The sequence below is a fragment of the Pseudanabaena minima str. Chao 2107 genome (assembly GCF_051131155.1).
Taxonomy (GTDB): Bacteria; Cyanobacteriota; Cyanobacteriia; order Pseudanabaenales; family Pseudanabaenaceae; genus Pseudanabaena; species Pseudanabaena minima.
The window spans coordinates 4,209,422-4,262,500 of sequence record NZ_CP159508.1; the positions used below are offsets into that span (position 1 = coordinate 4,209,422).

At 42.3% G+C, this 53,079-nt stretch carries 42 protein-coding genes, 2 tRNA genes and 2 rRNA genes (1 of these 46 running past the window's edge); 29 read left to right on the top strand and 17 right to left on the bottom strand.

The genetic code is table 11. From position 1 onward, the window contains the following. Positions 1-679 precede the first annotated feature (679 nt). The 5 genes from ABM313_RS19120 to ABM313_RS19140 all read left to right on the top strand — a co-directional run bounded on the left by ABM313_RS19120 (position 680) and on the right by ABM313_RS19140 (position 4,193). Complete coding sequence (locus ABM313_RS19120) at positions 680-1,198, top strand: phycocyanin subunit beta (protein WP_094534524.1); 519 nt, start codon at positions 680-682, stop codon at positions 1,196-1,198. Between the two features lie 99 nt (positions 1,199-1,297). Beyond that, positions 1,298-1,786: a phycocyanin subunit alpha gene (cpcA, locus tag ABM313_RS19125; protein ID WP_094534526.1), complete on the top strand. Its 489-nt coding sequence runs from the start codon at positions 1,298-1,300 to the stop codon at positions 1,784-1,786. A gap of 237 nt (positions 1,787-2,023) precedes the next feature. After that, positions 2,024-2,842 carry a phycobilisome rod-core linker polypeptide gene (locus tag ABM313_RS19130; RefSeq protein WP_434684731.1) on the top strand — a complete coding sequence of 273 codons (819 nt, stop codon included), beginning with the start codon at positions 2,024-2,026 and terminating at the stop codon, positions 2,840-2,842. Between the two features lie 171 nt (positions 2,843-3,013). Further along, positions 3,014-3,880: a phycobilisome rod-core linker polypeptide gene (locus ABM313_RS19135; RefSeq protein WP_434688527.1), complete on the top strand. Its 867-nt coding sequence runs from the start codon at positions 3,014-3,016 to the stop codon at positions 3,878-3,880. An 82-nt stretch (positions 3,881-3,962) separates the two neighbouring features. Next, positions 3,963-4,193, top strand: a complete 231-nt coding sequence (locus ABM313_RS19140) for a phycobilisome linker polypeptide (protein WP_434684732.1) — start codon at positions 3,963-3,965, stop codon at positions 4,191-4,193. 150 nt (positions 4,194-4,343) lie between these two features. On the opposite strand, the gene ABM313_RS19145 is transcribed toward ABM313_RS19140, so the two are convergent. Then, positions 4,344-4,847 carry a hypothetical protein gene (locus tag ABM313_RS19145; RefSeq protein ID WP_434684733.1) on the bottom strand — a complete coding sequence of 168 codons (504 nt, stop codon included), beginning with the start codon at positions 4,845-4,847 and terminating at the stop codon, positions 4,344-4,346. Between the two features lie 244 nt (positions 4,848-5,091). On the opposite strand from ABM313_RS19145, the gene pyrE reads away from it, so the two are divergent. After that, entirely contained in the window at positions 5,092-5,652 is a 561-nt protein-coding gene (pyrE, locus tag ABM313_RS19150) for an orotate phosphoribosyltransferase (RefSeq protein ID WP_434684735.1), read from the top strand. Positions 5,653-5,688: 36 nt separating this feature from the next. Here the strand turns inward: pyrE and ABM313_RS19155 are convergent, their stop codons facing one another. Next, positions 5,689-6,498, bottom strand: coding sequence for a prohibitin family protein (locus ABM313_RS19155; protein ID WP_190579119.1), 810 nt, complete (start codon positions 6,496-6,498; stop codon positions 5,689-5,691). 330 nt (positions 6,499-6,828) lie between these two features. Beyond that, a complete protein-coding gene (locus ABM313_RS19160; RefSeq protein ID WP_434684736.1) occupies positions 6,829-11,826 on the bottom strand; it encodes an nSTAND1 domain-containing NTPase in 4,998 nt (1,665 codons plus the stop codon). Between the two features lie 229 nt (positions 11,827-12,055). Here ABM313_RS19160 and ABM313_RS19165 point away from each other — a divergent pair, with 229 nt between their 5' ends. Beyond that, a complete protein-coding gene (locus ABM313_RS19165; RefSeq protein ID WP_434684738.1) occupies positions 12,056-12,547 on the top strand; it encodes a DUF4079 domain-containing protein in 492 nt (163 codons plus the stop codon). A 413-nt stretch (positions 12,548-12,960) separates the two neighbouring features. Further along, complete coding sequence (locus ABM313_RS19170; protein ID WP_434684739.1) at positions 12,961-15,450, top strand: hypothetical protein; 2,490 nt, start codon at positions 12,961-12,963, stop codon at positions 15,448-15,450. 147 nt (positions 15,451-15,597) lie between these two features. Here the strand turns inward: ABM313_RS19170 and psb32 are convergent, their stop codons facing one another. Beyond that, positions 15,598-16,302 (bottom strand): photosystem II repair protein Psb32, encoded by a 705-nt coding sequence (gene psb32, locus ABM313_RS19175; RefSeq protein ID WP_434684741.1) that lies wholly within the window; start codon positions 16,300-16,302, stop codon positions 15,598-15,600. A gap of 999 nt (positions 16,303-17,301) precedes the next feature. Between psb32 and dnaN the strand changes: the two genes are divergently transcribed. Together dnaN and ABM313_RS19185 are read left to right on the top strand one after the other, a co-directional pair. Further along, on the top strand, positions 17,302-18,456 hold the full coding sequence (dnaN, locus tag ABM313_RS19180; RefSeq protein WP_434684743.1) for a DNA polymerase III subunit beta: 1,155 nt from the start codon (positions 17,302-17,304) through the stop codon (positions 18,454-18,456). Positions 18,457-18,564: 108 nt separating this feature from the next. Further along, entirely contained in the window at positions 18,565-20,595 is a 2,031-nt protein-coding gene (locus ABM313_RS19185) for a DUF3769 domain-containing protein (RefSeq protein WP_434684744.1), read from the top strand. A gap of 177 nt (positions 20,596-20,772) precedes the next feature. On the opposite strand, the gene msrB is transcribed toward ABM313_RS19185, so the two are convergent. Next, positions 20,773-21,300 carry a peptide-methionine (R)-S-oxide reductase MsrB gene (gene msrB / locus ABM313_RS19190; RefSeq protein WP_434684745.1) on the bottom strand — a complete coding sequence of 176 codons (528 nt, stop codon included), beginning with the start codon at positions 21,298-21,300 and terminating at the stop codon, positions 20,773-20,775. 366 nt (positions 21,301-21,666) lie between these two features. Between msrB and ABM313_RS19195 the strand changes: the two genes are divergently transcribed. Beyond that, positions 21,667-22,269: a superoxide dismutase gene (locus tag ABM313_RS19195; RefSeq protein ID WP_434684747.1), complete on the top strand. Its 603-nt coding sequence runs from the start codon at positions 21,667-21,669 to the stop codon at positions 22,267-22,269. A gap of 114 nt (positions 22,270-22,383) precedes the next feature. Here the strand turns inward: ABM313_RS19195 and ABM313_RS19200 are convergent, their stop codons facing one another. Then, on the bottom strand, positions 22,384-22,599 hold the full coding sequence (locus tag ABM313_RS19200; RefSeq protein WP_434684748.1) for a hypothetical protein: 216 nt from the start codon (positions 22,597-22,599) through the stop codon (positions 22,384-22,386). Positions 22,600-22,874: 275 nt separating this feature from the next. Here ABM313_RS19200 and ABM313_RS19205 point away from each other — a divergent pair, with 275 nt between their 5' ends. The 4 genes from ABM313_RS19205 (at position 22,875) to ileS (ending at position 29,091) form a co-directional block, all read left to right on the top strand. Further along, positions 22,875-25,193, top strand: coding sequence for an NACHT C-terminal helical domain 2-containing protein (locus tag ABM313_RS19205; protein WP_434684749.1), 2,319 nt, complete (start codon positions 22,875-22,877; stop codon positions 25,191-25,193). A 100-nt stretch (positions 25,194-25,293) separates the two neighbouring features. After that, positions 25,294-25,551 (top strand): hypothetical protein, encoded by a 258-nt coding sequence (locus ABM313_RS19210; RefSeq protein WP_434684750.1) that lies wholly within the window; start codon positions 25,294-25,296, stop codon positions 25,549-25,551. An 18-nt stretch (positions 25,552-25,569) separates the two neighbouring features. Further along, complete coding sequence (locus ABM313_RS19215; RefSeq protein WP_434684751.1) at positions 25,570-26,040, top strand: hypothetical protein; 471 nt, start codon at positions 25,570-25,572, stop codon at positions 26,038-26,040. 174 nt (positions 26,041-26,214) lie between these two features. Next, positions 26,215-29,091 carry an isoleucine--tRNA ligase gene (gene ileS / locus ABM313_RS19220; RefSeq protein WP_434684753.1) on the top strand — a complete coding sequence of 959 codons (2,877 nt, stop codon included), beginning with the start codon at positions 26,215-26,217 and terminating at the stop codon, positions 29,089-29,091. 106 nt (positions 29,092-29,197) lie between these two features. Here the strand turns inward: ileS and ABM313_RS19225 are convergent, their stop codons facing one another. The 3 genes from ABM313_RS19225 to ABM313_RS19235 form a co-directional block, all read right to left on the bottom strand. After that, entirely contained in the window at positions 29,198-29,713 is a 516-nt protein-coding gene (locus ABM313_RS19225; RefSeq protein WP_434684754.1) for a hypothetical protein, read from the bottom strand. Then, positions 29,706-30,080 carry a hypothetical protein gene (locus tag ABM313_RS19230; RefSeq protein ID WP_434684755.1) on the bottom strand — a complete coding sequence of 125 codons (375 nt, stop codon included), beginning with the start codon at positions 30,078-30,080 and terminating at the stop codon, positions 29,706-29,708. The genes ABM313_RS19225 and ABM313_RS19230 overlap by 8 nt, the downstream gene beginning before the upstream one ends. A gap of 677 nt (positions 30,081-30,757) precedes the next feature. Then, positions 30,758-31,738 (bottom strand): peptidoglycan recognition protein family protein, encoded by a 981-nt coding sequence (locus tag ABM313_RS19235; protein WP_434684756.1) that lies wholly within the window; start codon positions 31,736-31,738, stop codon positions 30,758-30,760. Positions 31,739-31,992: 254 nt separating this feature from the next. Here ABM313_RS19235 and ABM313_RS19240 point away from each other — a divergent pair, with 254 nt between their 5' ends. Continuing rightward, positions 31,993-32,343 (top strand): DUF6464 family protein, encoded by a 351-nt coding sequence (locus ABM313_RS19240; RefSeq protein ID WP_190579141.1) that lies wholly within the window; start codon positions 31,993-31,995, stop codon positions 32,341-32,343. A gap of 70 nt (positions 32,344-32,413) precedes the next feature. Here ABM313_RS19240 and ABM313_RS19245 read toward each other — a convergent pair whose 3' ends face one another. The 3 genes from ABM313_RS19245 to ppc all read right to left on the bottom strand — a co-directional run bounded on the left by ABM313_RS19245 (position 32,414) and on the right by ppc (position 37,480). Then, complete coding sequence (locus ABM313_RS19245; protein WP_434684757.1) at positions 32,414-32,914, bottom strand: porin family protein; 501 nt, start codon at positions 32,912-32,914, stop codon at positions 32,414-32,416. Positions 32,915-33,393: 479 nt separating this feature from the next. Next, positions 33,394-34,440 carry a Gfo/Idh/MocA family oxidoreductase gene (locus tag ABM313_RS19250; protein ID WP_434684758.1) on the bottom strand — a complete coding sequence of 349 codons (1,047 nt, stop codon included), beginning with the start codon at positions 34,438-34,440 and terminating at the stop codon, positions 33,394-33,396. 112 nt (positions 34,441-34,552) lie between these two features. Further along, entirely contained in the window at positions 34,553-37,480 is a 2,928-nt protein-coding gene (ppc, locus tag ABM313_RS19255; RefSeq protein ID WP_434684759.1) for a phosphoenolpyruvate carboxylase, read from the bottom strand. 518 nt (positions 37,481-37,998) lie between these two features. Here ppc and ABM313_RS19260 point away from each other — a divergent pair. From ABM313_RS19260 to ABM313_RS19290, 7 genes are all read left to right on the top strand, one after another. Then, positions 37,999-39,219, top strand: a complete 1,221-nt coding sequence (locus ABM313_RS19260) for a UbiH/UbiF/VisC/COQ6 family ubiquinone biosynthesis hydroxylase (RefSeq protein ID WP_434684760.1) — start codon at positions 37,999-38,001, stop codon at positions 39,217-39,219. Between the two features lie 29 nt (positions 39,220-39,248). Next, positions 39,249-39,578 (top strand): hypothetical protein, encoded by a 330-nt coding sequence (locus ABM313_RS19265; protein WP_434684761.1) that lies wholly within the window; start codon positions 39,249-39,251, stop codon positions 39,576-39,578. A gap of 97 nt (positions 39,579-39,675) precedes the next feature. Continuing rightward, the gene (locus ABM313_RS19270) at positions 39,676-39,927 is read left to right on the top strand and encodes a DUF4258 domain-containing protein (RefSeq protein ID WP_434684762.1); all 252 of its coding nucleotides are present in this window, start codon (positions 39,676-39,678) and stop codon (positions 39,925-39,927) included. Further along, on the top strand, positions 39,924-40,175 hold the full coding sequence (locus ABM313_RS19275; protein ID WP_434684763.1) for a DUF2283 domain-containing protein: 252 nt from the start codon (positions 39,924-39,926) through the stop codon (positions 40,173-40,175). Before ABM313_RS19270 ends, ABM313_RS19275 begins: the two co-directional genes overlap by 4 nt. Before the next feature lie 15 nt (positions 40,176-40,190). Then, complete coding sequence (locus tag ABM313_RS19280) at positions 40,191-40,682, top strand: ureidoglycolate lyase (RefSeq protein WP_434684765.1); 492 nt, start codon at positions 40,191-40,193, stop codon at positions 40,680-40,682. Between the two features lie 178 nt (positions 40,683-40,860). Beyond that, positions 40,861-42,096: an FtsW/RodA/SpoVE family cell cycle protein gene (locus tag ABM313_RS19285; RefSeq protein ID WP_434684766.1), complete on the top strand. Its 1,236-nt coding sequence runs from the start codon at positions 40,861-40,863 to the stop codon at positions 42,094-42,096. Positions 42,097-42,231: 135 nt separating this feature from the next. Further along, on the top strand, positions 42,232-43,524 hold the full coding sequence (locus tag ABM313_RS19290; RefSeq protein WP_434684767.1) for an MFS transporter: 1,293 nt from the start codon (positions 42,232-42,234) through the stop codon (positions 43,522-43,524). A gap of 25 nt (positions 43,525-43,549) precedes the next feature. On the opposite strand, the gene grxD is transcribed toward ABM313_RS19290, so the two are convergent. The 3 genes from grxD to ABM313_RS19305 form a co-directional block, all read right to left on the bottom strand. Further along, a complete protein-coding gene (gene grxD, locus ABM313_RS19295) occupies positions 43,550-43,876 on the bottom strand; it encodes a Grx4 family monothiol glutaredoxin (protein ID WP_434684768.1) in 327 nt (108 codons plus the stop codon). Positions 43,877-43,934: 58 nt separating this feature from the next. After that, positions 43,935-44,960, bottom strand: a complete 1,026-nt coding sequence (locus ABM313_RS19300; protein WP_434684769.1) for a late competence development ComFB family protein — start codon at positions 44,958-44,960, stop codon at positions 43,935-43,937. A gap of 179 nt (positions 44,961-45,139) precedes the next feature. Beyond that, a complete protein-coding gene (locus ABM313_RS19305) occupies positions 45,140-45,751 on the bottom strand; it encodes a DUF3318 domain-containing protein (RefSeq protein WP_434684770.1) in 612 nt (203 codons plus the stop codon). A 34-nt stretch (positions 45,752-45,785) separates the two neighbouring features. Here ABM313_RS19305 and ABM313_RS19310 point away from each other — a divergent pair, with 34 nt between their 5' ends. Then, a complete protein-coding gene (locus ABM313_RS19310) occupies positions 45,786-46,187 on the top strand; it encodes a DUF1824 family protein (RefSeq protein ID WP_434684771.1) in 402 nt (133 codons plus the stop codon). Positions 46,188-46,214: 27 nt separating this feature from the next. On the opposite strand, the gene ABM313_RS19315 is transcribed toward ABM313_RS19310, so the two are convergent. Both ABM313_RS19315 and ABM313_RS19320 read right to left on the bottom strand, forming a co-directional pair. Next, positions 46,215-47,657, bottom strand: a complete 1,443-nt coding sequence (locus ABM313_RS19315; RefSeq protein WP_434684773.1) for a carotenoid oxygenase family protein — start codon at positions 47,655-47,657, stop codon at positions 46,215-46,217. A 292-nt stretch (positions 47,658-47,949) separates the two neighbouring features. Beyond that, complete coding sequence (locus tag ABM313_RS19320) at positions 47,950-48,258, bottom strand: DUF5340 family protein (RefSeq protein WP_434684775.1); 309 nt, start codon at positions 48,256-48,258, stop codon at positions 47,950-47,952. Positions 48,259-48,430: 172 nt separating this feature from the next. On the opposite strand from ABM313_RS19320, the gene ABM313_RS19325 reads away from it, so the two are divergent. The 5 genes from ABM313_RS19325 to ABM313_RS19345 all read left to right on the top strand — a co-directional run. Beyond that, complete coding sequence (locus tag ABM313_RS19325) at positions 48,431-50,095, top strand: DUF1565 domain-containing protein (protein WP_434684776.1); 1,665 nt, start codon at positions 48,431-48,433, stop codon at positions 50,093-50,095. Between the two features lie 419 nt (positions 50,096-50,514). Further along, positions 50,515-51,998 (top strand): 16S ribosomal RNA (locus tag ABM313_RS19330). 129 nt (positions 51,999-52,127) lie between these two features. Beyond that, positions 52,128-52,201 (top strand) — tRNA-Ile (locus ABM313_RS19335). Positions 52,202-52,253: 52 nt separating this feature from the next. Beyond that, positions 52,254-52,329 (top strand) — tRNA-Ala (locus ABM313_RS19340). A 179-nt stretch (positions 52,330-52,508) separates the two neighbouring features. Next, positions 52,509-53,079 (top strand): 23S ribosomal RNA (locus tag ABM313_RS19345); it runs 2,251 nt beyond the window's last position. The 16S and 23S rRNA genes sit together here with 2 tRNA genes alongside, the layout of an rRNA operon.

Sequence of the window (53,079 nt, forward strand, 5' to 3'; positions counted from 1 at the left end):
GATCTCCGACTTTTTTTGTGCAAGCTAAAGATAATTTGTGACTTTACAAAAAAAGTCGGAGATCTGAACCAATTAGATCTCCTTTATGAAACCATCAAAATCTTTTTCAATTATGAATAAATATTAAGCATATTCCAACACAAACTACTTAACATTTATTCATCTATTTACAAATACCTATTCAAGATAAAAACAAGAAATTGTAGAACAGCACCCTATTCTTTATTAGAGGTAATTTACATAAAGTAAAACGGTTAAAAAAAATGGTTTGTTATTAATCTTTATATTAAGAAATAAGATCAAATACAACGAACACTTAACAATTAGCAACTAGGTATAAATAGCTAAAACTATTGATTAGCAAAGGTTTTACGATTTATGCATTCATTTTATCTAACTTGATATATAACACTCTAGGCTTTGCACAAAAACTGCACAAATTAGTTGTTTTAATCTTTTTAATCCCAAAGCCGCTAAGCCAAAATACTCATACAGTTTAGGTTTAGTTCCATTGGTTTAGCTCCATTAAGTCAGCCTGATATAAATTGGTTGTCATTTAATCAAGCATGACCAAGGATTCTATTAGTGTTGGATATCTGCATAAATTGATATCTAAAACAATAGCTAGGCTAGGAATAGTTCGCTTTTATACATCTTTAAAAAAAAGGAGATTCTTTAAATGCTAGATGCTTTTACTAAAGTAGTTGCTCAGGCAGATACTCGCGGAGCTTTTGTAAGTGATTCTCAAATTGATGCTTTGAAGCAATTAGTTGCAGATGGCACCAAGCGCTTGGATGTTGTTAACCGCATCACCGCTAGCTCTTCATCGATCGTTACAGATGCAGCTCGTGCTTTGTTTGAAGATCAGCCTCAATTGATCGCTCCTGGTGGAAACGCTTACACCCACCGTCGTATCGCCGCTTGTATGCGCGACATGGACATCATCCTTCGCTATGTAACCTACGCCGTATTCTCTGGCGACGCTAGCGTATTGGAAGATCGTTGCCTCAATGGCTTGCGTGAAACCTACAGCGCATTGGGCGTACCTGGTGGATCTGTAGCAGTTGGCATCGACAAGATGAAAGCAGCAGCGATCGCACTTGCTAACGATCCTAATGGCGTAACCCGTGGCGACTGTAGCGCTCTTATCGCAGAACTAGCTAGCTATTTCGACAAAGCAGCAGCATCCGTAGGTTAATCATTAAATTTTTTGCATTAACTTTTTGCAATATTTTATTTTTTTCTTTTTCTCGCAATTTCACAACATCTCATATAAATTCCTAGAGGTACATTAAGTATGAAAACTCCTTTAACCGAAGCAGTTGCTACCGCCGATTCTCAAGGGCGCTATCTCAGTGTTCCCGAAATGCAAGCCGCATTTGGTCGTCTACGCACAGCCGCAGCTAGCCTTGATGCTGCTAAAGGATTGAGCGCTAAAGCTTCTAGCTTGGCTGAAGGTGCAGCAAATGCTGTTTACCAAAAATATCCCTACACCACCCAACAACAAGGTAACAACTTCGCTTCTACCCCTCGTGGTAAAGCCAAGTGCGTTCGTGACATCGGCTACTACATCCGCATGATCACCTACTGCCTCATTGCTGGTAGCACAGGTCCTATGGATGACTATCTAGTAAGTGGTTTGACCGAAATCAACCGCGCATTCGATCTAGCTCCTAGCTGGTATGTAGAAGCTTTGAAATCCATCAAAGCTAATCATGGCTTGAGCGGAGATGCAGCTTTGGAAGCTAATTCCTACATCGACTACGCAATCAATGCCCTCAGCTAAGGTTTTCTTGAGGAAGTAATTAATTGCGACGCAGAGCGTCGCAATTAATTACACCAAATCATCCCAATAAAGAAAAACCCGAAGACGGTAAGTACACCCTGAGGGGACGTGCTTACCGTTTTCTGCATTGGGGCTGTTATTGATCTATATTGGTTAGGCTAGTCGACATTCTATGCCGATTAGATAGCTAAGAAACTTTTAAAAAACCATTAAAAAAATTTATTAAGGAGCTTCGATATGACAAGTTCTGCGGCAGCAATCCGTTTAGGATTTGAGCCATTCTTTAACTCATCTCCTGTGGAATTACGGACAAATTGGAGTGATTCTGACGTTCAAGCAGTCATTTCTGCAACCTATAGACAGGTATTTGGTAATGAGCATCTGATGTTGTCAGAACGCTTAACTAGTGCCGAGTCTCTCCTTGCTAGTGGCAATATTTCCGTTCGTGAATTCGTGAGAGCTTTAGCTCAGTCTGAATTGTATCGGACAAAGTTTTTCTCCTCCACACCACAAGTTCGTTTTATCGAATTGAACTTTAAGCATCTTTTGGGACGCGCTCCTCATGATGAGGCGGAAATTACCGAACATGTCAATCGCTATATTGAACATGGATATGAAGCAGAAATCAATTCCTATATTGATTCAGATGAATATCAAGAGAATTTTGGCGAAGCGATTGTTCCTTATTACCGAGCCTTTGAAACTCAACGTGGCAGCAGAAACGTAGATTTCAATCGCATGTTCCAGCTTTATCGTGGCTATGCTAACAGCGATCGCGCTCAAGGCAAAAACAAATCCACATGGCTGACTGCGGATCTTGCTCAAAATTCTGCGAATCCAATCCGCACTCCTCACTTTGGTCAAGCCCTATCTGGCACAACTGGTGACGATCGCGGACAAGTCTATCGCGTCAGAGCAATTCAAGCTGATCGTGGACGCACTACCCAAATTCGTCGCAGTGTCAGTGAGTACTTAGTCTCCTACGACCAACTCTCAGCCACATTACAAAGACTCAATCAACGCGGCAGCCGCATTACGCAAATTTCCCTTGCTTAATGCGATCGCCTAGATTATGTTAAATGTATTGGAATAGTACATTTAACATAATTTAGATTTTAATTTAGAGCCACGCGCTCTAAGGGTTTTACCTTTTTAATAGTTCGGCAAAGCCGAGCTATTAAAAAGAGGTAAACTCTAAATTGCTCAAACATCAAAGGAGAACGAAATATAGTGATTACAAATGCTGCTTCCCGTTTGGGAACTTCTGCTTATAGTGAGACCAGCCCCACCGAACTCCGTCCTAACTGGACTCCAGAGAATGCCCAAGCAGTGATTAAGGCTGTTTATCGTCATGTGTTGGGCAATGATTACATCATGGCATCAGAGCGTCTAACAGGTTTAGAGTCTCTGCTGTGCAATGGACAAATCACAGTACGTGAATTTGTTAGAGCTTTAGCCAAGTCAGAGCTATACAAAACTAAGTTTCTCTATCCTAATTTTCACACCCGTGTCATTGAGCTAAACTTCAAGCATCTTTTGGGACGTGCTCCCTATAGCGAAGCTGAAGTAATCGAGCATCTCGATCGCTATCAAAATGAAGGTTTTGATGCTGATATTGATTCTTATATTGATTCGTCTGAATACGAAGCCAATTTTGGTGATGCGACAGTACCTTACTATCGTGGTTTCGAGAATAAAGTTGGCGATAGAACCGTTGGCTTTACCAGAATGTTCCGCCTCTATCGTGGATATGCTAACAGCGATCGCGCTCAACTTGAAGGCAATAATTCAAGATTAGCGGCTGAGCTTGCTCAAAATAGTGCTTCCGCGATCGTTGGCGCTTCTGGCAGCAATGACGGATGGTCATATCGTCCTGCTAAGGGTTCTATGCCTACTCGCGCCTTTGGTCGTTCTTCTACAGGATCAAGCGATCGGCTCTATCGCATCGAAGTTGCCGCAGCCGCTTTACAAAGATATCCCAAAGTGCGCCGTGTCAATAGAGAGTACATTGTTTCCTATGAGCAGTTGAACAGCACCTTGCAACGCATCAACAAGATGGGTGGCAAAGTTGCCAGTGTCACGATCGCTCAGTAATATCATGGTTTTCAAGTTGTCATAGACAACTTGAAAACTGTAAAACCCATTTTAAATAATTTACAACTCAAAATTTACTTTTATGACACCTTCTACTTCCACCACAGATACTCGCTTTTTTGTCTATGAAGTATCTGGTCTCAATCAGTACAAACAACCTACCAACTTTAACTATTCATTGCGCCCTATGGATAATGTATTTATTCAAGTGCCATACAACCGCATGAATGAACAAATGCGGAGTATCGCTCGGATGGGTGGCACAATTGTAAATATTCGCCCTCTTAATGAAAATTTGCCTGCAAGTGAGTAATATCACTGTCACCAAACCCAAATAGTGTGAGGTGGCGCTTCGCGCCGCATCACACTATTTCATAATAAAGGCGGCGCGAAGCGCCGCCTTTATTATTGGGGTTTTACTTAAGACTCAACACAAAAAACTTATTTAGGGTAATTCCCATGATTACCACAAGGCAGGAACAGGACGAGAAGGGACAACAGGAGTTTCAACTCTAGGCAGAGGAACCGCAGGAGCAGGTTCTTCTGGGGCAGCACAAGCATTAAATCCTTCATTTAGCAAAGATGAGCAGTAAGGACTAGGCAAATCACGGGTGCGAACAGTCGCATCACTAAGAGTTTGCAAGTCCATCATTTCTCGGTTCATGGCTCTAAAAGCGTTAGATTGACGCTCAATCCATTGATCCCTAAATGGTGTTTGAATATAGGCATTAGGTAAGTTAGGATCAGCCGTCATATCTAAAACTTTGGTCTGCGCCTGAGGATAGGTGGCAGGAAAGTTTCGAGCATATTGATCTTGATCCGTAAGTAGGGGATCGGCAAAAGCTGCACCGCTAGCTAGCAGTGTTGATGCTGCAACTAGGGATGAAGCTAGCCACGAGAACTTAGTACTCATATAAGTATGAATCCTCACAGTTTGGACGCTGACTAATGTAGCAGATCCAGTCATAAATTGACTGGTTTCAAAAGTAAACCCTAAGATTTTTGTTAAAAGTATTGCAAAGCAACACTTTTAACAAAAATCTTAGGGTTTGTCTGTATAGATATCAAAGCAAGTTTTGCTTAGGATATAAAACCAGAAAATGAGTGGCGACGCTTCGCGCCGCCACTCATTTTCTGGTTTTGGATCGAAAGGGATAAGCAACCTTTACACTAAAAAAGTATTTATCAAGCTCAAAAACGAAATCAAAATTGTGGAACAGTCAAATCGGGAAAAATTACTGGATCTATTTTGCCGTCTTGCTTACAAAAGCGGTGACTTTACGCTATCTTCTGGACAAAAAAGCACCTATTACATCAATGGTAAGTTAGTTACACTACATCCCTTTGGCGGATTGTGGACTGGACAAGTGCTATTAGAAATGTTGCCATCAGGCACTGGAGCCGTTGCAGGATTAACCTTAGGTGCTGACCCCATCGTGAGCGCAGTCAGTGTCGTCTCAGCCTACGAAAACAAACCAATTCCTGCATTGATTATTCGCAAACAACCAAAAGGACATGGGACAGCCGCTTGGATCGAGGGACCAGAGCTTGCACCAAATACAAATGTAGTAGTACTAGAGGATGTGGTAACAACGGGGCAATCCGCATTATTTGCTGTCGAAAAGTTGCGTGATGCATGTTATACGGTAACTCATGTGTTAACGCTAGTCGATCGCCAACAGGGAGGGGCTGAGCTTTACGCTAAGGAAGGATTGAAGTTTGGGGCAGTATTCGACATTGGCGAAATTCAGAGTTACGCGAAGGGGCTTTAGTAATAATAAAGAGTGCGCTTCGCGCACTCTTTATTATTACTTTTGAGATTTTGTAATATCTAAATTCAGAAATGGAACCGCACCATTTCCTCCTAATACTTGAGGGAACTTGCCATCCCATTTTTCGATCGCTTGTTTCTGTAACAACTCTGATGTCAAAGTTTCACGCAGTAGCCTTTGTGCTTCCGCCTGTCCCTTGGCACGGTTAATGGTTGCTTCAGCTTCTTGCTCTGCTTCTCTAGCAATATATACGGCTCTCTGAGCGCGTTGTTCAGCAATTTGCTTTTCTTCTACCGCCTTAGAGAACTCAGTCGAGAAATTCAAATCAACGACACTAGTATCCAAAACAATAATGCCGTATTTACTCAGGCGTTGACTCAAAGCCTCATCAAAATCAAGCTTGAGTTCATCACGCTTGGTAATCGCCTCTTCTACAGTGCGCCTTGCTGCGGCAACTTTAAAAGACTCTTGGGTTTGGGGAGCAATGATTTTGGAGACAATATTCTGCAAAGTCCCTTGAGTACGACGAATCGTGACCACTTCAATCGGATCAAGGCGAAAGTTAATCGCAAAACTTGCTGTGAGCTGTTGCAAATCCTTGGTAGAACTCTGGGCTGGCACTTCAAACTTCTGCACAGTCAAGTCATAGACATCGACCTGAGAAATGACAGGCGGCTTAAAATGCACCCCTTCTAGCAATACACCATCCTTGGCTTTCCCCAATATGCTCAAAACACCTGCTTCTCCAGGGTTGATAATCACAAATGAGTTAAAACTGATAACCGCAAGAATTCCTAATATGGCAACTAGGACTAAGGATTGCCAGCTTGTTTCTTGGTCTTGCATTACTTTTTCCTATAGTTTACGGCTTTCGATCATATAGCAATCACTAAGAGAATAATGGGTTGAGCGCAAAGCGGCGATGCCACTTTACATCACTTTGCACTCAACCCTAAATCGATAAAATCTTTGAAAGTGTTGCCTTACAACACTTTCAAAGATTTTATCGTGGTTCCTTTGATCGAACAGTGTTATTTTTTGTGATGTGGATTTGCCACACCACAAAAACAAATTAATCCTTAAGTACCTGTGCAAAATAAATTACCAAAACCCATAAAGTTTCGCCCCTGCGGGGCGAAACTTTATGGGTTTTGCTTTGTAATAAATTATGCCTAGCTACTTAAGACACATTTGTTTTTGTTCTGGAGGCAATGTGGGGGAGGATTCAAGGTAGTTCTCTAATAGGACACAGCCTCTCTGAACTAGTTCGTTAAAACTCAAGGTCTCTGCATCCCATAATTTGAGAGTATTGTCACGACTGGCGGAAACAATTTTTTTACTATCAGGACTATAGGTGAGAGCATAGGCTTCGGCGGTATGTCCAGATAGGGTTTTAAGTAGTTTGCCACTAGCCCGATCCATGATTTTGACAGTTTTATCGGCATTTGCTGTAGCGATCGCCTTACCGTCTGGACTAAAAGCCATACCAAAAATCCAAGAATCAGGAGCCACGGTAATAAGTTGTTCAAGAACACCAGTTTGGGCATTCCATAGTTTTAATTTGCCATCCTTACCCACCGAGCCAATCTGCTTACCATCGGGGCTATAGGCTACTGCCAGACCTCCATTCACATGGGCTTCCATAGTATGCACATTCTGACCACTGTTCACATTCCAGATTTTCACGGTTTGATCATTGCTAGTCGAAGCTATTGACTGACTATCAGGACTAAAGGCGATCGACCAGACCGTACCTGTATGTCCCTCTAGCACATGCAATAACTTAGGATTATCAGTATTGTCCCATTGCCAGATTTTAATTTTGTTATCCCAACCAAGAGTTGCTAACAGCTTTTGATCAGGGCTAAAGGTGGCATAGATGAGCTTCGCTCCATGAATATTGAGCGAATGTAGTTGTTGCCCCGTGACACTATTCCAGATTTTTACAGTTTGGTCATCACTGGCAGTGACCAGCTTCGTGCCATCAGCACTAAAACTCACACCATAGACAGTATCTACATGTCCTTTGAGTTCTTGCCTAAAGGTTCCATCAGCATTCCAAAGACGGACAGTTTTATCAACACTACCTGAGGCAAATATTCTTCCGTCAGGGCTAAAATTAACTGACCAAATACTACTCGTATGTCCATAGAGAGTATTTATCAAGGTAGCTTTGAGATCCCAGAGTCGTACCGTGCGATCTTTGCTAGCAGACAGCAGATATTGACCATCAGGACTGAAGTTAACATCGAAAATACCATCGGTATGTCCACCTAACTTCATTTCAGGTATTCCATCAGAGTTGAGGATTTGGATTGTATTATCTTGAGAGCCAAGCGCAATCTTTTGACCGTCAGCACTGAAGTTTAAGCTCAACACATCAGTTGAGGTTCCTTTGAATATCCGCATTAATTGAATTTGACGATTTTGATCAGTAATCTGCCAAAGTTTTACCGTTTCATCTCGTCCCGAAGTTAACAACTGTTTGCCATTGGGATGAAACTTAACGCTGTAAAGTTCTTGATCGTGGGCGATCGTACTGGCTAGTAAGTTACCTTGCAAATCCCAGAGAGCGATCGTGGTGTTTTTAGCCGTCACAATCAAATTACCATCGGGGCTAAAACTTGTATCTTGAATCGCACCAGATTCTTTGTTAGGAGAAGTATTACCAACATTTTTAGGGTTTAAGGTCAGCAGTTCAATGCCCCGATAACTATCCCAAAGCTTGACACTGCCATCCTTACTACCAGTCAGTAACTTTCGACCATCAGGGTGAAAATTAACTCTAAAAATGTCATCTTGATGGGCATAGAACTTGCTAATCAACTTACCAGTGCGAATATCCCAAATCCTCACACTCTTGCCTTTGCCTGCTGATGCAATCCTGTTTCCATCTGGACTAAAACTTAAGCCACGAATTTCACTTGTTTTCAACCCAATTAAGCGAGCGATCAACTTACCATTCTTTTGATATAGATCTACGCTCCCATCAAAACTACCAAAGGCAAGAATATTACCATCAGGGCTAAATTTCGCAGCATAAAATGGAGAATCTCTTTTGATTGAATGAAATCGATAGCGTTCACGAATACTATAGACAATTGTTTGCAGATTCTCAAAGGATGATTGGGTAATCCTAGTTTTATCGCTGCCTTCATCTGTATCTTTTAATTTCTTCGCAGCTTGGACAATTGTTGCCAAAGATTCCAATTGACGATTGAGTAAAAAGCTAGAGTTTGCGGAAGAAATCAATGCTTCAATTTCACCAAATTCAGCAAGCTGACGCTGACGATTTGCTTGAACAGCTAAACCTGCCATCACAAACAATCCCACAACGGTTCCTACCAAAGCAAACTTAGTCAGGCGATTGAGATTTGCTTGACTACGTTGAGCTGAGGATCGAACTTTGCGTAGCTCATTTAGTAAGCCCGCTTCTTGGTTAGCACGTATAAATGAAACTAGATAATCATGAACTAGTTGGTAGCGATTGCTCGGCACTTCAGGCAATTGGAAGATTAAACCCGAACCAATTAAAATTTCTAAAACTAAATCAAGATCGACAGTATTGCTAGAGTAAGACAGCAACCCTGTCCGCAATTCATTATAAGTAAGCATAGGACGTTTACCCTGCTCATCTGTAAGTAAAATCAATACCTGCTGAGCAATAAAGGAAGCATTACCACAGGCTTGAATTACTTCTTCAACGGATTGTTCGACAAGGCGTTGCTTAGCTCCAGCCGCAAGATAAGCTGCAAGTGTGGTGATATTGCGATCTTGCAGTTGGGAGCCAACTAGTTGCAGTTCGATCGGGCGCACTGATCCGCGATCGCCTGCTAGATCTTTCACCAACTCATCAACGAGAATCGGCTCAAGGTTAAAATTGGCATGTTCAGTGAGATTTTCGATTAGAGATTTCGCATCGGTTGGGGAAAGATTGCCTAATGCATAACGAAAATTACGGCTTAAGATATCAACTTCTGGATGCGCCGATTCTAATTCTAGAAGTAAATAGAGATAATCTTCACGGAGTGAAATTACGATTTTGAGTAGGGGGATTTTTAGACAATTTTGCCAAAAATCAATAAAAGTTTGTCTTTCCTGTGATTGGGTGCAAGTAGAAAAGAATTCTTCAAACTGGTCAAGGATTAACACAATCTGAGTGCCTTGAGCCGCTAATTGCCTAAACTTGTATAGTAAATGTTGGGCATCACGATCGCTCGATAAGACATCTGCTCTGCTGAGACCATTGGTATGAGGGTGGAGACTCTTATAAATAGCTGAAGAGATCACATTAATCCAATTGGTATAAATATGAATCTTGATCGGTAGTAACTCTTGACCTGAGAGCGATCGCTGCAATAGCGCAGGAATCAAACCTGCATTTACCAATGAACTTTTACCAACTCCCGATTCGCCATGAATTACGGTGAGTTGATGCTCAATCGAGAGTATTCTCTCCACTAAACGTTCCACATCTTGAGTGCGTCCTGATGCGGCAATTTCGCCAGTATTGATATCAAACGTACTTGCATCTAGCTCCGTAATACGGTCGTTAGGAGAAGTTTGCTTAGGTTGGAGCGTGCCAGCACCAATAAAAGCTCTCAGCCCATATTGCTGCTCTAGCGATCGCTGCCTTTGCCTTGCTTGAAAGGCTTGGAGATAGCGACCTTGGGCAAAGGCAATATCATGAAAAGTATCAAGAAATCGAATATAGAGTTTTGGCTCATAATTAAGATTAAAGTTAGAGATCGTCGCTTCAATCACACTCGACGCTAGTTCTAGTTCCTTAAGCTGAAGATAACTTTGGGTGAGTAAGAGTTGATATTGACCTCTCTGAATATGGCGCATCCGCAACCAATTATGGGTCAGGCTTTCTTCCTGAAAAACAGGAACTTGATCTAACGTAGCCAGTGCTTTACCTGCATTATCCTTAACTTGCTGCCATAATCCTTTTTCTACAGCAATTTTGGCTAAGTATCCATAATCTTGAGCCAGTTCAAGGGGCATCTGTTGATGCAATGGCAGCAATGATTCAATCCATGTTTCTAGTTCTTGCCATTGCTTAAGTTGTTCGAGAACACCACTATAAGCTCGGCTATATTTAGCAATTAAGTCCCATTGGTTGGCTTGCTTCAAAGTCGCGATCGCTTCTTCAAAAAATTGTTTTGCCTTGATCCAAGAAGCCTGAGATTGTCGTCCATTCACAAAGGAATTATGCCACCATAAATTCCCTAGATAAAATAAAACGATGCCACTCTCAAGTGGTCGATCTGCTTTTTGCCAATAGGAAAGACTGCATTGATAGTAAATTTGCGAGACACTATGTACTTCGCCTTGAGATTCTTCATACACATCACTAGCTAAGGCTTCAGCAGATCTCCACAACAAGCGTCCTAGTACAAAATCTAGTTTTGCTTCTAATTCGAGAGAAATCTCTTGCTTAGTGTTGTACTGAGCAATTCTCAACTCTCGCCGCGCCAACTCTAGCTCACTATAGGAGAAGGATTCATGATCAGCATCGATTTTGGTGTCTTGCCAAAATAAGGGAATCTGAGGATCTCTAGTAATCTCAAATAAGCGCTCTACTTGTTGACTAACTTCTGTATCTAATTCCGCAGGTGTCAACCCAAATTTGATCGCCGGTGCTGCCAAATTTGCTAGCTCAGGAGCGCTAATCCATAACTGTTGTAACTCACGATCATTCAGCCACAATACCAGTGGACAGTTAATTTGTTGCTTTAGGCGATCGCGAAATAGACTCGCTTCTAAAAATAAATCTTCTAAATTTTCAGAAGTAGTTTGCTCGAACCCCAAACACATCAAGGCTGAAATATTTTCAATCTGACCGTCCCGCCAAAGACTCTGCAATTTACTATATAGAGTTTCTTGAGGATGCCACCAAATTTCACGGTATGGCAATTTTGTTTTTGAGGCTAATGCAGTTAGCAGCTTTTTCCGAAGACTACGGTAATTACAATTAACAATAATCAGCGAAAAAGCTCCCTGAAAAAGATTGATCGCTCTAATCAATGTTTCGAGCGATCGCCCATTTAGGGAATGTATATCTTTCAAAGGCTGGATCGACTGTTCGACCTGAATCACCTGTTTTGTTTTACCGCGATCACGATACCGTAACTTACACAGACATACTACTACAGCTATAGCTGTAGCCACTTAAATTAAGCCCCAACCTCAGCCTAGATTTTAGTGTTTACATCGCCAAAGGCGATGTAAACACTAAAATTCAGAGTTGCTCTCAACCAAACCCAAAAGATAAGAGGCAGTGCTTTGCATTGCCTCTTATCTTTTGGTGTAATTCAGCAAAACCCGCTACAATCATTAAAAATTGTAAAGATTTTTTGCAGTTTTCAAACAATTTTCTACCTAAGTTGCTCCCAAATCTATGACTGCCTTTGCCACTAAACTCGCTGAGTCACTTCAGCCAATTTCTGACCAATTTCAATCCCTGCATATCCCTGAACCAATTACCCATTGGGGTCATCCATTTTTTATGGGGATCGTCATTGTGGCGATGGGATCATTTGTGGCGATTTCAGGATGGCGCAGTCGCACGACTACAGATACTGAAGTTGCCAACAAGAACAAAGCTGATCATCGCAAAGTTGCGCCACTAATGACCGTATTTTTAGCCACAGGCTATACAGGCGGATTACTGTCGCTGGTGATGCAGGGTAAACCTTTGCTAGAAAGCCCCCATTTCATTACAGGCTCAGTTGTCTTGACCTTACTAGCCATCAATGGCACAATTTCGCTCACTGGATTTGGTGGTAATCAACCATTACTTCGCAATGCCCATGCCTATCTAGGCAGTGCGATCGTGGTACTTTTGGTAGCCCATGCCTTGCTAGGACTTAAACTCGGTCTTTCCATCTAAATACCAAAACACAAAATGACTATGCCATTTTGTAGTTTTATTTGTAGTTTTAAAATCCTTTAGCAACACAAGCGATAGCTAGACCAATAAAGATGAGTTGCGGCGCGAAGCGCCGCAACTCATCTTTATTGGTTTTATGTCCTAAGCAAAACTTACATTGCTATTACTGGGTTTGATTTTCAATTCACAAAAGTGTCGGCACAATTTTGTGAATTGGTATAACTTATAGAGCTAAGCACTCCTAACCGCAGATTTTTGAAAGTGTTGCGAAGCAACACTTTCAAAAATCTGTAGATGTTCATTAAGTCAAAGATATGACGCTTCGCGTCGCATCTTGAAACACAATTGCTATACAACCCTAGATCGGTTAGTATTTGCCATAACTAAGCACACTTAACCCGCGATCGCCGAATATGGAAAACTGGGAGTTTTTGCTACAACGCAAAGGTGACAAGTCCTGGTTGCCCTTAGAATCTCCAACCGTAGAGATTTTGGAAGGGCAGTACCGACTTGCTGCACGCTCTGCTTTAGCAAATGCGCTAGTTGGAATTGCGATCGCCTATCGACCTCTTGCCGATGTGAGGCATCAGCCTTTTCAACAAAAAATTGCGAAGCGCATCAGCCATGATGGGTTGCTCATCGTGATGCCTTACACCAATTTTGTGCCAGGGCTATGGCAGATCGATTGTCTGGCGACAGAAGCTGACACGGAATCTGATGCAGATTCGGCAAATACTGGTGCAAATACTAATTTAACTCCTGCGTGGAAAAAAACCGTCAAGTTTGATGTCATCCAAATCTCAGCAGAAGCAGGTTCAGAATGGCAATATAGTGACATTGAAGAAGATTTAGACAATCCCACTGAAATTCCCAATGAAGCCCATACTAATGCCTTGGGAATTATCCAAACTGAACCAACACCTCTAAGTTATAGTTCACCAATTCTCGACATTGCCGAGCAGAGATCAACGGAACTCGTTCAATCAATGTTTGAAGAATTTGCGCTCTTTAATGACGAAGATGACATTGATGAAGTAGTTGACAACGAAGTTCTAGAGTCTGAAGAGGAGCTTCCCAACGATCATCCTAATCTGTTAGAACAGTTAGAAGCATCTAGTTCAGACATTCTCACCGAAACAAGCGAACCACTTCAGCCTCGTATTTTATTACGCTTAAAACAACCTCAATATATTCTTAATGAGAACAATAGCTTCAATCTAATCGGAGAAGTCTATACTCAAGGAGAAATCGAAGTCAGTCTCAAAGATCCCCAAACCCTTGATGTCATAGTCAACCAGCGCTTTGCGATCGACAACTCTAGCGATCGTAATCCCACAACTGGCGCAATCACTTTTAATTATCAAATTATCGTACCGCCACCTTCAGAAGTTCAAGTCCTGATTGGGGATGTGCAAATCCACCCCCATCAAGACTTTCAGCAAGATATGGATTTGTTTGTAGCGCAACAGGCGATCGCTGTTTCCTATCCTGCTTCAAGAGTCCTACCTGAACTCATCAAAGAAGCTCAGAAATATTCGCCTCAAGAGAATACTTTCAATAATTCTCAACCGATAGAAACATCTATTGAGCAAACTAGTTACCCACAATTTCCACAGAGTTTTCCACAGGTAGTATCACCAACGGAAAGTCAGCCTGAGCATCTATCACCAAAACCCAAATCCGCCAATTCGCTTAGTCTCCCACCCATACCTTCTAATAGGGCTAAAGCCACTCAGGGAAAAGAATTAGAGCCACAAAAGCCCACCAATGCTTTATCATTACCACCTTTACCATCTGGACAAAATAAAGCTGGAAATCAAGATTTGAATCTGATAAATCCAGACATAGACGATGCAAATTCTCAAAGTTTTCCACAGGTAGAAGTAGGTGATATTCAGACAACTGAGCCAGAGTTTCAACTGACAAATATTGGTGATTTAGCTGATATCGATCGCCAAAATCCATTAGTCCATGAAGAAGAGCCAGAACTACTTTACAGTTTTGAAGAAGAACTTCCCCCAAACTACGAAGCATTACTCGAACAACCACGTCTAGAAACCTTACAATTACCCAGTAATCAACTACCACCTCCTAACACTCAACGTTCCCGCAATCCCAACAATCGCTTTCTTAATAAGCTCCAAACCTTATCTGCTGAGGCGATCGCTGCCCAGAAAGCCAACCAACGTACAGAAGAACTATTACTAGATCCATTTGCGCCCAGAGATCCATTACTGGCATCTGACGGAGCCAGTGATTCAAGTAATGTATCCATCGATCTCGATAACCCCGAACAAACTCCTCTCACGATCGCCGAAGCGACTAGTCTTGCCAAACTCGATCTTGAACTTGATGTCGAACTTGATCGGTTACTCACCTCCGATCCAAACCTCATTTTAAATGAATATGTTTGGGAAGAATCGGTTGATCCTAATAGCTTTCCCGTTAGCACTGTAACCAGCCATAACTCTACTGCCTCCACTTTGTCGGAGACCGCCCAGACTATCCGCAATATCCAAGAATCTACCCCACAGGCTCTATCAGATCAAGAACCCATTCCCATCCCTGAGATCATTGTTCCCGCAGGTGAGATTCTCTCAGGAACGCCGATGCAAATAACGGTGCGCTTACCTGCGATCGCCCCTAAGTTCTTCGTGAAGTTCTGGATTAAAGATTTGCAAACCCGCATGATTGTCGATGGACCACGTTGGTTATTAGATTTTAGTAAGGTTCCTAATGCTGAGTTTATCGAAACCCGTACTAATATATCGATTCCCCTCAGTAGCATTGATGTTGCCTTTGAAGCGATCGCGATCGAAGCCCAAACTCAACGAGAAAGCCATAAAGTAAGAGTGACTCGCGCTGTTACGCCCCCAAATTTAGCCCAAGATTTTGACGAATAAAAACACAAAATGGCTACGCCATTTTGTGTTTTCAAAACCATTATCTGGGTTTGTTTTTTAATTCACAAAAGTGTTGCTATACTTTCGTGAATTGGTATAACTCCCAAAGAAAAAGGCGGTGCAAAGCACCGCCTTTTTCTTTGGGGTTTAAGGTTGACTTTGCAACCAATAATAGGTCGCCATTGGTAACAGTGTCGCCAAAATCAGCAAAATAATTACCACCACATTTGATGAACTAGCCTCAGTTTCTTCTCTAGTAGCATAGTTACTTGTCTCAGTCTCTTCTACTGCTAATAGAGGCGCACCAGGATCAGGATTACCCTTCAAAACTGTTTCTAGCCTTGCGATTCCCTCATTGACAGCTTGGTTATAGTTTGCCTTACGTGCAGGATAGAGCATGGTTTCATCAGCAATACTATTGGCAATGCTATCAGGTAGAACTTCCTTAACCTTTGCACCAGTTTGAATCGCTGTGCGGTGATCTTCTGTTGCCATAAATAGCAATACTTGATTTGCCTTTGCTTCCTCGGTAGGGAACCACTTATCAAATAGTTCCGAGGTAAACTCTGATGCAGGTTGACCTAAATCAATGCGACGAATTGCCACCACATGCACTTCAATCCCTGTTAATTCTGCTAGTTTTTCAGCTTTGCTAGCGATCGCCCCTTTAGTCGAAGCACTTAGTACCTCAGAGTCATCAATTATCCAAGTCTGTTCGGTCAGAGACTTAATCTCATCTAAGTCGGGAATATCTGATACCTGTAAAGCTAGAGCCGTACCTATACATAAGTTAAAGCTAATTAGTAAAGCGATCGCCCCAAAACATAGGCGACTCAACAAATTTTTAATCACAATTTTAATCACAATTTTCAAACCTATATTAAAAACTAAATTTAAAACTTAATCAGACAATTTCACTTTTCATCACTATATCAAGCCCCAAGGAATCGTAAAGAAATCATAGAGAAAATTTGGCGATCGCCTTTAGGCGAAGCGAGCAATCATGATTAAATTTTAACTAAAATTTCAGGTCTATTAAGGCGGGATCAGCAGATCAAAATTACTAATCAAGTGGCAACTTCCAAAATTATGAAACTAGCAAAAGCAGCTTTACTCTTCATAAATTCTGGTTATTTAAGTATTATTAAGATTCTAGAGGTAAATTTCAAAAGAGTTTTTTGCAAACATTTTGGATCTTGATCTGTTGATAAATCTAATTATTTGTTTTCTGCCTGTGGAAAACCTGTGGATAACCATCATCTTTCTGTGGAAAAGTAGTTAATATCTGGGGAAAACTTTTGAATAAATGTGGAAAACTTTTACTAGGTATTTATACTCTGTGGAAAACTAGCCACTTTATCCACAGGTTTTTCCACAGGCAAAAAACGCTGTAAGTACTGTTAAATATAGTTTTTTAAGAGTTTTCCACATTTTCCACAGCCCCTACTACTACTATTTAATATTTTTATTCTTTAAAACAGTAATTATTAGATCGAATGAAAAAATAACGAAATTTAAAATTTGATTTTGATCGTGCAAAAAATTACAACGGTGGTATGATTGGCTTCCACAAATCAAAAAAATAAAAACTAAAAAACTTTTCAACAAAAGTTTTTTTTGAAAATCCTGTTTTAAAGCCTTCTCCCAAAAAATATCGACAAAGTAACTTTAAACACATATTTCGTTTTTTGCAGAAATCTTAGAAAATCCTCAAATTTTGCATCATCTTCAAATTTCATCATCGAACTGCCCTCTGCTTTTCAACAGCTAACTCCGTAGCTAATTGGTCGCAATAAACCTTTTGCAAATTTTCAATCTCACCACTCAGTTTAGAAATTTTCCTGCCAAACTATGCGACTAGTCTGTCCCCAAAACCAACTCGCTGCTAATCTTGCCCTTGTCGGTCGTGCAGTTGCTTCTCGTCCCACTCACCCGATTTTGGCAAATATTCGTCTAGACGCTGACGGCTCTAATCAAAGCCTTGGTATGACGGCTTTTGATCTCAATCTAGGTATTCAGGTGTCTTTTCCTGCTCAAGTCGTCGAGGCGGGATCGATTACCCTACCTGCAAAGTTACTCAACGACATTGTGTCGCGGTTGCCCGATGAAGACATCACTATCAGCGTGGACAAGGACAACACGATGGTATCGATCGTCTGTGGTTCAGGTCGCTACCAAATGCATGGCTTGCCTGTAGAAGAGTTTCCTGAGCTACCTCAAATTGGTGAAGATGGCGAGACGACCTATCTGCCAGTTGAGTCGATGTTGAGTGGGCTTGCCTCAACTCTGTTTGCAACTTCGGCTGACGAAACTAAGCGGATTCTGACGGGGGTACATCTAACGGCAAGTGCCGATCGCTTAGAGTTTGCTGCTACTGATGGGCATCGTTTGTCTGTGTTACAGACAGGATTTTTAGATGCAGATGAGCCTCCTGTGACAGGAGATACGGTGACGACAAATCTGGAAGTGACGATTCCTGCTAGAGCCTTACGGGAACTAGAACGAATGCTCAATCAACAGACCGAGGGAGCGATCGCGGTTAAGTTTGATCGGGCTAATATGATTTTTCAAAGTGCCAATCAAATCTTAATTTCTCGCCTTTTAGATGGTACTTATCCTAACTACCGCCAATTGATTCCTAGTCGCTTTGATCGTCAGGTGACCTTAGAGCGTAAATTGTTTTTATCAGCTTTAGAGCGCATTGCTGTATTGGCTGATCAAAAAAACAACATTGTCAAAATCTCCATTGATTCTACTGGTCAAGAAGTTTCTCTCTCAGTCGAGGCTCCTGATGTAGCGGCAGGGCGTGAGTCTCTACCTGCTCAAATTTCGGGTGAAGATGTAGAAATCGCCTTTAATGTTAAATATCTACTGGATGGCTTAAAGGCTTTGCCCAGTAATGAAATTCAAATTCAGATGAATAACCCAACTAGCCCAGCTGTGCTTGTACCGATTGGCGCAAGCAAAATGACTTATCTTCTTATGCCTGTGCAAATTCGTAACTAGACAAGCCTTAAAATAAAAGCGGTGCAATGCGCCGCTTTTATTTTATTCGGTTTTATTCAATAGCGACTGCTATATCTCAGAGAAAAATCCTGTAAACTTAGTTGAAGTATGGATTTCTTACCACCGCCTTCAACTCAACTGCCACCTAGCACCTATGCTGAGGTGAGACAGGCTAGCTCTAGCCAAACGTTGTCATTACCGCCAACGTTGCCTAGTCGTGTTGCTAAACTACCTGCCGCTGAACTGCCGATAGAGGTGAGAGCGCAGCTACAGATTCTTTTAGAAACATTGCCTGATCCTAAGGCGATCGCTCAACAATTCAAAGCCGATCTGCTGGCTCAAGCAGGTCCTATCAAGCCAAATAGTCTACCTAAACCCAAGCCTAACGATAAACCGCGCCCACCCTTGCCGCCGCGTGTAGGTGAAAAGTTAAATGTAGTCAGCGATCGCCAAGAATATGACATCAACACGCAGGTATTTGTCGCTGAAGGCAATGTCGTAATTAATTACAAAAAATCCGAACTCAAAGCCGATCGCGTGCAGTTAAATACCAAAACGCAAGAAGTTGTTGCCGAAGGTAATGTATTTTTTACACGCGGCGATCAGAAGATCCGTGGTTCCAAGCTTACTTATAATTACGGCAATGTTAAGGGCGAACTCCTGAATGCATCAGGGGCTGTTGACCTTGGCACTTTAAATAGCTCAGAAGTATCGCGATCGCCTGCACAAACTGCCCCTAACTCAATTACGGTATCCGTAGCTGGTACGGGGGACACATCGGAAGGGCAAGTACGCCGCCTTGGGTTTATTGCCGATCGCTTAATTCTGGATGGGGATACTTGGACTGCTGAAAACTTGCGCGTTACTAACGATCCTTTTACGCCACCTGAACTGGAACTGATCACTAGTAAGGCTACTCTCACCCCGATTTCTCCCACCCAAAACCGTCTCGATTTAGAATCCCCTCGCATTGTTTTTGATCAAGGATTCTCTCTACCATTACCTGTCAATAGCATTACTCTTGATCGCTTTCAGCGTTTTGCTCCTGCCCTAGTAGGGTTTGATCGGCGCGATCGCGATGGTGTTTTTTATCAACAGAGCTTTGATGTGATTACTCAACCCAACTTGAGTTTTCAATTGTCACCGCAATTGCTCCTACAACGCGCTTTTTCCAGTCAGAATGGATTTTCGGGTTTTGATATTATTGGTGTTGTCGCAACTTTAAATGGAGCCTTTGATGATGGGTCAAGTTTATCGGCAAGAGCCAGTTTCTCAGGGTTAGATTTTTCGAGAATAGACTCTTTGTTGCGATTTAATGCGACCTATCAGATGCCTGTGTTTGGCAACCATACTTTGCTTTCACAATATGCCTTTCGCGATCGCGTTTTCAATGGTTCGCTAGGCTTTCAAGATGTAAATAACATTTTGGGAACAACCTTGTTATCTCCTAACTATGTGCTTGGAGATTCCAATATTTCTTTGAGCTATCAAATTTCTGCTCAGTTAGTTGGCGCAGTCCGTGATGATGTCCAACCTACCACGGTTGGTTCATTAGTTCGTCTGCAAAGTGCGGCTCTGCTAAGTCGGACATTTCCCTTGTGGCGAGGTGAGTCATTACCTGCCGAAAAAGAGACAGGATTACGATTTTCGCCTAAACCAGTTGTGCCGAGACTGGATGCCTATTTGTCAGCCCAAGGCGTAAATTCTTTCTATTCTAATGGAACGAATCAGGCTGTTGTATATGGAACTGTGGGTTTAGCTGCGGAAGTGGGACATTTTGCCAAGGACTTTCTTGACTATACAGGTTTATCTCTAAGCTATACCCAAGCTTTTTCTAGTGGTAAATCACCATTCTTATTTGATCGTGTTGCTGATAATCGATCGCTGACAGCAGGAATAGTTCAGCAAATCTATGGACCAATTCGCCTTGGTATTCAGCAAAGTTGGAGCTTAGATAGTGGCAATTTATTTGACTCTGTGTATTCCTTAGAATATGCAAGACGGACTTACTCTGTATTGGTTCGGTATAATCCTAATCAAGGCTTAGGGGAATTTCTGATTCGGATTAGTGACTTTAACTGGACACGCCCACCTTCTAATGTGACAACTGTTCAAAATGGAATAGAACAGCGAAACTAAAAGAGGCGGCGCTTTGCGCCGCCTCTTTTAGAAACCATTTAAGAATTACTTTCTGCGGTCAAAAACTCTAAGAGATCCCCCTCAATCCCCCTTAAAAAGGGGGAAGAATTTGGATTCTCCCCCCTTTTTAAGGGGGGCTGGGGGGGATCTAGAGCAATTCTTAAATAGGTTCTTAGTTTAAGCAGGAATGAATTTAAGAGAAACTCCATTCATGCAGTAGCGTTGTCCTGTGGGTTTGGGACCATCATCAAAGACATGCCCTAAATGTCCACCGCATCGACTGCAATGTACTTCAATACGTTTCATGAATAAGGAATTATCCACAGTAGTGCCGATCGCGCCTTCAATGGGCTGAAAAAAGCTCGGCCAGCCTGTACGGCTATTGAATTTAGTATCAGATGTGAATAATGGTAGATCACAGCCAGCACAGTGATAAGTACCCTTGCTATATTCTTTATCTAGAGGACTGCTAAATGAACGCTCAGTGCCATGTTTTCGTAAAACACGAAACTGCTCTGGGGTAAGAATTTGCTTCCATTCATCTTCGGTTTTCATAATTTGATATTTCTTAGTTGCTTTAGTTAAGTCTACGGCGATCGCGGAGTCTGTGGATGTGGAATCTAGGGATTGCGATCGCCAAAATTGGAATAGCCATGAACTACCAATAATGGTAGATCCAGCGAGTAAGAGATCTCTTTTTGTCATTGTTAACGTTCCAAATGGGTATGGCGAATCACTTTGTGCTAACCAGTCCACAAAAGTGTCGTCACGCTTTTGTGAACTGGTATATTTCCATCGAAGTAGGTCAGCATAATTAAAAAACTGAAACCAGAGATTGTTCCGCCCGCTACGCGGGCGGAACAATCTTCTCGGTTTTTAGTTTGCTTATACTTACGAAGATCGAGAGCTTTGTGGATGTGGAATCTGTGATTTGCGATGAATGGCGATCGCCCTGAAGGTATGCCTAAAAAGTTAAAGCTGTAGCAGTTACTACGATTTACAATCTAGATTATAATTGTAACAATACTTAAAGCTGAGAAATCACTTCAAACTTTAAAAGGTTAAACAACAATGGCATTTGAACTCCCACCTTTACCCTACGCCCAAGATGCTCTCGCAGCTTCGGGTATGTCTGCTGAGACCCTATCATTTCACTATGGTAAGCACCATAAGGCTTATGTTGATAACCTCAACAACCTGATTAAAGATACTGATCTTGCTGACAAATCCTTAGAAGAAATCATCAAGATTAGTTACAAAGAAGGCAAAGCGGGAATCTTTAATAACGCTGCTCAAGTTTGGAATCATACTTTCTACTGGAATGGCATTAAGCCTGCTGGTGGTGGCGCTCCTACTGGTGCTTTGTTAGAAGCAATCAATGCTAGTTTTGGTAGCTTGGATAACTTTAAGACCGAATTTAAAAATGCTGGTGCAACTCAATTTGGTAGCGGTTGGGCATGGCTCGTTGCTGAAGGTGGCACTCTAAAAATCACCAAAACCCCTAATGCTGAAAATCCTCTAATTCATGAAGGTCAAGTACCTTTGTTGACAATGGATGTTTGGGAACATGCTTATTACCTCGACTTCCAAAATAGCCGTCCTAACTTCATGGCTAACTTTGTCGAAAAATTGATCAACTGGGATTTTGTCGCTGCTAATTTCGCGGCTGTCTAGTTGTAAACAGCGCATAGCGCTATTTTAAAAAGAGAAGCATTGCTAAGCAATGCTTCTCTTTTTGTTTGGAAATTTCTAGTCTGGAGTTTCGTAATTTAGGCGATATTAGCGTTTTTACTTTTTGTCTGAAGATGGGCGATCGAGAATGACGCGAATCAGGACGGCAAGAGCGAGAATTGTGCCGACAGTTGGGCTATTTATTAGAGCAGGAATTGTATTGGATGCATCTATGGGTGTTGTTGAAGGTACAGATTCGATCGCAGTTTGTTTGTTAGCAGGTGTATTGGTTTGGGCGATCGCTTGAGTTGTGACTTGCTTTTGAACTGACATAATTTTTTGCTCCGAATTAAACTATGCCAACACTATGAAATATGGCTGCTTGACTGACTTTGCGTGACTTGCGTGACTTGCGTGCTTTTACGGTTAGAGATTAAGATCTCCGACTTTTTTTGTGCGATCGAAGGGAATCTGCAAGTTCACAGAAAAAGTCGGAGATCTGCGCTGTTAGAGGTTGCCTGTGCTTGAGTAATCTTTGTTTTCATAGTCAAATTTTTGCGTGACTTGAAAAAATGCCAAAATAGTTTTTAATCAGGTGAGGGTTACAAATGAGCAGATCGCTAAGGGCTTCTGAGGAGGGTATTAAGCAGATTAAATCAGCGATGAAGTCAGGTGGTTTTACGCAAAAGGCGCTTGCTGAGGCTCTGGGAATTTCGCGATCAACGATTACAGTGTTGTTTCGAGGAGAGGCGATTGATCGATCAAATTTTGAGGAGTTGTGCAAATTTCTAGAATTGGATTGGCGCGATATAAGGGGTGAAGATGTTGTTAATGATGGCTTAGATCGCCTAGTTCAAGAGGTGAAGCAAAAAATCGCGGCAGATGTGACGGAGCGTTGTGGGACGATGCGGGTGTTGGATATGACGCAACCTATCGATTTGGATCGGATTTATACTGATGTGAATATTCTTGAAAAAATTTCTGGTGAGGATCGTATAGATTGTGACGATGTTTTACAAATTGGAAGTAGAGAAAACTTTGAACACTGGATGATGGGTAAGATTCAGCATCGTATTACTGGCTTAAAGGCGATCGAGAAGCATCAAAAGCTTATGGTGTTGGGTAAACCAGGGGCAGGGAAAACAACATTTATGAAATATTTGGCAATGTCTTGTCTTAGAGGTAAGTTTTATGGAGAACTTGTTCCGATATTTGTGACCCTAAAAGCTTATGCAGAAGAAGATGGAAAACCATCTTTACAAGATTATATTTTGGGGGAATTCCGAAAACGTAAAACTAGTCCAATGACGTTAGTAAGATTGTTAGAAGAAGGTAAAGCATTAATCTTGTTGGATGGTTTAGATGAGGTCAAGAAAGAAGATGATCAACGTATCAAGAGAGATATTGATAAATTTTCGAGAGATTGGCTTCAGAATCGCTTTGCGATCACTTGTCGGATTGCAGCGAGAGAATATCAGTTTGAGAAGTTCACGGAGGTGGAGGTTGCTGATTTTGATCAGCAGCAGATTGAAACCTTTGTTAATAATTGGTTTCTCGGGAAAGATGAGCCAAAAGCAGAACGTTTGTTAGAAAGGTTACAGGGTAAGAAACCTGTTAAGGAATTAGCTAAAAGCCCTTTATTGCTGACTTTGTTATGTTTAGTGTTTGGAGAGCGTAATGACTTACCACCAAAGCGTTCAGAGCTATATAAAGAAGGTTTGGAAGTATTGATGAAAAAGTGGGATGCAAAGCGCAACATTGAACGGGAACAAATTTATAAATTGCTTTCACCACAAAATAAGGAGGATATGCTAGGGCAAATTGCCTTTAATACCTTTATAAATGGTGAATATTTCTTTAGGAAAGAGGATTTGCAAAGACAAATTAAGGACTATATCTGCAATCTCCCTGAAGCTTCTACAGAACCTGATGTGTTGCGGCTGGATAGTGAGGTGGTGTTAAAGGCAATCGAGCATCATCATGGATTGGTAGTAGAACGGGCAAGAAATATTTATTCTTTTTCCCATTTAACCTTTCAGGAATATTTTACAGCGCGGGAAATTGAGAGGGAAAGATATTTTGAAAGATTGATAGAGAATATTTCTAATCCAAGATGGATGGAAATTTTTTATCTGACTGCTGAAATGTTGAGGCGATCAGATGACTTTTTGAAAATGATGAAGGATCGCATTGATGAAATGTTGGCATATGATGAGACATTACAAGCATTTCTGGAATGGGTAAATCAGAAAACAAATTCTGTGGAATTTAGTTATAAGACTGTCTCTGTTAGAGCTTTTTATGCACATGTTGAAACCCCTGTCCGCGCCCGCGCCCGTACCCTCGACCTTGTGCGGGCCCTCGACCTTGACCTTGCTCGCGCCCTCGACCACGCCCGCGCCCAAGAACGAGACCACAGACTTATACGCGACCGAGGACTCGCCCCTGCTTCTGACCGAGAACTCGACCGAGAACTCGCCCTCGACCGAGAACTTGTTCATGCCCGCGCCCTCGTCCTTGATCGAAATCTAAATCAAGAACGAGGACAAGATCGCTTCGTTGACCTCGCTCTTGACTTCATTCTCGCTCTCGCCCGTGCCCGCGCCATTGCTCGCTCATCTGAACTTGCAGATGATGTATTACGTCAATCACTGCAATCACTGCAATTTCAGATACCTAGTAAACGAGAAGATATATATCAATGGTGGAAAAAACATGGAGAGGAACTAAGTAATAAATTGCGTCAGGTATGTATTGATCGCCGCAATATCAGTCACGATTGGCAATTTAGTGATGAGAAAGTAGAACTTCTCAATCAATATTACTCAGCCAATCTCCTTCTTCTCGAGATCATGAACCGTAGCTACGTCAGCAAACAAGTCCGCGAAGAAATTGAATCAACGATGCTGTTGCCAAGTAAAAAGTAGAAAGGAAAAAAATTCTTTTTTTGATTCTTGGTTTGTAGGTTAAATTATTAGCGATTCTTTAACAACCCCAATTTTTACTTTTACCCTTTACCTTTTTACTTTGTTTGACCAACCTTTACCCCGCGATCCCAGAACAGGACTACCAATTCCCGACTCTCCCTATCCACATACTCAAATTGGTTCACGCACCAGTCGGCGTACAGGAGACACATATCGCCAAGCCAGAGAATTTGGCTATGATGGCGAAATTATTAGAGACATTGATTTTACCAATCATCGTCGTGCTGACCATACCAATCCCCATCAACATCGCTATAATCAAGTTACAGGAAAGCGACAGTCTGCCGAACCACTATAGCTTTTCAGGAAAATAAAAATGTCTAATGTAATTGAAATCAAATATCAGGATAACCAAGGCGCATCAACCATTGAACTGATAGACCTATTAAACCTGATTGCACAGGACAAACAAAAACTTGTCTGGTCAATTTTAGATCTCGAAGCGATCGGCGACATCAGCACGATTTGGGAAAGAGGCATCCTAGATTTAGAAGAGAATATCAAAGACTTACCACAAGGATTAATCTTGAGTTGGCAGATGCTAGTTCTATTAGTCAGAAAATTTGATCAAGTAATTAATACCGTCATCGTTGGTTGTCAAGAAGTATCTCGAATCCCCTCTTTAAAACCAGATATAGATCTTGATGCACCTTGCGAAATCGTTTTAGAACTAATTGATAGTTCTGTTTGGCGCATTTATTCTAAAGACGAAAGATTATTGCAGCACCTACAGCATGAATTTACCAACGTTCGACAAGTAGAAGCGATCGCCGAAGTTTTATACTAGCGATCTCGCACCTAAAATCATTTTTAAAATTTTCTTTTCTTTCCGATCGCACTGTAGATATGCTGATAGGCGATCGCAGTCCACAAACACCATCATCATAAAATCTAGCTGTTTGCTTAATATTGCGTCATAATGGGGGGTAAACCTTAGCAAACTTTGATCTAGTTTAGAAAAATGACATCTGCGCCTAAAGCCAAATCTGAGAATCCAGCCAGTAATCCCGAATACAAAGATACTGTTAACTTGCCCCAAACCGACTTTTCGATGCGGGCAAATGCAATTATTCGTGAGCCAGAGATTCAAAAATTTTGGGCAGAGCAGGGCATTTATGAAGAATTAAGTAGCAATAATAAGGGTGATATTTTTACGCTCCATGATGGTCCTCCCTACGCTAACGGCACATTACACATGGGTCATGCCTTGGGCAAATCGTTGAAAGATATTATTAATCGCTATCAACTGTTGCGAGGACGCAAAGCTCGTTACGTCTTAGGTTGGGACTGTCACGGATTGCCAATTGAGCTTAAAGTGTTACAAAATATCAAACCTGAGGAACGGGCAAAACTGACTCCTTTAGAGTTGCGACAAAGGGCTAAGGAGTTTGCTCTACAAACTATTGACGAACAGGCGGCAGTTTTTAAGCGTTTAGGTGTTTGGGGTGATTATGAAAATGCCTATTACACGATGAAGCCCGAATATGAAGCCGCCCAGATTGCTGTGTTTAGTAAAATGGCACTCAAAGGCTATATCTATCGCGGGCTTAAGCCAGTTTATTGGTCGCCTAGTTCCCATACTGCCCTCGCAGAAGCGGAATTGGAATATCCCGAAAATCATATTTCGCGCAGTATTTATGTTGCTTTCCCAGTAACTCAACCTAGCGATAAGTTAAAAGCGATCGCTGATCTCACCAATCTACATGCCGTGATCTGGACAACTACTCCTTGGACAATTCCCGCTAACTTGGGTATTAGTGCTAATCCCCATCTGAGTTACAGCATCGTGGCGGCTGGTGATAAATATTACATCGTGGCAACAGAATTGGTGGAGAAGCTAGCCGCCACCTTTGAGCAAGCTTTGGAAGTTAAACATACCTTTAAAGGAGATGTTCTCGAAGGAACGATCGCCAAGCATCCCATTGTCGATCGCCCTAGTCCGATTGTCTTAGGCGATCACGTCACCGCCGAATCAGGTACAGGCTTAGTCCATACCGCGCCTAATCATGGTCAGGATGACTTTGTCGTGGGCAGAAAATATCATTTAGGCATGATTTCCCTTGTGGACGATCGCGGTATTTTCAATGAAGATGCTGGCGCAGAACTCGCAGGTTTGAGTGTTCTCAAAGAAGGAAATGCCAAGGTTGTGGAAATCTTGACTGCTAATGGAACCCTGATTAAAGAAGAAGCCTATAACCACAAATATCCCTACGATTGGCGCACCAAGAAGCCCGTAATTGTTCGCGCTACCGAGCAATGGTTTGCCTCCGTTGATGGTTTCCGCGAAGAAGCTTTGAAATCGATCAAGGAAGTTAACTGGATTCCTGCGATCGGTGAGAATCGGATTACTTCAATGGTGCAAGAGCGATCGGACTGGTGTATTTCCCGTCAGCGCACTTGGGGCGTGCCAATTCCCGTATTCTATGACGAAGAAACTAACGAACCTTTACTTACGGAAGAAACTATTAATCACATTCAAGAACTGATTCGTGAGCATGGCTCCGATGTGTGGTGGCAAAAGGAAGTAGAAGAGTTACTCCCTGCATCCTATCAAAATAACGGTCGCAAGTATCGCAAGGGTACGGACACAATGGACGTCTGGTTTGATTCTGGTTCCTCATGGGCAGGGGTTTTAGGTGGTGAGAGCCATGATTCTCATCTAGTTCCCTACGAGCTAAATTACCCTGCGGATATCTATCTCGAAGGTTCCGATCAACATCGTGGCTGGTTCCAATCTTCACTCCTAACTAGTGTGGCAACCAATGGCTATGCACCTTATAAGACGGTGTTAACCCATGGCTTTTTGCTAGATGAAAAGGGACAGAAAATGAGTAAATCCCTTGGTAATATCGTTGATCCGATGGTGGTCATCAATGGTGGTAAAGATCAAAAGAAAGAACCTCCTTACGGTGCGGATGTTGTTCGCCTTTGGGCAGCAAGTGTGGACTACAGCAGTGATGTTCCTGTGGGTAAGACGATTTTGGCGCAGATGTCCGATGTATCGCGCAAGATTCGCAATACTGCGCGATTTTTACTCAGCAATCTCTTTGACTTTCAACCTGCGGAACAGCTAGTGCCTTATGCCGATCTCACCGAAAGCGATCGCTACATCCTGCATCGCCTCGCCGAAGTCACCAAGGATATCACCGAGGCATACGAGAAGTTCCAATTCTCACGATTCTTCCAAACCATCCAAAATTTCTGCACGGTGGATCTTTCTAATTTCTATTTAGACATTGCCAAAGATCGCCTTTATATCAGTGCGCCTAACGCTCCGCGTCGCCGCAGTTGCCAAACCGTGTTGATGTATTGCCTAGAAGCCATTGCCAAGGCGATCGCCCCAGTGCTTGCCCACACTGCTGAGGATATCTGGCAACACTTACCCTATCCTGCACCCGCCAAGTCTGTATTCCAGTCGGGTTGGTTTATTGTGCATACCGAATGGTACAAGCCCGAACTTGCCGCCAAGTGGGATTATCTGCGTGATGTCCGTTCTGAGGTGAATAAAGTCTTAGAATCCGCCAGAACTGGCAAACTGATCGGTGCACCCTTAGAAGCGAAGGTCTTACTAGTTTCCACCGATGCAACTCAGAAGGCTTATCTAGAATCCTTAGGAGAAGATTTGCGCTATCTCTTCATCGTGTCACAGGTCGAGCTTGTCGATAGCTTACCTGATGCTGACTTTAAGGGAGAGGCTACCAATTTACAAATTGCGATCGCGAAAGCCGATGGCGAGAAATGCCCCCGTTGCTGGAACTACTCCACCCATATCGGTGAGTCTACCGAGCATCCCCACATCTGCGATCGCTGCGTCGGCGCATTAGCAGGTGATTTTTAGCTCAATGTGATTAGGTGGTTATAAAAAATACTAGAGGATTTAATTCTTTATCCTCTAGTATTTTTTATAGCAAATGTTACAAAATCTTTTGCAAGTTTAGTAACATTCACGAAATTGGAAACTCTTCATACTCAATAGAAATATCTTGATCTATATTCTTACTGGCAATAACCTTCGTTAGGGCTGGGTGAGTCAACCTATTTCTCTTTACTTCTATTAGCGAAACTCTACCTCTTTTCCTCTGTGACGAGTCTTTTAGCTTACGAGATAAAGCTGTCATTCTAGTTATATGCTTGACAGATAAAACTTCTCCATTAGCTACTACCCTACCTCCTTCTGTAACATGAAACCTCATACCTTCCTCAAGTTGAGGGGCAACGAGATCGGATATAAGAAAATTCATTTCAGCAATATCAGTACGAGTTGGAAGTCTTAGACCACTTTCTATCTTCGCTGGAAAATGCAAAATGATACTGAATAGCTGTACATTTTCTTCTGTAAAGTATGCTGTAGCAGCATAGTCAGCAGTGCCAATAGGTCTTTTCCTGCCACCCTGTTCAGCCTTTAACCAACTAAGTGAAACTGTTGCAAAATTTCTTGATTGGTCTTTATTTCTAGACATTATTTTTTTGCCTCTTGATTTGCCATGAATTAAGTGGTTTTAGTTGATCTAAAAACTCTTCGTAAATGGATACTCCATCACCAATATTATCTATATTCTTAGCATGAAACATTGTTGTTGCAACATTAGAGGTAATACTGGCTTTCACAACATAGAATATATCAATATTTTCTTTGTCAAAATAGAAAACTTCACCCCATTTCTTAGCATCTTCAAAGCTCTTTAAAAACCATTTTGACTCCATTGAACGACCAAGAGGATGTGGTCTAAATTTTCCACATAATTTTATGTCCTCTAACTCTTCTACACCAACTGCTCTGTATAAATCAATTACTGAAGGATTCAAATTAAGTTCGCTTTGTGCCATAGTGACAATCTATTTTCTAGATAAAATCCCCACAAAAGGCACTCCCAGAATTTTAAGCCCTTGAGACGCAGGCTTTAAATTTATTATATAGCAGTTCTATATCATTTGTGGATTTTTTTGGTTTGTGGAAGGACACCCCATCGGGGTGTCCTTCCACAAACCATTTAGGATTGCTATACATAAATTTATGTTTGATAGTGGACGCTAGACAGATAATCAGCAATTCTCATTGTAAAAACTGATTTCATAATGAGAATTGCTGATAGATAATACGAGATGAAGTTTTGAGATATTTATGCTGAAACAGTTTTAATCAATGAGATTACTTTGATCACTCATATTGAGCATCTATAGCGATCGCTATGTTGGTGTGATCGTAGGTATTTTTAAAAGTCAATGTGTGTGTATGTTTCTTTGGGCGTAAAAGTGCTTTAATGCAAAACCAAATTAGTAACTTTTACTCGCTGAAACCCTTATAAAATAAGAAAAAAGTGCTTTAAGGCAAACCCAAGAAAATGAAATAAAGATGAAGCCGCCTTGTTGATTTAGTGTTGAGTTGATTGTGTCGGTTGAGCATCCCCATATTTGCGATCGCTGTGTCGGCGCATTAGCAGATACTTTTTAAATTAAAGAGGCGGTGCTTTGCACCGCCTCTTTAATTTGGGATTCTAAAGTGTTTATGAACAGCCAATGGAAATTTCTTTGACTCTGGGATAGGTACTGAGTAACTTTTGGAAAAGATTAAAATTGAAACTGCGAGGATCGATACGTGAGCCAGAGCGATCGACAATTTTGTGGGTAGTAATGCGTTCTAACGGCACATCAGTCTTAGCAACTAACCATGCTAGAGACTGATACTGAGCTTCTGTATATCCGCTATGGGTATAACCATTATGCATTCCATCCTGAGGAGTTTCTAGAGAAATGTGATAGGCGAAGTTATTTACAGAACTGGGATAGCGTGGATTAGTCTGGATTGCTTCTTTACCTAAGGAACTTACAAAAACAGAATTTCCTGCTCCAAAGGCGCGTTTATCTGGTGGCACAAAATAGATAATCGTTCCATCGATCGCAATTAACGTATGATAACTAGCCTGGTTATCTTCATCGGTATGGAATTCTTGAAAAAAGTTAATGACGCTATTAGCAGAGCCAACAGTTTCATGCAGGACAATAATGGGTGGGAGATTTGCAGGATTACCTGAGAGATCTTTGAGATAGCGTTCGCCATAATTGGAAGCCGCCGCCAACGCAATAATTTCTCTAGGACTATAGTTTAGAGATTTTGGAGAAGGAGTATTATTAGTCTCAGGATTCTGATTTTGTTTAGATTCAGGGGGTGGTAGGGGCTTCCGAAATCTATCCAAAGTAATCGCAATGGAAGTTAGCTTTGCAGGTAATGACGGACTGGGGGGATTTGCGGGTGGTTGTAGTTCACAGCCTACTACTGGAGATGATAGATTTACTTCTGGTGAAAAATTAATATTTTGGAAATTTTGTTTTAGCTTTGATGGCGTATTTTGCTGGGTAACTTTCTGGCTAGGTTCTATAAACTTTGCATCAGCGATCACCTTAGTTTTAGCTGGCTCAGCATAGATAATTAATATTATCAGGGTCAGAAAAAAGAAGGCGATCGCTATTAATCTTTTAAATTGCATAGTCGGTTTTAGAGTTTGGGTCTAACATAAATCTATTTGGTAATTAAACAAACCACAATATTTATATTGAAAGTGTTGCTTAGGACATAAAACCCAAATAAATAAAGGCGGCGCGAAGCGCCGCCTTTATTTATTTGGGTTTTTACTTTCATGAATAGTGGTGTGAGACTGGAGATCACTATATGATGAGATAGATATCTTCACGTTCCAAAATTAGGCGATCGCCAATTTTTGCACTTAAACAACTAAACTCTATGGAAATATTGACAGTGCCGACAGAGGTTCGTACTCTCCATCCTGAAAGCACTTTGGGCAAAATATATCTAGACTGGATGCCTCAACCAGGTGACTATATTGATTTGGAAGGTCAAACTTATACAGTCTTAGAACGTCGCCATCGATATCAGTTTCGTAGAGGTAAATACAACTTATTTAGAGTTTTAGTTTATGTACAAACTGCTCCAGAAAATTTGGAGAGAAGCTTAATCAATGGGCGTTGGGTTTTAGGGGATAGTAATTGTCGATATAACGCTGGCTCAGAGATAATGCGTTGTGCTGTCAATCCCAATGGTCCATGTCAAGGTTGTCGCTTTTGGGAAGCATAAAAAAGGAGTCGCTTAGCGACTCCTTTTTTATAGGTGCAATTTGCCATAGGCAAATTGCACCTTGCATTCTTTAGAATTGAACGCCTACACCTGCTTGGAGTGAAGTGCCTGCGGAGCCATTGCTTTGACCATTAAATGGAATTACAGCGTTGCTATAAAGCAGAACACGCTTGTTAAGGCTGACTTCTACCCCAGGTTGCAAAGCGAAGGAAGTTTGATTACCTGTCAAACTGCTATCTCCACCAACTTTAAACGATGCACCAGCACCAAGATAAACATTAGTGCGATCGCCTACGGGCAAATCATAGGAAACAGTAGGTACAACAGAAGTTCCACCATTACCAAAGAGAACAGAACTTCTAGCCGAAATTGGCACACCGTCAAATTTATAGCGACCTGCTAAGTTTGCGCCAACTACTGAAGGATTTGTAGCAAAGCTTTGGAGGGAGATACCAGCACCTAAATAGCTACCAGGTGATTTTACTTCCTCGGCTGAGGCGATCGCGCTAAAGGAGGTAATAACAGAAGTAGCGATCGCAAGTCCTAAAGAGATTTTTGTAAGGGATTTCATGATTTGGAGTTCCTGCATTGGTTTGCTGTTTGATATGACTCTTTTGACTGGAGAGAATGGGCATTGTTCCCATAGTTCCCTTAGTACTAAAAAGAGTAGAAACCCTTGTTCTGAAAGGGTTTCTACTCTTTTGAAGAGATTCTATCTCTCTACAATCATGCTAATGGGTGACCCATATCTAAGAAACTTCGCTCAAAAAGATAGGAGATACAAAGTATCTCCTATCTTTTTGGGAATCATGCAAAACAGAAAGCTGGTTAGGACATATAGCTGTCGCCATTCTTGTTAGGACACAAAACTAGAAGACGAGCGGCAGTGCTTCGCGCCGCTACTCGCTTCTTGGGTTTTGATTTGTGACTATAGCTATAAAACCCAAATAGTGTGAGGCGGTGTTTCGCGCCGCCTCACACTATTGTCCTAATACAGGTGGCTATAGCTGTTAAAAGTGTAGGGGCAATTCATGAATTGCCCCTACACTTTTAACAGGTTGCAGCAGTAGCTATTTCTCGTAGTTGCAAATCACAACTACGCCAAACTTGACCATCGAGAGCCGTTTGCTCAATTAAACTTGCCAGACGCAAAGTCTTTAAAGCTTGATCGCCACCAACGGATGGCTGAGCTTTATCGCGCACACAGGCAACAAAATGTTCTAGCTCCGCGTGTAGTGGCTCAATATTGCTGGTATAAACTTTTTCAATAAATCCATCTTGACGATAAAGGACTTGACCATAATCAGTTGTCCAGTTAGCTGTCGTTTGACGATAAATCAAAATCTCGTTATTCAGGAAATCCGATTCGGTGAGTGAGTTAGTGCAATGGGCTGTAATTTTGCGTTTTTTGCGGTGTGTAACTTTGCTAGAAGTAAGTGTGGCAATCACACCATTTTCAAAACCAATTGTGGCTGTTACATAGTCAAGATATTCAGACTCAGGAGAAACTCGATTACCATGAGCTGAAACACGCACAATTGTTGAGGGAACTAACTCTAAAATAATATCGATATCGTGGATCATCAGATCAAATACGACCGATACATCATTTGCTCTTTGTGAATAGGGACTCATGCGATCAGCTTCGATCGCCAAAATCGTCTCATGTTTTAAAACTTTGCTCAGCTCTTGAAACGCAGGATTAAAACGTTCGATATGTCCAACTTGGAGAATGCGATTTTGTTCAGTGGCAGTTTTAACTAGGGATTCGGCTTCTTCAATGGTGGCAGCGATCGGCTTTTCGATCAGGACATGAACGCCTGCTTTGAGACAAGTTGTGCCGACATCATAATGTAACCTTGTGGGAACTGCGATACAGACGGCATCAACCAGAGGTAAAAGATCTCGGTAATCTTCAAAGAAAAGCACACGATGCTTGCTAGCAGTATCGCGTCCACGCTCTATACTTACGTCAGAAACTCCAACAAGCTCTGCATCTTTGAGTAAGCTGAGCACCCTTGCATGATGCTGCCCCATATTACCGATACCTATAACACCAACCCTTATGGGATCGTGGAAATTACGATTGGGGCTCATACTCCTCACACACGCTCAGTAAACACGCTCAGTTTGTCCAAAATCGTAACATGGATGTATAGCGCTTTGCGTTCTAAATAGAAAGCACCCTAGGCTAGGGCGCTTTCTATAGTTAGCCTGTATTTCTCATCCCTGCGGCAATGCCATTGATCGTGAGTAATGCACCACGCAACAATTCATTTTTAGAATAGCGCGATCGCAGATCGACAGTGTCAGGACGGTGTTGGCGCAGACGTTTGAGCAAAGATGCTTGGATGAAGCCAAGAGGTACAATTGACCCATTTCGTAACTGTACTGATCGCTGTAAATCGCGATCGCTATCCAGCATTTGTTTTTGACCAGTGATTGCTTTGATCACTGTGCGAGTGCGTTGATACTCGGCAAGAATTTCCGCAAATACGTCTACAAAAGCTTCTTCAAAGCCGTCTCTGGTTAGCTCCCTCATGTAGTGATGTGCGATCTGCAAATCCGTTTTGGCGAGAGTCATCTCCACACGGGAGATTGCAGTCTTAAAGAAGGGCCATTTGCTATAAAAATATTGCAACAGTGATAGATGACCCTCAGGATTTTGTTGGAGAAATTCCTCAAGGGCTGCACCAATGCCATACCAAGATGGCAACAAAAATCGGCTCTGTGTCCAACTAAACACCCAAGGAATAGCTCGAAGACTTGCAAGATCGCGTTTGCCTGCACGTCTAGCGGGACGCGAACTAATTTGTAACTGGCTGATTTCTTCGATCGGTGTGACTTGATGAAAAAATTCGACTAGATTGGGTTGCTCGTAAATTAACTGGCGATACACTTGACGCGATCGCACGGCAATGCCCTCCATCGTATCCAGCCAACAATCAAGAGTATCAGTACTGCTAGGTAATAGCGCCGCTTGAATCACCGCAGTAGCGATCGTCTCTAAATTGTAAAGGGCAATTTCGGGTAACGAATATTTGGAGGCAAGGACTTCCCCCTGCTCGGTAATCTTGATTCGTCCCTCGATGCTGCGTCCTGGTTGCGCCAAAATCGCCTCATAGGTTGGACCACCACCACGACCAACCGAGCCGCCACGCCCATGAAACATGCGGAGATCGACTTGATATTTTTGGCAAACATCTTGTAAAGCACGCTGCGCTTTATAAATTTCCCAATTGCTGCTTAAGAAGCCAGAATCTTTATTGCTATCGGAATAACCCAACATTACCTCTTGGAGATGATCATGGCTTTCTAGATAAGCGCGATAAAGAGGTAGCTCGAATAATTCGGTCATGATCGGTGGGGCGCTTTGCAAGTCCTCTACCGTCTCAAATAAAGGCGCAATACTGAGTGACCCTTTGCCCGTCGCTGGATCGTAAAGTCCCGCTTCTTTAGCCAATAGCAATACTTCGAGAATATCGCTGACACTACGATTCATACTGATCACGTAGTTATTGCAAATATCAACGGAAAATTCTTGTTGAACTTTAGCCACCATCCGAAATGTCTCAATAATTTCGTTTGTCTTCGCACTGAAGTTTAACTTGGCAGGAATCATCGGACGGCGAGTTTTTAACTCTTGAGTCAGCCATTCTACTTTTTCGGATTCGGTGAGGTCGTCGTAGGGGTTAGGCAAGAGTTGCAATGTTTCGGCGATTTCGGCGATCGTATTGCTATGTTGGGTACTTTCTTGCCGAATATCAAGATGGGCAAGATGAAATCCATAGACATCGACTTGACGGATCAGGTTTTCGAGGGGTTTGGGGTTGAGTTTAGTTTCGATTAAACTTGCTTGGATTAGCTTTAGCTCAGTAAGGAATTCGGAAACATGGGTATAAAGCTGATGTTCCTGACCCTGTGTGGATAGCTCCATTTCTGAGGCTTGCCAACCACTATGACGCAGTTTTTGGTTGCGATCGCGGGTACGTTCGAGCCTTTTTTTGACATAGGCTAATTTGAGGCGATAAGGCTCTTGGCGGAATTTGATCGAATATTTTTCATAAACCTCTGGTAAATGAATTTGGTCATCACCGAGAGAATCTAGCAAGTCTTGGGAAACATCGCTGAGACTTTGTGATAGTGACAGTAAACGGCTGAGATGCTCAACGGACTTAATGTATTTATTTAATACGAGATTACGTTGGTAGCAGGCAGTTTGCCATGTGACTTCAGGGGTGACATAGGGGTTGCCATCACGATCGCTCCCTACCCACGAGCCAAACTTACAAAAATCGTAGCGAGGTAGCTTTAATTTTGGGAAAGTGCTAGAAACTGCCGATGCAATGCGATCGTAAAGTACGGGGATCGCATCAAATAAGACCTCTTCAAAATAGTGGAGTGTATAGTCAGCTTCGTCTAGAACTGTAGGTTTGATTTGGTTTAGCTCATCAGTACGCCACCAGAGCCGAATTTCTTCAGCGATTTGCTCTTGCAGTGAGGCAGCTTCCCAGTTTAAGGCGATCGCCTGTGGGGCTAATTCATCACCCTTAAAGCCGATCAGTCGATCTAACTCCTTGAGCATTTTGGCGATCGTGCGTTGCTTTTCGCGAATAGTATGCCGCACAATTTCAGTGGGGTGAGCCGTAAATACGAGGCGAATGTCTAAATTATCTAAGATCTTTTGGATCTGTCGTGGTGGCACATTTAATTTCTTCAATTCAGGAAATAGCCAACGAAATGTACCCACAGGATATTCAGTTTCGCTATTAATCGGGCTAACCCTATATATACTGGTTTGCTCCTGTTCGTGGTCTTGCTCAACAATATTGATTAACTGAAAAAACAAAGCAAAGGCGCGGGCGGCGGTAGTTGCTTGATGCAAGTCAAGGCTTTCGACCACCTTTAAAACTTCTTGAGCAGGATACTCAGGGGCTTGCCCTTCTGGAGAACACATCGCTCGCAGTTGGCGCAATAGATCGACTAACTCTTGACCGCTTTCTCTTAATAAGACTGATTCCCACAGATCCTCAACCAGCTTTAGACGATATCGCAAACGAGAATTAGCGGCACGCAGATCGCTCTCTATATTGACTATCTGTACCAATGATGCTGACAGTGCTGCTGGGGAACTCATCCAACTTTCTCCAAAATTTTCTTTTTAGTCCAAAATCTTCCCACCTTAAGACCTACTCTTCTGTCACTCAATTAGCAATTAATAACTGTCGTATTGAACTGTATTTAACAAAGTTGTTAACTACTGTAGTTACAGAGTCTGAAATCTTATGTAGGAATCAAGCGTAAAATCTCTATTGTTTTCTATACCATACCAGTCCACTAGTTTGTTAGTTGTAGCGGTTTTTGCTAGTAATCTGCATGACTTTTGCTTAATATTCATTAAGGTATGGAGTTGGGCTTGAGAATAATTTAGAGTGCTTCACACAAACTATAGCTATAGTCACCTGTATCAGAACAAATCAAAACCCAAATAGTGTGAGGCGGCGCGAAGCGCCGCCTCACACTATTTGGGTTTTATGTCCTAACAAGAATGGCGACAGCTATAACGTTAAAAATATATTTGTTTTTGCAATATTTCTTTACAAAGTGACGATAATGAGAAATATAGTAAAAACAATTTTAAAAACTGCTTAACTAATGTTTGACGTGTTGATTGTGGGTGCGGGAATGGTGGGCGCAAGTTTAGCCTGTGCGCTAGGCGATAAAAATTGTCCTGCCGATCGTCCGCTTAAAGTGGGAATTATTGAAGCTAATGGTAATTTCTTGCGTGGAGAATTTACTGCCGACGGTCGCGCCAGTGCGATCGCCTATGGATCGAGCCAGATTTGGCAAAATATAGGTGTTTGGGGTGGGATGCAGCGTCGTGGAGTTACGCCGATGCACGTGATCCAAGTCTCAGAAGGTGATTTGCCCTATCAGGTGCAATTGCGGCGCGAAGATATGGGGCAAGAAGCATTGGGTTACATAGTCGAAAATTCGGTGACTTTGGCTTCGCTCTGGGAATTTGCGCGGGAATGCCAAAATTTAGAATTAATTTGCCCTGCCAAAATTTTAGATATTGAGGAGGTCACAGATCGCAAGGTCATGCGTGTAAAAATAAGTTCAGATATTGGAGACCAGTACCTTGAAACAAAATTATTAGTGGGAGCCGATGGTGGGCGATCGCTAGTACGTCAATTAGCCAATATCGCGATCGAGCAACGCCCATACGCGCAAACCTGCATCGTCACTACGATTCAATCAGAAAAGCCCCATCAAAATTTTGCCCATGAAAGATTTCAGCCCAGTGGTCCTTTTGCGATTCTGCCACTCGGTAGCGATCGCGCTTGTATCGTCTGGACTGCTACTACTGAGGAAACGCCTCATCTGCTTGCCCTCGATGAATCGACATTTCTCCAAGAGTTAACCAAGCGCTTTGGTCATCCCCTCATGGAAAAGCTCGGCAAGATTAAAGTAATTTCCCATGAACGCGCCAATTATGTGCCACGTTGGATGCATAGCCAGACATATATTCAGCCTCGTTTAGCCTTGATTGGTGATGCGGCGCATACCACGCACCCGATCGCAGGTCAGGGCATGAATCTCGGTATTCGTGATGTCAATGCTTTAGCTAAGGTGTTAAAGGCGGCTCATCAAAATCAGGAAGATCTAGGAGCGATTGCAGTTTTAAAGCGTTACGAATCCAAACGCAAATGGGATAACCTCGGCGTAATTTTGCTGACACATATCTCTAACATCCTCTTTTCTAACCACAATTGGTTCTTCAAAGTCTTACGCCGCTTTGGTTTGTTGCTACTGCAAATATCGCCTCTCAAGCGCATTTTGATGTATTTCATGATGGGCTTACATCAGGTATAGAATTGAGTTATGAGCCAAGGGAGCTAAAAATGACTCAAGAAATAAACAATAGACTGGATCGTGTAGAGAGTGCTTTGATTGCTCTCGCCGAAGAGTCTCAAGCATTGAGACAGGAGTTACGCGCTAATAATAGTAGGCTTGATAGTCTGATTGAGCATCTTTACACCCAGCGTGATGTGGTTGCCCTTGATGTGGTGGATATAAAAGATGAGTTACATGAACTTAAGGAAGTCACTAAACAGCAAAGTGCAACTGCTGATCGCTATGCAATTTCGGCTCAACTGCAAGCGGAAACCGTGAAAATTCAAGCTGAAAATATTCGGATCATGATTGAAGCTTTGAATCTCAAGCAGGCTTAAATAAAAAATTAGATAATTTAGATATTGTTAGATATTGTCTATGGGAAATAAACCCTGAAGCTACGCATATTCGCATCACAAAATTTAAAAATTTCTCGTGGATTTTGAGCTAACTGAACACGCAAAATTAAGGATTAGCGATCGCCAAATATCCTTGAATTGGATTGAGATGACTTTACGCGCACCTCAAAAAGTTGAATTAGACTCTAAAGATCCTGATTTGCGACATGCTCTGTTAACCATTACTGATTACGACAATAGGGTTTTGCGGGTCATTTATAATGTGAAAGTCACCCCTAATAAAGTTGTCTCAGTATATTTTGATCGAAAAATGCGAGGGAAATTATGAGAGTTGAATATGACCCGATCGCTAATGCTGCTTACATTCGTATGCGAGAAACGGACGTTGTAGAGTCAGAAGAAGTAGCTGATGGGGTTATTTGTGACTTTGATGAACAAAACAAGGTAGTTGGTGTGGAAATTTTAAGCATTAAGCAAAGATCTCCCACTCAAATTAAAAACATCATTTTTCCCTTCGATGAGCAAGACAAGCAAAATCTTAAGGAGTTATTTAGTATTTTTGCACTCGCTTTTTAGGTAGGAAGTTTGAATATGGCGATCGCAAATTTACTGACTCAGTTAACTCCGCAATTAATTACGCCTGAAAACTTTCAGTCCTATGGTCAAGTAATTTTTCCCACTGACGATGGTAAGCAATTTGATGAGAAGGATGCACAGCTATCTTTGGCAGGGATTCCGCGTTTTTATATCATGCACCTTCGCAAAGTTGGTCTGAAATTTCAGAGCTTGGCGCGGCATCAGCAATGTACTCAATGTCTTGGTTCCCTTGGCGGTAAGGAATGGTTTATAGCGGTTGCCCCCGCATCAGCACCTGAGCAAATTAATTTAGAACAAATTGCTGCATTTCGGATTACAGGCAATTGTTTCATCAAACTCAATGCTGGCACTTGGCACGCGGGACCTCTTTTTGCAGAAGAATTTATTGATTTTTATAATTTGGAATTACATGACACGAATATCAATGATTATGAGGTCTGTAATTTACGCAAACTTTATAACTTGAGTTTTGAGTTGCATGTATAAAAGAGAAAGGTGGTGCTTTGCGCCATCTCTCTCTTTCAGTAATTGCAAGAAATAATTTTTTGTTTTCAGCGATCGCGAAAAATCGTGGTTAAAATAGCATCACGAAAACCGCAACAAAAATCTTGCAAGCTATTTTGTAGCTTTAGCAATCAAAACCCCTAAGTCCCCACTTTAACCCGTGAAACTCCTTCAGATTTTTCAGGTATTTCCATTTTTTGATCGCACTGTCGATAAATGGGCAACAGAAGCCCGTCTCCTGCGCTGGCTGACTTTTTTATGGCTATTTGCTGGACTAGCAGTTCTTTTTTCGGCATCCTATCCCGTTGCCGATCTTGCTTTTAAAGACGGCACGCTATATTTCAAATATCAATTAGCTTGGGCTGTGATTGGCTTATTGATCTTTAATGCGATCGTGCATTTGCCATTAAAGTTCATGCTCAAAATTAGTCCAATATTTTTGTTTATTATTTTGGCATTGTTGTATGCGACACATATCCCAGGATTAGGGACAACGCGCAACGCTGCGACAAGATGGTTATCGGTGGGATCAAGCTCATTTCTATTACAACCCTCAGAGTTAATCAAGCCTTTTCTGATTTTGCAAGCAGCTCAACTTTTTGGAAATTGGAATCGTACACCTTGGAAAGCAAGGATTGGATGGCTGTTGGTGTTTTTATTGGTTCTAGGCGGTATTTTGATGCAGCCTAGCTTGAGTGTGACGGCTCTTTGTGGGATTACGCTGTGGTTGATTGCTTTAGGCGCAGGACTGCCAAACCTCCAACTTCTTGGGACTGCGGCTTTAGGTACATGTGTTGCTGTAGCTAGTGTCTCATTTCGGGAATATCAACGGCGGCGAATTATGTCATTTCTTGATCCTTGGCAAGATCAAGCAGGAGATGGCTATCAATTGGTGCAGAGTCTAATGGCGATCGGATCTGGCGGTTTGTGGGGAACTGGATTTGGCTTGTCTCAGCAAAAGCTCTTTTTGCCGATTCAATATACCGACTTTATTTTTGCGATTTTTGCTGAAGAATTTGGTTTGTTTGGGGGGATTTGTCTGCTATTGCTAGTGATGATTTACGGCACGATAGGTTTGTCTGTGACTTACAAATGTAAAGATCCCGTAATTCGCTTGATTGCTCTTGGTTCAACTTCTTTGATTGTGGTGCAATCAATTTTAAATGTGGGCGTGGCTACGGGTGTTTTGCCAACAACGGGACTGCCTTTTCCTTTTTTAAGTTATGGTGGTAGTTCGACACTGTCTTGTTTATTTATTGCAGGGCTGCTAATTCGGTCAGCTAGAGAAATGTCAGCGGCAGATGTGATCCCATTTGCTAGGGGGAAAAGCGATCGCCATGATCTCGATTCCAAACGTCAGGAAAAATTGGGGACATCAAGGAGGCAATTCTCATGAATATATTTAACTCCCTCTCTTACAGACTGTTTTAAATTATATCTCGTAATCAAAATCATGAAAGGCGGCGGTTCGCGCCGCCTTTCGTATCGCTATACAATGTTGATCTGAATGCTACTTTAGCTACTTTAATTGATGTCTCAACCCGATCTAAATCCAACTGCTGGCTATTTAGCAGTTTTGCGTAATCGTCAATTTTTGGCATTGTGGCTCGCCCAAATATTGGCTCAGTTAGTCGATAAAGTTGTCCTGATTTTGCTGATTGCCCTTGCTGTTGCTGATGGTGGCAGTGACGTGAATACCAGAGAATCATCAATCATGATTGCGATGACCTTGCCTGCGGTATTTTTGGGGTCGATCGCAGGGATTTTTGTGGATTGGAATCCCAAGCGTGAGGTATTGATTTTATGCAACTTTCTGCGTGCAGCTTGTCTTTTTTCTATCCCATTTGCACCACGTACTTTACCAATATTGCTGCTGATTACCTTCATTATTTCCACTTTTACCAACATTTTTGCACCTGCCGAACAATCAGCGATCGCCTTAGTTGTTCCCAAAAGCGATCTTTTTCCTGCTAATGCCCTATTTACAGTTACAGAAGTAGGTTCCTTAATTGTGGGATTTGCGATCGGTGCACCACTACTTGGATTTACTCTAGGGCTTTTTCCTGAAGCGAGAGCATATAGTCGTGAAGTTTTACTAGGAAGCCTCTACGTCATATCGGGTATTTTTCTATTTGCTTTACCCAAAGATGAGGTTATCCATCCTAAAAAAGTAGGATCAGGAATATTTACTGATTTAAGAGATGCTTTTCAATATGTGCGTCACAATCACCTAATTGGTGGGGCAATGTTGCAGTTAGTACTGTTATATGCGGTTTTGGGAGCTATGCAAAAACTGTCACTTAACCTCTCTGAAGTGGTTACAGGTAATCGTGAAGAATTTGGCTCTTTTGTGGCAGCAGTTGGTGTGGGTTTAGCGATCGGGGCGCTGATCCTAGGGAAATTCGGTAAAAAGTTTACCCATCGACCTCTACCATTCATTGGTTTTATTGGGATGGCGATCGGCTTATTAATGTTTGCCTTTGTGACTAATCAATGGGTTGCTTGGCTGATTGGTGGTTTCATTGGTATTAATGGTTCCTTAATCGTAATTCCCATGCGAACGGCGATTCAAGAACATACTCCTGAAAATATGCGCGGTAAGGTCTTTGGCTTATTGAATAATGGCGAAAATATAGCTGCTAGTTTGCCCCTTGCGGTGATTGCAGTTTCTTTAGATTTTTTAACAGGTGTATTTGGTGTCCACAATGGTGGCAAGCAACAAATTGGTTTTCAAATAGTGTTAATTGTTTTTAGTCTGATTGTATTTGGGCTTGGCTCTTGGGCTTGGAAACGAACCAAGAAAGCATTATCAAATGTTCTATAAAAAAGGGGCGCTTCGCGCCCCTTTTTTATTTACTAACCGCTTCTTGGACGATTTTAGCTAGTTCACCGCGATTATTCAGTTCCATCACAATGTCGCAGCCACCGACAAACTCACCATCGATATAAACTTGAGGAAAAGTTGGCCAACTGGAGAATTCCTTTAAACCTTGGCGTAATTCGCCATCTTCAAGGATATTTTCAGTTTCGTAAGGCTGCCCCAGTGTATTAAAAACCTGCACGACTGCTGCTGAAAAACCACATTGAGGTTGTTGAGCAGTGCCTTTAATGTAGAGCATGATTTTATTGTTGCTGATCTGGCTCTCAATCTTGGTTTGCAAAATAGGGCTAAGCATATTAATTAATTTGATTCAACTGAGAATAAATTTACTATTGCTACTATAGCAATCGTTTTTAAACATCGTGCTTTGCTCGCCAAACTGGATAATCAGATCTAGGTGATCTTAAGCATTCTTCAACAATTTCAGCAACATTTCTCCATGTAACATCATCCCTCTTGAGCAGTTCTCGTAATTGGACTAAAGCATCTTCTAGCTCAATATTGAACTTCTCAAAAGGTAGAGGAGACAAAGAGCGCTCTGGTGCTTGAACAACTCTATTCAGAGCTTCCTTGACGATGCTGATAATTTGGCTTGTCATTTCAGACTTAACTCGTTGCCGCAAATTTTGTAATCCGCGACGACTAGTGGCATACATTGGTGGTAAGCGATTAAGAACGTAAGCTGCCACATCATCAATATTGATTTTTTTCTGAACTACTTCATCAAGTCGATTAACTCGACGCTCAACGATCGCAGTCACAAGACTTTCAAGAATATTGCTATATCGATAAATAGTTCCCGACATATAAGACTCAAAGTCTTTAATTTCGGCTGAGATATCTTTCTCAGTTTTGGATACCTTATTAGAAGATGCGTTGGACAGAATCGTCGTTGTTTTTCGCCGCACTGCGTAGCTACGAGCTAAAAGAGAATTACGTCTATCTAGACTTACATATGTGCCATTGGCAAGACTCTGATAATATCCTGAATCTAAAGCATCTCTAACAACCTCAGGAACATCTTTCCACTTGAGATAGTCTTTACTAAATAATTTGCGTAACTTAAAAAGCGATCGCGCTTGACTGATCAGTTCATGATCAGGTATCGGATCATTTTGCCTTAAGACATCGCTCTGTGTACTTAGAAATCCATTGCGTACAGTTTTGGCGATCGCTGCACCTAGTTCTTGATCAGCCTTTTTGCGCTGTTGTACCCAGCCGCGTTGAGTAGTTGCATACATTGGTGGTAAGCGGTTGAGGGTATAAGCGATTACTTCACTAAGATCGACGCGCTTTTTTACGTCAGCACCTAAGCGTTTGTACTGAGCCTCTGCTTCTTCGATTACCAATTCTTCTAGCGCATTTCTACAACTACTCATAAGAAATCTTCTATTTTGAGGATTGGATGTGCTGAGTACAGCATAAATTAAGCTTATAAAGGTATAAATATTAGCACAAAATTGATTTTATGTTTGGGATTAATAATTTTATTTTTCAGTACTATAGCAATCCAAAATGGGTTGTGTCTCACAACCCATTTTGTTAGGGAAGGTAGTATCTAGAAATCGTTAATGCTTGTTTCAGGAATAGTAGTTTTTGATAGCCCTGCAATCGCCCGTAAATTTTGACAACGGATTAACTCTGTAAAGTCAGGAGTATTGCGTCCTGTTAGCTTTGCCGCCGCAGGAATAGCATCAAGTAATGCTCTAGCTGCTTCGGCTTCACCATAACCACGTTTTTGGGCAACTTCAATGGCTTCTCCATCAGCTTGTGTTTGAATTTGTGAGCTTTTGTTTTTACGTAAAATCTGATTTATGCCAATAGTCCCTAGTAGTATGGCGATCGCGATTCCTGTAACATCTCCCTGTGCTGCTTCAACAATTCCTCCCACTAAAGACATTGCAGCTACACCCTGATAGGTTCCTATTTGTAACCATTTTGTCTGTTGTCTCCAGCTTATTTCGTATAAGAGTAATAAATCTCTTTGGGCTTCAGGTAGTTGTCGCCATAACCGAAAATTTATATCTATTCTTGTTCCTTTCTGCCAAGGAAATATCTGTGAACTTGAGATAAGCTCAGTCTGCTCTGGCTTTGACTTAATTGATGTGGTCATTCGCCAAGATGCAGGCAAGAGATCACGCAAGCGAGCAATTTCTTCGTTAATGTTCATAATATAATTTAGCTCCTCCTTAACTTAGAAACCCATGAGCAATAATCTAACCGTCGCCGATGCTGAGCGCATTCTCTGGGAACTAAGCGACTTAGATGTGGCATCAGCAACTATTGAGCGGCGGTCGCAAATTCGTGAAGCCTTAGATTACTTAACCAAACAAGCCGATTATCACATTTTTGGGATCTGTGCTGACACTACAGCAGAAGCTTTGCAAGCTCTCCAAAATTATGCTGCTCATTTTCGCTACGAGTTACCTGAAGCGGACTTATCTGCAATTACTGATGGTGTTTATCTGAAGTACAATCCTCGCAGTCGTCGCTATCATTTAGATAACTACAAAGGTACGTACCGTGGTGTATTGATATCTTTGCATACAGATTTCACTGATGGTTATAGCGGAACCCACGGACATTTTCCTTTAGATCTTTTCTAAAAAAAGCGGCTCTTAGAGCCGCTTTTTTTAAAAGACTTCGTGAGTAAAACTACCATGCAAGCCATAAGGTACATGATGTTTTAAATGTAAGGTTGCCAGCGGGTTACCAGAAATATTTTGAGCATCTAGTACTACTAAATCTGAACGGTTATGTGCGGCATCAAAAATTAAAGTTAGCACCCAGCCAGCGTCCTCAGCACTATTGCTACTGCGATCTCGTGGTACAAAAATCGGCTCACTAATGAAACCGCGTGGCGCAAAACTATGAAATTCTTGCTTGCCCGTTTGCATATCGACTTTGGCGATCGCTTGTAAAGGCGCATTACCAGATTCCTTGGCGATCGCGCCGATATAGGCGTAACGATATTTCTGTCCCATGCAACGGGGATGCACTACAGGAAACTCACAGGAGCGCTCTAAAATCAGTTCTCGTTTCACTATGCCAAGTTTCGGATTAATCGTAAATCGCCATAGCTGTCCTGCAATTACCTTATCAAAATCAATTTCGTGGAAATCGGTATTTGGTTCCAACTTGGGATAGTCAGGATAACAAACTGAATCCACAATAATTTCGTCACCCTCTTCATAGGCATTGCAATGATGAAACACGAAACAAGGATCAGTTTCAATGGTTTGTAAATTGCCTTGGCGATCAATCAGCAAAAATTGACTGGGAGAATTTGGCTTTAACTCTATACATTCCCCTGCTGTCGCCAAGCCCAACATAAAGGGTAAAGGCTTAAAGGACACAGGATTTTGCATAAAAATCCGATAGTTTGGCGTATAGGCAAAATCATGCAAGAAACAAAATCCTGAAACCTTAACCTGTGATTCCGTTGATAACTCGCCCTGATTTGTGACCCGATAGATCGAAATCTTAGACTTTGGTCCTGGTTGCACCCCAAAGCCCCATAAATCACCCGTGCGATCATCTCGTCGAGGATGCGCTGTAAAGACTTGTCCCGCCGCTAACTTCCCGTCAAAAGTTTCTTGCCCCAAAGTATCTAAACTTTGAGGATTAAGTGAATAGGGACGTGCTGCTTCCCACAAAGCCAGTAACTTGCCGCCCTGATACACCACATTTGTATTGGCAACATTTTTATTTCGCAAATCAAATATATTACTCAGCCATCCCCCAGCCTTTTGCGTGCCAAACACGCCCCGATATAAAATTTTGCCTGCTTTCTGCTCAGCAATAAACTCAGGCGTTTTTACGAATTGATTTGTGAAATGTGCTTTGCCATCTTTAAAGGCGATCGCGCAGACCATGCCATCGCCATCAAAGGGATGTCCATATTTCTGCCCGTTAATATCAAGCTGTCCAGGTCCATTCCGAAATAAAGTTCCCTCTAGTTCTAGAGGAATCTGTCCCTCGATCTCATCGATCCAATAAGCATCTTCAGTACGCAGCGACTCATATCCCTTTTGCCAATCTTCACGCGAAAAAGTAGGTGATGCAGTCTGAACCATAAATATTTATAAATAAGTTTTCTCTATTGTAACAATTTCGTCACAATTACGATCTAGGCTTATAACCAAAACCCAAAATAACGTAGATATTTTGTGTTTTATAGCTTTTAGAGCTATAGCCATCTGTATCAGAACAAATCAAAACCCAAATAATGTGAGGCGGCGCGAAGCGCCGCCTCACATTATTTGGGTTTTATGTCCTAACAAGAATGGCGACAGCTATCAAACCCAATCCCCAAAGGATAAGACATCGCAAAACTATGTCTTATCCTTTGGGGATTGGGCGAACTGGCTATGAATCTTTCGGTGGATTAGAAATTTCTTTTAATGATTTCCCCATCTCTTGCTCTGACTCACTCAGTGACCAACGATAGGAAACTTGAATACCGTGATACTCGCATAGATCTTCAACCTGCTTTTGTAAAGCAAAAGCCTTACGGAGATTAATAATGGCTGCCTGAAGATGCTCTCTAGAAACATTCATCTTTGTTGCCATATGCGGTTGCTTCATTTCAGAGTGTAATGCTGGTAATGTCTGACGTTCCAGCAACTGAAGTAAAAGCTCATAATGGATATGGGACGGAACAGGAAGTGAACTCACAAATACCTCGATCGATGCAAAACCAAAATTAAAACTTGGCTGTATATTTAGTTGGAGTTTTGGGAGCTATTATACAAAGCCCTCAAGAAACTATTTGAGGTACTTCGCGTCAAGCTCGACATATCCAAGACTTAAAAATTTGAGACTTAAATAAATTGTAGAGGATAAATTTATGTCACTTTCAAGGACATCTCTGAGACTTGCATTTCTTTTTACTTTTGGACTATCTCAAATTGTCACATTAACTGAGTCTGTGATCGCCCAAAATACCAACACAGCTAACACAACTTTACCAACCACGCTGCAAGTTGCCCAAGCCAATGTCATTGTCTTTGTTTCCCCTAACGGTTCAGATGGTAACTCAGGGCTCTCGGCTGATCAGCCACTGCGATCGCTAACAGCCGCACTCAATAAAAATCTTCAAAGTGGTGCAATCATTCAGCTAGCCTCTGGGACTTACTCAGCCGAAACGGGTGAAAAATTTCCTCTCATCATTCCCGCAGGTGTGACTTTGCGTGGCAATCCTACTAATCAAGGTCAAGAAATCATTGTTTCAGGGGGCAATCGCTTCGTTAGCCCTACCTTTGCCCAGCAAAATATCGCTGTACTTGCAGCAAGTGGTTCTCGCATTGAAGGTATTACCCTCACCAATAAGAATCCCAGAGGTTATGCTCTTTGGCTGGAATCTGCTCAAAACGTCACTATTACTAACAATACGTTTGCTAATTCTACTCATGACGGTGTGTTCCTCACAGGTGCAACTTCTGCAAATATCAGCAACAACATTTTTACTAAAAATGGGGCTAATGGACTCTCCGCACTTGGGACAAGCACAGGGCTAATCCAGTCCAACACCTTTGATAACACGGGCTTTGGACTAGCGATCGGTCAAAATTCCAAAGTCGCTGTAGTCTCTAATCGCATCGTCAATAACCGAGGTGGCATTGTTGTCTCGAATCTATCTATGCCCTCATTTCGCAATAATCTCATTGCCAACAACCAAGAAAACGGATTAGTAATTTTGAAAGATCGCAGAGGGCAACCTACTGTCGATCTTGGTACAACCTCAAATCCTGGTCAAAATATTTTTCAAAACAATAAACAAACTGACATCAACAATGCCTCTGGAGTCACCGTTGTAGCGATCGGCAACCAAGTTGATCCTAAGCGTGTTCAAGGCTCAGTTGATCTAGTCCAGCCAACCTCACCAATTACATCACCATCCACCCCCACTACGCCTACAGCTCAAGTTGCCTTCAAAGATGTTCCTAACAACTATTGGGCGCAAACTTTTATCCAAGAGCTAGCCTCCAGAAATATCATTAAAGGCTTCCCTGATGGTAATTTTCGCCCCAATGATCCTGTAACAAGGGCGCAATTTGCCGCATTGCTAAGTCAAGCAATGAATAAGCCCATTAAGCGCAGCAATGTAACTTTCGCTGATGTTGCCTCAAACTTTTGGGCTGCTACCGCTATTCAAAAAGCCTACACCACAGGATTTATGTCTGGCTATTCTGCCACTACATTCCGCCCCAACGAAAATATTTCCCGTGTGCAAATTCTCGTTTCTTTGGCTAACGGCTTAGGTTATGCACCAACTAAACCTGCTAATACAACCTTGCAACTTTATTCAGATGCAACTACTATCCCTGCCTACGCTCGCAACAGTGTAGCGGCTGCAACTGAGAACCGTATGGTTGTCAATTATCCCAATCTAAAACTCTTAAATCCTAATAAGTCTGCAACTAGAGCCGAAGTTGCCGCTTTCATCTACCAAGCTCTCGTGCGATCGGGGCAGATACAAGCGACTTCTTCACCCTACATTGTCGTTCAATAACCCCAATCCACCTAATAAAAACTTTAGACCTATCCCCAATAAGAAAAAACAAAAAATATTTTATAGCTAAAAGCTTTAACTCATAAGGTTTTTAGGCTTTTAGCTTGGACAAGGTAGAAAACAAAATTCTAAAAAAGGGTTGACAAAGCGATTTAACCTTGCTAACTTAATAAAGCGCTGAAGGGAGAGACGAGCGAAAGCGAAGCGAACCCGACAAAAGAAAAGCGCTAAGAACCTAGACAACCAAATAGTTTGAAAGCTTTAGGAAACCAATAAACCTCGTCAAAAGAATAAAGACTGGATTATTGAAAGATAACCAGCTATCCGACAGGATAAGCGAAAAGCTTAAAAAAGTCAAACCCATCCGAAAGGAAAAAAGGCTTTAGAAAAGTAGGAAGGAATTCTGAAAGTATAAAGACACCATGGAGAGTTTGATCCTGGCTCAGGATGAACGCTGGCGGTATGCTTAACACATGCAAGTCGAACGAAGTCTTCGGACTTAGTGGCGGACGGGTGAGTAACGCGTAAGAATCTACCTATAGGTTCGGGACAACAGTTAGAAATGACTGCTAATACCGGATATGCCTTCGGGTGAAAGTTTTAATGCCTGTAGATGAGCTTGCGTTCGATTAGCTAGATGGTGGGGTAACGGCCTACCATGGCGACGATCGATAACTGGTCTGAGAGGATGACCAGTCACACTGGGACTGAGACACGGCCCAGACTCCTACGGGAGGCAGCAGTGGGGAATTTTCCGCAATGGGCGAAAGCCTGACGGAGCAATACCGCGTGAGGGACGAAGGCCTGTGGGTTGTAAACCTCTTTTGTTAGGGAAGATAATGACGGTACCTAACGAATAAGCATCGGCTAACTCCGTGCCAGCAGCCGCGGTAAGACGGAGGATGCAAGCGTTATCCGGAATTATTGGGCGTAAAGCGTACGTAGGCTGTTTAATAAGTCTGTTGTCAAAGCCCGAGGCTCAACCTTGGATCGGCAATGGAAACTGTTAGACTAGAGAGAGATAGGGCAGGAGGAATTCCAGGTGTAGCGGTGAAATGCGTAGATATCTGGAAGAACACCAGTGGCGAAAGCGTCCTGCTGGATCTCAACTGACGCTGAAGTACGAAAGCTAGGGGAGCGAATGGGATTAGATACCCCAGTAGTCCTAGCCGTAAACGATGGGTACTAGGTGTTGGCCGTATCGACCCGGTCAGTGCCGTAGCTAACGCGTTAAGTACCCCGCCTGGGGAGTACGGTCGCAAGATTGAAACTCAAAGGAATTGACGGGGGCCCGCACAAGCGGTGGAGTATGTGTTTAATTCGATGCAACGCGAAGAACCTTACCAAGGCTTGACATGTCGTGAATCCTCCTGAAAGGGAGGAGTGCCTTCGGGAGCACGAACACAGGTGGTGCATGGCTGTCGTCAGCTCGTGTCGTGAGATGTTGGGTTAAGTCCCGCAACGAGCGCAACCCTCGTTTTTAGTTGCCATCATTAAGTTGGGCACTCTAGAGAGACTGCCGGTGACAAACCGGAGGAAGGTGGGGATGACGTCAAGTCATCATGCCCCTTACGCCTTGGGCTACACACGTACTACAATGGCCGGGACAAAGAGTCGCAAGCACGCGAGTGCAAGCTAATCTCATAAACCCGGTCTTAGTTCAGATTGCAGGCTGCAACTCGCCTGCATGAAGGCGGAATCGCTAGTAATCGCAGGTCAGCATACTGCGGTGAATACGTTCCCGGGCCTTGTACACACCGCCCGTCACACCATGGAAGCTGGTCACGCCCGAAGTCGTTATCTCAACCCGCAAGGGAGGGAGGCGCCTAAGGCAGGGCTGGTGACTGGGGTGAAGTCGTAACAAGGTAGCCGTACCGGAAGGTGCGGCTGGATCACCTCCTTATAGGGAGACCTATTTACATCTAGACTGAACCAATACAGAATTAGGTCAGATGTAAGTCATCCCAAGGTCGTTCGAGATTTATTGGAAAGCTTTCAAACTAAGTCAGGTTCTAAATTTGGCTAACATAAAGGGCCATTAGCTCAGTTGGTTAGAGCGCACCCCTGATAAGGGTGAGGTCACTGGTTCGTGTCCAGTATGGCCCACTTGAGAAGCTAAAAGCTAGAGGCAAAAAAGCCAAAAGCAATAGTTAACTCTGGGGATATAGCTCAGTTGGTAGAGCGCCTGCTTTGCACGCAGGAAGTCAGGAGTTCGAATCTCCTTATCTCCACCAAACTACTAACAAAGACCAACAAAAGCGAGAGCAAGAGTTTAGCAACTCATCTAGTCAGGGAAGACCTAGCAACTAGAGAGACTGCTAAATTCTAGCGAAAGCGAAGAATTTAGAAAGAACCTTGAAAACTGCATAGTAATAGTAATAAGAAGCAAGTAGATCCAAAGTGGAAACACAGAGGTCAAGCTACAAAGGGCTCACGGTGGATACCTAGGCACAAGAAGGCGATGAAGGACGTGGTTACCTACGATAAGCTGCGGGGAGCTGGAAGCAAGCCCTGATCCGCAGGTTTCCGAATGGGGCAACCCTAAATACTGCCCGTTGAATAAAATAGACGGGAAAGAGCGAACTCAGCGAATTGAAACATCTTAGTAGCTGAAGGAAGAGAAAATAAACAATGATTTCCTAAGTAGCGGCGAGCGAACGGGAACCAGCCCAAACCAGTTGGCATGACCGACTGGGGTTATAGGACAGCAACACTGTACAACAGAGACTAGATGAAGTGTTTGGAATGACACGCCAAAGAGAGTGAAAGCCTCGTAATTAAAAATCAAAGTTGGCAAGCTGAATCCTGAGTAGCACGGTACACGAGAAATTCCGTGTGAATTCGCGAGGACCACCTCGTAAGGCTAAATACTCACTTGTGACCGATAGTGAACCAGTACCGCGAGGGAAAGGTGAAAAGAACCCCGGAAGGGGAGTGAAATAGAACATGAAACCGTGAGCTTACAAGCAATGGGAGGTCGATTA

What these genes read in the sequence shown, in the direction of transcription:
- ABM313_RS19200 (WP_434684748.1), bottom strand. Translation starts at nt 22,599, where the DNA reads ATGTCAGTTCAAAAGCAAGTCACAACTCAAGCGATCGCCCAAACCAAT.
- ABM313_RS19230 (WP_434684755.1), bottom strand. Translation starts at nt 30,080, where the DNA reads ATGGCACAAAGCGAACTTAATTTGAATCCTTCAGTAATTGATTTATAC.
- ABM313_RS19130 (WP_434684731.1), top strand. Translation starts at nt 2,024, where the DNA reads ATGACAAGTTCTGCGGCAGCAATCCGTTTAGGATTTGAGCCATTCTTT.
- ABM313_RS19280 (WP_434684765.1), top strand. Translation starts at nt 40,191, where the DNA reads ATGGCGATCGCAAATTTACTGACTCAGTTAACTCCGCAATTAATTACG.
- ABM313_RS19265 (WP_434684761.1), top strand. Translation starts at nt 39,249, where the DNA reads ATGACTCAAGAAATAAACAATAGACTGGATCGTGTAGAGAGTGCTTTG.
- ABM313_RS19245 (WP_434684757.1), bottom strand. Translation starts at nt 32,914, where the DNA reads ATGAAATCCCTTACAAAAATCTCTTTAGGACTTGCGATCGCTACTTCT.
- ileS (WP_434684753.1), top strand. Translation starts at nt 26,215, where the DNA reads ATGACATCTGCGCCTAAAGCCAAATCTGAGAATCCAGCCAGTAATCCC.
- ppc (WP_434684759.1), bottom strand. Translation starts at nt 37,480, where the DNA reads ATGAGTTCCCCAGCAGCACTGTCAGCATCATTGGTACAGATAGTCAAT.
- ABM313_RS19275 (WP_434684763.1), top strand. Translation starts at nt 39,924, where the DNA reads ATGAGAGTTGAATATGACCCGATCGCTAATGCTGCTTACATTCGTATG.
- ABM313_RS19155 (WP_190579119.1), bottom strand. Translation starts at nt 6,498, where the DNA reads ATGCAAGACCAAGAAACAAGCTGGCAATCCTTAGTCCTAGTTGCCATA.
- dnaN (WP_434684743.1), top strand. Translation starts at nt 17,302, where the DNA reads ATGCGACTAGTCTGTCCCCAAAACCAACTCGCTGCTAATCTTGCCCTT.
- msrB (WP_434684745.1), bottom strand. Translation starts at nt 21,300, where the DNA reads ATGACAAAAAGAGATCTCTTACTCGCTGGATCTACCATTATTGGTAGT.
- ABM313_RS19260 (WP_434684760.1), top strand. Translation starts at nt 37,999, where the DNA reads ATGTTTGACGTGTTGATTGTGGGTGCGGGAATGGTGGGCGCAAGTTTA.
- ABM313_RS19300 (WP_434684769.1), bottom strand. Translation starts at nt 44,960, where the DNA reads ATGAGTAGTTGTAGAAATGCGCTAGAAGAATTGGTAATCGAAGAAGCA.
- ABM313_RS19225 (WP_434684754.1), bottom strand. Translation starts at nt 29,713, where the DNA reads ATGTCTAGAAATAAAGACCAATCAAGAAATTTTGCAACAGTTTCACTT.
- cpcA (WP_094534526.1), top strand. Translation starts at nt 1,298, where the DNA reads ATGAAAACTCCTTTAACCGAAGCAGTTGCTACCGCCGATTCTCAAGGG.
- ABM313_RS19145 (WP_434684733.1), bottom strand. Translation starts at nt 4,847, where the DNA reads ATGACTGGATCTGCTACATTAGTCAGCGTCCAAACTGTGAGGATTCAT.
- ABM313_RS19140 (WP_434684732.1), top strand. Translation starts at nt 3,963, where the DNA reads ATGACACCTTCTACTTCCACCACAGATACTCGCTTTTTTGTCTATGAA.
- ABM313_RS19325 (WP_434684776.1), top strand. Translation starts at nt 48,431, where the DNA reads ATGTCACTTTCAAGGACATCTCTGAGACTTGCATTTCTTTTTACTTTT.
- ABM313_RS19235 (WP_434684756.1), bottom strand. Translation starts at nt 31,738, where the DNA reads ATGCAATTTAAAAGATTAATAGCGATCGCCTTCTTTTTTCTGACCCTG.
- ABM313_RS19310 (WP_434684771.1), top strand. Translation starts at nt 45,786, where the DNA reads ATGAGCAATAATCTAACCGTCGCCGATGCTGAGCGCATTCTCTGGGAA.
- ABM313_RS19165 (WP_434684738.1), top strand. Translation starts at nt 12,056, where the DNA reads ATGACTGCCTTTGCCACTAAACTCGCTGAGTCACTTCAGCCAATTTCT.
- ABM313_RS19250 (WP_434684758.1), bottom strand. Translation starts at nt 34,440, where the DNA reads ATGAGCCCCAATCGTAATTTCCACGATCCCATAAGGGTTGGTGTTATA.
- ABM313_RS19170 (WP_434684739.1), top strand. Translation starts at nt 12,961, where the DNA reads ATGGAAAACTGGGAGTTTTTGCTACAACGCAAAGGTGACAAGTCCTGG.
- ABM313_RS19185 (WP_434684744.1), top strand. Translation starts at nt 18,565, where the DNA reads ATGGATTTCTTACCACCGCCTTCAACTCAACTGCCACCTAGCACCTAT.
- ABM313_RS19240 (WP_190579141.1), top strand. Translation starts at nt 31,993, where the DNA reads ATGGAAATATTGACAGTGCCGACAGAGGTTCGTACTCTCCATCCTGAA.
- ABM313_RS19215 (WP_434684751.1), top strand. Translation starts at nt 25,570, where the DNA reads ATGTCTAATGTAATTGAAATCAAATATCAGGATAACCAAGGCGCATCA.
- ABM313_RS19305 (WP_434684770.1), bottom strand. Translation starts at nt 45,751, where the DNA reads ATGAACATTAACGAAGAAATTGCTCGCTTGCGTGATCTCTTGCCTGCA.
- ABM313_RS19315 (WP_434684773.1), bottom strand. Translation starts at nt 47,657, where the DNA reads ATGGTTCAGACTGCATCACCTACTTTTTCGCGTGAAGATTGGCAAAAG.
- ABM313_RS19195 (WP_434684747.1), top strand. Translation starts at nt 21,667, where the DNA reads ATGGCATTTGAACTCCCACCTTTACCCTACGCCCAAGATGCTCTCGCA.
- ABM313_RS19290 (WP_434684767.1), top strand. Translation starts at nt 42,232, where the DNA reads ATGTCTCAACCCGATCTAAATCCAACTGCTGGCTATTTAGCAGTTTTG.
- ABM313_RS19205 (WP_434684749.1), top strand. Translation starts at nt 22,875, where the DNA reads ATGAGCAGATCGCTAAGGGCTTCTGAGGAGGGTATTAAGCAGATTAAA.
- ABM313_RS19120 (WP_094534524.1), top strand. Translation starts at nt 680, where the DNA reads ATGCTAGATGCTTTTACTAAAGTAGTTGCTCAGGCAGATACTCGCGGA.
- grxD (WP_434684768.1), bottom strand. Translation starts at nt 43,876, where the DNA reads ATGCTTAGCCCTATTTTGCAAACCAAGATTGAGAGCCAGATCAGCAAC.